This is a genomic window from Paenarthrobacter sp. FR1, assembly GCF_051106045.1.
Lineage (GTDB): Bacteria > Actinomycetota > Actinomycetes > Actinomycetales > Micrococcaceae > Arthrobacter > Arthrobacter nitroguajacolicus_A.
In genome coordinates this window covers 336,692-382,593 of record NZ_JBPFSF010000005.1, presented here as the reverse complement: position 1 = coordinate 382,593, position 45,902 = coordinate 336,692, and the positions used below count along the sequence as shown (strand labels likewise).

At 63.9% G+C, this 45,902-nt stretch carries 46 protein-coding genes and 1 riboswitch (1 of these 47 cut by a window edge); of the genes, 13 read left to right on the top strand and 33 right to left on the bottom strand.

The window, feature by feature from the left end:
• From ACR30Z_RS12845 to ACR30Z_RS12820, 6 genes are all read right to left on the bottom strand, one after another.
• A partial coding sequence (locus ACR30Z_RS12845; protein WP_434372907.1) for a serine dehydratase beta chain occupies positions 1–836 on the bottom strand: 836 nt, incomplete at its 3' end.
• Positions 837–1,111: 275 nt separating this feature from the next.
• A complete protein-coding gene (gene glyA, locus ACR30Z_RS12840) occupies positions 1,112–2,431 on the bottom strand; it encodes a serine hydroxymethyltransferase (RefSeq protein WP_144648736.1) in 1,320 nt (439 codons plus the stop codon).
• Positions 2,428–2,811, bottom strand: a complete 384-nt coding sequence (gene gcvH, locus ACR30Z_RS12835) for a glycine cleavage system protein GcvH (protein WP_018780328.1) — start codon at positions 2,809–2,811, stop codon at positions 2,428–2,430. Before gcvH ends, glyA begins: the two co-directional genes overlap by 4 nt.
• A gap of 84 nt (positions 2,812–2,895) precedes the next feature.
• Positions 2,896–4,017, bottom strand: a complete 1,122-nt coding sequence (gene gcvT / locus ACR30Z_RS12830; protein ID WP_434372905.1) for a glycine cleavage system aminomethyltransferase GcvT — start codon at positions 4,015–4,017, stop codon at positions 2,896–2,898.
• 11 nt (positions 4,018–4,028) lie between these two features.
• Positions 4,029–6,875 carry an aminomethyl-transferring glycine dehydrogenase gene (gene gcvP, locus ACR30Z_RS12825; protein WP_434372903.1) on the bottom strand — a complete coding sequence of 949 codons (2,847 nt, stop codon included), beginning with the start codon at positions 6,873–6,875 and terminating at the stop codon, positions 4,029–4,031.
• A gap of 149 nt (positions 6,876–7,024) precedes the next feature.
• Positions 7,025–7,123: riboswitch (glycine riboswitch) on the bottom strand.
• 74 nt (positions 7,124–7,197) lie between these two features.
• Positions 7,198–8,688: a PucR family transcriptional regulator gene (locus ACR30Z_RS12820; protein ID WP_434372902.1), complete on the bottom strand. Its 1,491-nt coding sequence runs from the start codon at positions 8,686–8,688 to the stop codon at positions 7,198–7,200.
• Positions 8,689–8,853: 165 nt separating this feature from the next.
• Between ACR30Z_RS12820 and ACR30Z_RS12815 the strand changes: the two genes are divergently transcribed.
• The 4 genes from ACR30Z_RS12815 (at position 8,854) to ACR30Z_RS12800 (ending at position 12,887) form a co-directional block, all read left to right on the top strand.
• A complete protein-coding gene (locus ACR30Z_RS12815; protein WP_434372901.1) occupies positions 8,854–10,236 on the top strand; it encodes an MFS transporter in 1,383 nt (460 codons plus the stop codon).
• Positions 10,233–11,228, top strand: coding sequence for an agmatinase (speB, locus tag ACR30Z_RS12810; RefSeq protein WP_434372900.1), 996 nt, complete (start codon positions 10,233–10,235; stop codon positions 11,226–11,228). The genes ACR30Z_RS12815 and speB overlap by 4 nt, the downstream gene beginning before the upstream one ends.
• Positions 11,229–11,361: 133 nt before the next feature.
• The gene (mscL, locus tag ACR30Z_RS12805) at positions 11,362–11,838 is read left to right on the top strand and encodes a large conductance mechanosensitive channel protein MscL (RefSeq protein ID WP_144648742.1); all 477 of its coding nucleotides are present in this window, start codon (positions 11,362–11,364) and stop codon (positions 11,836–11,838) included.
• 149 nt (positions 11,839–11,987) lie between these two features.
• On the top strand, positions 11,988–12,887 hold the full coding sequence (locus ACR30Z_RS12800) for an amino acid-binding protein (RefSeq protein ID WP_434372899.1): 900 nt from the start codon (positions 11,988–11,990) through the stop codon (positions 12,885–12,887).
• 39 nt (positions 12,888–12,926) lie between these two features.
• Here the strand turns inward: ACR30Z_RS12800 and ACR30Z_RS12795 are convergent, their stop codons facing one another.
• The 4 genes from ACR30Z_RS12795 to ACR30Z_RS12780 all read right to left on the bottom strand — a co-directional run bounded on the left by ACR30Z_RS12795 (position 12,927) and on the right by ACR30Z_RS12780 (position 16,178).
• A complete protein-coding gene (locus ACR30Z_RS12795; protein ID WP_244296526.1) occupies positions 12,927–13,118 on the bottom strand; it encodes a hypothetical protein in 192 nt (63 codons plus the stop codon).
• 164 nt (positions 13,119–13,282) lie between these two features.
• Positions 13,283–14,656, bottom strand: coding sequence for an NAD(P)(+) transhydrogenase (Re/Si-specific) subunit beta (locus ACR30Z_RS12790; protein ID WP_434372898.1), 1,374 nt, complete (start codon positions 14,654–14,656; stop codon positions 13,283–13,285).
• Positions 14,653–14,982, bottom strand: a complete 330-nt coding sequence (locus ACR30Z_RS12785; RefSeq protein WP_434372897.1) for an NAD(P) transhydrogenase subunit alpha — start codon at positions 14,980–14,982, stop codon at positions 14,653–14,655. The genes ACR30Z_RS12790 and ACR30Z_RS12785 overlap by 4 nt, the downstream gene beginning before the upstream one ends.
• Positions 14,982–16,178 (bottom strand): Re/Si-specific NAD(P)(+) transhydrogenase subunit alpha, encoded by a 1,197-nt coding sequence (locus ACR30Z_RS12780; protein WP_434372923.1) that lies wholly within the window; start codon positions 16,176–16,178, stop codon positions 14,982–14,984. Before ACR30Z_RS12780 ends, ACR30Z_RS12785 begins: the two co-directional genes overlap by 1 nt.
• A 187-nt stretch (positions 16,179–16,365) precedes the next feature.
• On the opposite strand from ACR30Z_RS12780, the gene ACR30Z_RS12775 reads away from it, so the two are divergent.
• Both ACR30Z_RS12775 and ACR30Z_RS12770 read left to right on the top strand, forming a co-directional pair.
• Positions 16,366–16,977 (top strand): NADPH-dependent FMN reductase, encoded by a 612-nt coding sequence (locus ACR30Z_RS12775; protein ID WP_144648746.1) that lies wholly within the window; start codon positions 16,366–16,368, stop codon positions 16,975–16,977.
• A 109-nt stretch (positions 16,978–17,086) separates the two neighbouring features.
• Positions 17,087–17,473 carry a hypothetical protein gene (locus ACR30Z_RS12770; RefSeq protein WP_144648747.1) on the top strand — a complete coding sequence of 129 codons (387 nt, stop codon included), beginning with the start codon at positions 17,087–17,089 and terminating at the stop codon, positions 17,471–17,473.
• Between the two features lie 22 nt (positions 17,474–17,495).
• Here ACR30Z_RS12770 and ACR30Z_RS12765 read toward each other — a convergent pair whose 3' ends face one another.
• Positions 17,496–18,191 carry an HAD family hydrolase gene (locus ACR30Z_RS12765; RefSeq protein WP_144648748.1) on the bottom strand — a complete coding sequence of 232 codons (696 nt, stop codon included), beginning with the start codon at positions 18,189–18,191 and terminating at the stop codon, positions 17,496–17,498.
• Positions 18,181–18,495, bottom strand: a complete 315-nt coding sequence (locus ACR30Z_RS12760) for a hypothetical protein (protein ID WP_434372896.1) — start codon at positions 18,493–18,495, stop codon at positions 18,181–18,183. The genes ACR30Z_RS12765 and ACR30Z_RS12760 overlap by 11 nt, the downstream gene beginning before the upstream one ends.
• A gap of 81 nt (positions 18,496–18,576) precedes the next feature.
• Here ACR30Z_RS12760 and ACR30Z_RS12755 point away from each other — a divergent pair, with 81 nt between their 5' ends.
• The 3 genes from ACR30Z_RS12755 to ACR30Z_RS12745 all read left to right on the top strand — a co-directional run bounded on the left by ACR30Z_RS12755 (position 18,577) and on the right by ACR30Z_RS12745 (position 21,891).
• Positions 18,577–19,218, top strand: coding sequence for an NADPH-dependent F420 reductase (locus tag ACR30Z_RS12755; protein ID WP_144648749.1), 642 nt, complete (start codon positions 18,577–18,579; stop codon positions 19,216–19,218).
• Between the two features lie 154 nt (positions 19,219–19,372).
• Positions 19,373–20,950, top strand: coding sequence for a phytoene desaturase family protein (locus tag ACR30Z_RS12750; RefSeq protein WP_434372895.1), 1,578 nt, complete (start codon positions 19,373–19,375; stop codon positions 20,948–20,950).
• A gap of 143 nt (positions 20,951–21,093) precedes the next feature.
• On the top strand, positions 21,094–21,891 hold the full coding sequence (locus ACR30Z_RS12745; RefSeq protein WP_434372894.1) for a VOC family protein: 798 nt from the start codon (positions 21,094–21,096) through the stop codon (positions 21,889–21,891).
• Here the strand turns inward: ACR30Z_RS12745 and ACR30Z_RS12740 are convergent, their stop codons facing one another.
• On the bottom strand, positions 21,892–22,884 hold the full coding sequence (locus ACR30Z_RS12740; RefSeq protein WP_434372893.1) for a PaaX family transcriptional regulator: 993 nt from the start codon (positions 22,882–22,884) through the stop codon (positions 21,892–21,894).
• Between the two features lie 95 nt (positions 22,885–22,979).
• On the opposite strand from ACR30Z_RS12740, the gene ACR30Z_RS12735 reads away from it, so the two are divergent.
• The gene (locus tag ACR30Z_RS12735; protein ID WP_039243426.1) at positions 22,980–23,513 is read left to right on the top strand and encodes a hypothetical protein; all 534 of its coding nucleotides are present in this window, start codon (positions 22,980–22,982) and stop codon (positions 23,511–23,513) included.
• Positions 23,514–23,581: 68 nt separating this feature from the next.
• On the opposite strand, the gene ACR30Z_RS12730 is transcribed toward ACR30Z_RS12735, so the two are convergent.
• From ACR30Z_RS12730 to ACR30Z_RS12700, 7 genes are read right to left on the bottom strand one after another with little or no spacing between them, the layout of a single operon-like run.
• A complete protein-coding gene (locus tag ACR30Z_RS12730) occupies positions 23,582–23,989 on the bottom strand; it encodes an acyl-CoA thioesterase (protein WP_434372891.1) in 408 nt (135 codons plus the stop codon).
• A 7-nt stretch (positions 23,990–23,996) separates the two neighbouring features.
• Entirely contained in the window at positions 23,997–25,358 is a 1,362-nt protein-coding gene (locus tag ACR30Z_RS12725; protein ID WP_434372889.1) for an MFS transporter, read from the bottom strand.
• A gap of 2 nt (positions 25,359–25,360) precedes the next feature.
• The gene (locus tag ACR30Z_RS12720) at positions 25,361–27,751 is read right to left on the bottom strand and encodes a bifunctional salicylyl-CoA 5-hydroxylase/oxidoreductase (RefSeq protein WP_434372888.1); all 2,391 of its coding nucleotides are present in this window, start codon (positions 27,749–27,751) and stop codon (positions 25,361–25,363) included.
• A 14-nt stretch (positions 27,752–27,765) separates the two neighbouring features.
• Positions 27,766–29,445: an AMP-binding protein gene (locus ACR30Z_RS12715; protein WP_434372886.1), complete on the bottom strand. Its 1,680-nt coding sequence runs from the start codon at positions 29,443–29,445 to the stop codon at positions 27,766–27,768.
• A gap of 46 nt (positions 29,446–29,491) precedes the next feature.
• Positions 29,492–30,364, bottom strand: coding sequence for an acyl-CoA thioesterase (locus ACR30Z_RS12710; protein WP_434372885.1), 873 nt, complete (start codon positions 30,362–30,364; stop codon positions 29,492–29,494).
• Between the two features lie 3 nt (positions 30,365–30,367).
• A complete protein-coding gene (locus ACR30Z_RS12705) occupies positions 30,368–30,850 on the bottom strand; it encodes a cupin domain-containing protein (protein WP_144648757.1) in 483 nt (160 codons plus the stop codon).
• A 27-nt stretch (positions 30,851–30,877) separates the two neighbouring features.
• Entirely contained in the window at positions 30,878–31,744 is an 867-nt protein-coding gene (locus ACR30Z_RS12700) for a fumarylacetoacetate hydrolase family protein (RefSeq protein WP_434372883.1), read from the bottom strand.
• 134 nt (positions 31,745–31,878) lie between these two features.
• Between ACR30Z_RS12700 and ACR30Z_RS12695 the strand changes: the two genes are divergently transcribed.
• A complete protein-coding gene (locus ACR30Z_RS12695) occupies positions 31,879–32,277 on the top strand; it encodes a RidA family protein (protein WP_434372881.1) in 399 nt (132 codons plus the stop codon).
• A gap of 20 nt (positions 32,278–32,297) precedes the next feature.
• Here ACR30Z_RS12695 and ACR30Z_RS12690 read toward each other — a convergent pair whose 3' ends face one another.
• Positions 32,298–33,704: a DUF2252 domain-containing protein gene (locus ACR30Z_RS12690; RefSeq protein WP_434372879.1), complete on the bottom strand. Its 1,407-nt coding sequence runs from the start codon at positions 33,702–33,704 to the stop codon at positions 32,298–32,300.
• A gap of 45 nt (positions 33,705–33,749) precedes the next feature.
• On the opposite strand from ACR30Z_RS12690, the gene ACR30Z_RS12685 reads away from it, so the two are divergent.
• Complete coding sequence (locus ACR30Z_RS12685) at positions 33,750–34,094, top strand: iron chaperone (RefSeq protein ID WP_144648761.1); 345 nt, start codon at positions 33,750–33,752, stop codon at positions 34,092–34,094.
• 58 nt (positions 34,095–34,152) lie between these two features.
• On the opposite strand, the gene ACR30Z_RS12680 is transcribed toward ACR30Z_RS12685, so the two are convergent.
• From ACR30Z_RS12680 to ACR30Z_RS12625, 12 genes are all read right to left on the bottom strand, one after another.
• Positions 34,153–34,956 (bottom strand): IclR family transcriptional regulator domain-containing protein, encoded by an 804-nt coding sequence (locus ACR30Z_RS12680; RefSeq protein ID WP_144648762.1) that lies wholly within the window; start codon positions 34,954–34,956, stop codon positions 34,153–34,155.
• A 106-nt stretch (positions 34,957–35,062) separates the two neighbouring features.
• Positions 35,063–35,728 carry a 3-oxoacid CoA-transferase subunit B gene (locus ACR30Z_RS12675; RefSeq protein ID WP_434372876.1) on the bottom strand — a complete coding sequence of 222 codons (666 nt, stop codon included), beginning with the start codon at positions 35,726–35,728 and terminating at the stop codon, positions 35,063–35,065.
• Between the two features lie 2 nt (positions 35,729–35,730).
• Complete coding sequence (locus ACR30Z_RS12670; protein ID WP_434372874.1) at positions 35,731–36,414, bottom strand: 3-oxoacid CoA-transferase subunit A; 684 nt, start codon at positions 36,412–36,414, stop codon at positions 35,731–35,733.
• A gap of 2 nt (positions 36,415–36,416) precedes the next feature.
• Complete coding sequence (locus tag ACR30Z_RS12665; protein WP_434372873.1) at positions 36,417–37,646, bottom strand: thiolase family protein; 1,230 nt, start codon at positions 37,644–37,646, stop codon at positions 36,417–36,419.
• 76 nt (positions 37,647–37,722) lie between these two features.
• Positions 37,723–38,172 carry a 4-carboxymuconolactone decarboxylase gene (gene pcaC, locus ACR30Z_RS12660; RefSeq protein WP_144648766.1) on the bottom strand — a complete coding sequence of 150 codons (450 nt, stop codon included), beginning with the start codon at positions 38,170–38,172 and terminating at the stop codon, positions 37,723–37,725.
• A complete protein-coding gene (locus ACR30Z_RS12655; protein WP_144648767.1) occupies positions 38,169–38,972 on the bottom strand; it encodes an alpha/beta fold hydrolase in 804 nt (267 codons plus the stop codon). Before ACR30Z_RS12655 ends, pcaC begins: the two co-directional genes overlap by 4 nt.
• Positions 38,965–40,404 (bottom strand): lyase family protein, encoded by a 1,440-nt coding sequence (locus ACR30Z_RS12650; protein WP_434372871.1) that lies wholly within the window; start codon positions 40,402–40,404, stop codon positions 38,965–38,967. Before ACR30Z_RS12650 ends, ACR30Z_RS12655 begins: the two co-directional genes overlap by 8 nt.
• A complete protein-coding gene (gene pcaG / locus ACR30Z_RS12645; RefSeq protein WP_434372870.1) occupies positions 40,401–41,006 on the bottom strand; it encodes a protocatechuate 3,4-dioxygenase subunit alpha in 606 nt (201 codons plus the stop codon). Before pcaG ends, ACR30Z_RS12650 begins: the two co-directional genes overlap by 4 nt.
• Before the next feature lie 4 nt (positions 41,007–41,010).
• A complete protein-coding gene (gene pcaH / locus ACR30Z_RS12640; RefSeq protein WP_144648770.1) occupies positions 41,011–41,880 on the bottom strand; it encodes a protocatechuate 3,4-dioxygenase subunit beta in 870 nt (289 codons plus the stop codon).
• Positions 41,881–41,929: 49 nt separating this feature from the next.
• Positions 41,930–43,801: a bifunctional sugar phosphate isomerase/epimerase/4-hydroxyphenylpyruvate dioxygenase family protein gene (locus ACR30Z_RS12635; RefSeq protein WP_434372868.1), complete on the bottom strand. Its 1,872-nt coding sequence runs from the start codon at positions 43,799–43,801 to the stop codon at positions 41,930–41,932.
• Positions 43,801–44,715 (bottom strand): shikimate dehydrogenase, encoded by a 915-nt coding sequence (locus ACR30Z_RS12630; protein ID WP_434372867.1) that lies wholly within the window; start codon positions 44,713–44,715, stop codon positions 43,801–43,803. The genes ACR30Z_RS12635 and ACR30Z_RS12630 overlap by 1 nt, the downstream gene beginning before the upstream one ends.
• A gap of 205 nt (positions 44,716–44,920) precedes the next feature.
• A complete protein-coding gene (locus tag ACR30Z_RS12625; protein ID WP_144648773.1) occupies positions 44,921–45,691 on the bottom strand; it encodes an IclR family transcriptional regulator in 771 nt (256 codons plus the stop codon).
• Positions 45,692–45,894: 203 nt separating this feature from the next.
• Here ACR30Z_RS12625 and ACR30Z_RS12620 point away from each other — a divergent pair, with 203 nt between their 5' ends.
• Positions 45,895–45,902, top strand: partial view of an MFS transporter gene (locus tag ACR30Z_RS12620; RefSeq protein ID WP_144648774.1) — the 5' portion only. 1,315 nt of this gene lie beyond the right edge of the window; 8 of the gene's 1,323 nt are visible here — the first part of the coding sequence; it begins with the start codon at positions 45,895–45,897; the stop codon falls past the right edge of the window.

The following is a 45,902-nucleotide window of genomic DNA, read 5'->3' as shown; positions in this document are numbered from 1 at the left end:
GCCAAAGCGATCAGGTTCACCCACTCCTGCCAATACTTCGGATCATTCCGGTCCTTGTCCTCCTTCAGCAACCGCTCCAACCAATCAGGCGAACGACGCCGGACCCGCAAACCACCAGGCAACACACCCTCACGCTTCAACGACGTCTCAACACAGGCCTCCATCACGGACCAGATATGCAAAAGACCCTCCCGGATCTCCTCCTCAGACCGGGACGCCCGCTCGTTGATGAACATGATGTCTGAAATCCCCAGACCCTTGGACGCACACCGGCCCAACAACTCCGCCGCCGTCCTGAACGGCAACGGCAACTCCGCCTTCGTCTCCTCCAACTCCTGCCGGGCAGCGTCCTCCTCACCCTCCCGGACAATGAACCCACCACCGACCGAAAAGAACGTCGCCTCATGCACGATGTTTCCCTCAGCATCAGCCACGGCGAACTTCATCCCGTTCGTATGCCGCGGCAACACCGTCAACGGATGCAACACCATATCCTCCACCGCATACGGCAACTCCACACCCCCACCGGACGCACCAGCAAGGTTCAGCACACCGCTCTCAGCGATCGAGGCCAGCCGCTCCTCGACCTCGTCCGGCAGGATCTCCTCGGGCTCGAAACCTTCCAGGCCCAGCAAGGTAGCAGTGAAGGTGCCGTGCCCCTTGCCCGTGGCAGCCAAGGAGCCATAAAGATCAACACGGAGCCCGGCCACGGCAGGAAGCACACCGGACTCACGCAGCTCACGGGCAAACACCGCCCCGGCCCGCATCGGCCCCACAGTATGCGAACTCGACGGACCAATACCCACGGAGAACAGATCGAAAACGCCAACAGCCATAGCTGGGATCCCTTTCAGGGAAGAGTGAAACAAAGACAAAGAATGTGGGGGCCGGGCCAATCCCGAGCCAAGGCGGCCCGGCCCCCGGAGGTCCCAGTGCGGACCTCCAACCCGGTCTTTATGTGGGCGCCCGTTCCCAAGCGACCGCCCACCCGGGAGATCAATGTGCCTACGCCGTGGAGCGCCTCGGCCGGAACAGGGGTTCGCTGCGAAACATGCCGTTCGCACGGCGCACTCCGCAGCGAGCCCCCGAATCGGTCAGCGCAACCTAGCGACTAGCCCAGGTTTGCCGTGCCCGGGTACAACGGGTGCGCGGCAGCGAGTGCTTCAACGCGGTGACGCAGCCCGGAAAGGTCCGCTTCGGCGTCGGCAATCAAAGCCTCGGCGATGATGTCCGCAACCTCACGGAAGGCCGCTTCACCGAAGCCTCGCGTAGCCAGCGCGGGCGTGCCGATCCGCAGGCCGGAAGTGACCATGGGCGGGCGCGGGTCGAAGGGTACGGCGTTGCGGTTGACGGTGATGTCGATCGCGGCGAGGCGGTCCTCGGCCTGCTGGCCATCGAGTTCGCAGTTGCGCAGATCCACCAGGACCAGGTGCACGTCCGTTCCACCGGAAACCACCGAGATGCCCTTCGCAGCGACGTCGGGCTGGATCAGGCGTTCGGCCAGGATGCGGGAACCGGCCAGGACGCGTTCCTGGCGCTCACGGAACTCCTCAGAGGCAGCGATCTTGAACGCGACAGCCTTGCCCGCGATCACGTGCTCCAGAGGTCCGCCCTGCTGGCCCGGGAACACGGCCGAGTTGATCTTCTTGGCGATGTCGGCGTCGTTGGAGAGGATGATGCCGCCACGCGGACCGGCCAGCGTCTTGTGCGTCGTGGACGTGGTGACGTGCGCGTGCGGGACCGGCGAAGGGTGCAGGCCAGCGGCCACCAGGCCGGCGAAGTGGGCCATGTCCACCATGAGGTAGGCGCCCACGGAGTCAGCGATCCGGCGGAACTCAGCGAAGTCCAGCTGCCGCGCATACGCGGACCAGCCGGCCACGATCAGTGCCGGTTTGTGCTCCTGGGCCAGGCGCTCCACCTCCACCATGTCCACGGTATGGGTGTCCTCGCGAACCCCGTACGGGACCACGTTGTAGAGCTTGCCGGAGAAGTTGATCCGCATCCCGTGCGTCAGGTGGCCGCCGTGGGCGAGGTTCAGGCCCATGATGGTGTCGCCCGGCTTGATCAGCGCGTGCATCACCGAGGCGTTCGCCTGCGCACCGGAGTGCGGCTGGACGTTCGCGTACTCGGCGCCAAACAATGCCTTGATGCGGTCAATGGCCAGCTGCTCAATGACGTCGACGTGCTCGCAGCCGCCGTAGTAGCGCTTGCCCGGGTAGCCCTCGGCGTACTTGTTGGTCAGCACCGAACCCTGCGCCTGCATGACAGCCACGGCAGTGTGGTTCTCGGATGCGATCATTTCCAGGCCGTCGCGCTGGCGGCCCAGTTCGTCGTCGATCTTTGCGGCGATCTCGGGGTCCAGCTCGGAGAGTTGGGCGTCCAACGACGCCGACACAACCTGCTGGTACTCGGTTACCGACACGGGGTTCACAGTTCGCCTCCGTTCGCTGCTGCGTATTCTTCGGCCGACATGAGGGGCCCTTCTTCGGTGGCGGCGACCTTGAACAGCCAGCCCTGGCCGTAGGGGTCGTTGTTGATCAGGGCGGGATCTCCGACAACGGCGTCGTTGATCTCGGTCACCTCACCCGTCACAGGCGAGTACAGATCGGACACGGACTTGGTGGACTCCACCTCGCCACAGGTCTCGCCCGCAGTGACTGTGGAACCAACCTCGGGCAGGTCCACGTACACGATGTCACCCAAAGCGTCAGCGGCGACGGCGGAGATCCCGATCCCCACAGGCCCGTCCCCGTCAGCGGCAACCCATTCGTGCTCGGCCGAGTATTTCAATTCAGCTACTACCTTGCTCATTCCAATTCCTTCTCTCTCTTCGAGTTTTTGTACAGCTGATGCCCTCAAAAGGGCCTCATAAGGGCGTTATGTGTACGAAAACTCTCATTTTTGGCGCTTGTAGAACGGCAGCGGCACCACTTCGAATGGCTCTGCCTTGCCGCGGAGGTCGACGTCCACGAAGGACCCGGGTTCGGAATGCTCGACGTCGACATACGCCAACGCCACCGGGTAACCCAGCGTCGGGCTTGGTTGGCCCGAGGTCACCTCACCGATGAGGGAACCGTCCTTGAGGACTGAGTAGTGGGCGCGGGCGGCTCGGCGACCGGTGCCCTTGAGGCCTACGAGCTTCTGGCCGATGGTGGTTCCGACGCCGGCAGCCTTGATCGCGGCGAGTGCTTCCTTGCCAACAAAGTCGCTTTCCTTGGCCAGGGAAACTACCGGGCCAAGACCTGCGGCGTAGGCGTTCACGTGGCGGGAGAGTTCGTTGCCGTAGAGGGGCATTCCGGCTTCGAGGCGCAAGGAGTCCCGGGCGGCAAGGCCGGCGGGGATGAGTCCGTGGCCTTCGCCTGCTTCCAGGAGCGCTTCCCACAGACCGGGGGCGTCAACGTTCGGGATGTAGATCTCGAACCCGTCTTCTCCGGTGTACCCGGTGCGGGCCAAGAGCAGGTCCTCGCCGTTGATGGATACCTCAACTGCTGCGTAGTACTTCAGCTCCGTCACCAAGGAGTGCTGCTCACCAGGCACCAGTTTCAGCAGAATCGCCTCGGCGTTCGGGCCCTGCACGGCGATCAGCGAGGTGTCCGCCGAAGCGTCCTGAACCACGACGTCGAAACCGGCTGCCCGCTCCGCCAGCGCCGCTGCGACCACCTTGGCGTTGCCCGCATTGGGGACCACCAGGAAGTTATCGTCAGCGCGACGGTACGTAATGAGGTCGTCGATGATGCCGCCGTCGACGTTGCAGATCAGCGAATATTTGGCCTTGCCCACCGCAATCGCGGACAACTTGCCCGCCAAGGCGTAGTCCAGGAACGCTGCGGCCTCGGGACCGGTGACCCAGACTTCGCCCATGTGGGAGAGGTCGAAGAGGCCGGCTGCGTTGCGGACCGCGTGGTGCTCGGCGAGTTCGGACTCGTATTTGAGGGGCATCTGCCAGCCGCCGAAGTCCGTGAAGGAAGCGCCGGCCTTTTTGTGTTGCTCGTACAGAGCGGTGTAGTTCTCAGACATGTCAGGAGTCCTTAGTTTTCGAAGTCCGTGAGGGGCGGGCAGGAGCACACGAGGTTGCGGTCCCCCGCGGCACCGTCAATGCGGCCAACCGGCGGGAAGTACTTGTCCTGCTTGAGGTGGTGGACCGGGAAGGCGGCCTGCTCACGCGGGTAGTCGCGGTCCCAGGCGGAATTTACGACGGCGGCAGCCGTGTGCGGCGCGTTGCGCAGCGGCGACTTTTCAACAGTGAAATCGCCGGTGGCCACCTGCTCGATTTCGGCACGGATGGTGATCATGGCTTCAATGAAGCGATCGATCTCTGCCAGGTCCTCGGATTCGGTGGGTTCCACCATCAAGGTGCCTGCCACCGGGAAAGCCAGGGTGGGCGCGTGGAAGCCGAAGTCGATGAGGCGCTTGGCCACATCCTCGGCCGTGACACCCGTACGGGCTGTCAGCTCGCGGAGGTCCAGGATGCACTCGTGGGCAACAAGCCCGCCTTCGCCCGTGTACAGGATGGGGAAGTGCTCATCCAGCCGGGAAGCCACGTAGTTGGCGGCCAGCAGCGCGGACTTGGTTGCCTCGGTGAGCCCCTGGCCGCCCATGAGCTTCACGTACGCCCAGGAGATCGGAAGAACCCCGGCGGAACCGTAGCGGGAGGCCGAAATCGCGACGCCGCCTTCGGCAGATTCACTGTTCGCGTCACCGGGCATGAACGGGGCCAGGTGTGCCTTGGCTGCAACCGGACCAACGCCCGGACCGCCACCGCCGTGCGGGATGCAGAAAGTCTTGTGCAGGTTCAAGTGCGAGACATCGCCGCCGAACTTGCCCGGCTGGGCCAAGCCCACCAGCGCATTGAGGTTGGCGCCATCAACGTACACCTGGCCACCGGCTGCGTGGACCGCATCGCAGACTTCGCGGACGTCGGCGTCGTACACACCGTGCGTGGACGGGTAGGTGATCATGATGCAGGACAGGACGTCCTTGTTGGCCTCAATTTTGGCCTTCAGGTCATCGTGGTCGATCGTGCCATCGGACGCCGTCGCCACTACGACGACCTTCATGCCGGCCAACACGGCCGAGGCTGCGTTGGTGCCGTGAGCCGAGGCAGGGATGAGGCAGACGTTGCGCTGGTCATCGCCGTTGGACAGGTGGTAGCCGCGGATGGCCAGCAGGCCTGCGAGCTCACCCTGCGAACCGGCGTTCGGCTGGATGGACACCTGGTCGTAGCCGGTGATCTCAGTGAGGTCGGCTTCCAGGTCTTCGATCAGTTCGCGCCAACCCGCCGTCTGGTGGTCCGGAGCGAACGGGTGGATCGAGGCGAACTCCGGCCAGGAAATGGCTTCCATCTCCGCGGTGGCGTTCAGCTTCATGGTGCAGGAACCCAAGGGGATCATGGTGCGGTCCAGAGCGAGGTCCCGGTCGGACAGCTTGCGGATATAGCGCAACAGCTGCGTCTCGGAACGGTGCGTGTTGAACACCGGGTGCTGCAGGAAATCAGAGGTGCGGACTACGTCTGCGGGCAGCTCGAACCCGGAGGCGTCCCCCACCGGGCCGGCACCAAAGGCGACGGCCACCGAGGACAGGACCTCCGGCGTCGTGGTTTCATCAACCGAAACCCCCACGGTGTCGGCGTCGATGATCCGCAGGTTGATGCCGCGGGCTTCGGCGGCGGCGATGACCTTGTCTGCTTTGCCGGGGACGCGGACGGTGAGGGTGCCGAAGAAGGAATCTGAGACGAGCTCGCGACCAGCCTTCTGCAGCGCAGTGGCAAGGGTGCGGGCGTGGCCGTGGACGGTTTCGGCGATCGCCTTCAGGCCTTCAGGGCCGTGGTAGACCGCGTACATCGAAGCCACGATGGCGAGCAAGGCCTGGGCCGTGCAGATATTGGACGTGGCCTTTTCACGGCGGATGTGCTGCTCGCGGGTCTGCAGCGCGAGGCGGTAGGCGGGGACGCCGGCGTTGTCCTTGGAGACTCCGACGATGCGGCCCGGGAGCGTCCGCTCCATGCCTTCACGGACGGCCATGTAGGCCGCGTGCGGACCACCGAAGAACAGCGGAACACCGAAGCGCTGCGCAGTTCCGACGGCGATGTCTGCACCTTGTTCGCCCGGGGGCGTGATGAGGGTGAGCGCCAGCAAATCGGCGGCCACGGTGACCAGTGCGCCGCGTTCCTTCGCGTCGGAAATGACGCCGGAGTGGTCGAAAACCCGACCCGAAGCACCGGGCTGCTGGAGGACGACTCCGTTGATGTCGCCGTCGGGCAGACCGGCGGAGAGGTCCGCGACCTCCACCTCGAAGCCCAGCGCCTCAGCGCGGCCCTTCACGATGGCGATGGTCTGCGGAAGGAGGTCGGCGTCCAGGACAGTCTTGCCATCCTTGGCCGTCTTGTTCTTGTTGGCCCGGCGCATCAACAGCACGGCCTCGGCCACGGCGGTGGCTTCATCCAGCAGGGAAGCGTTGGCAACGGGCAGTCCCGTGAGGTCCTGCACCATGGTCTGGAAGTTCAGGAGCGCTTCAAGGCGACCTTGGGAAATTTCAGGCTGGTACGGCGTGTAGGCGGTGTACCAGGCCGGAGCTTCGAGGATATTGCGGCGGATGACCGGGGGCGTGACGGTGTCGTAGTAGCCCTGGCCGATCATCTGAACCGCGGTCTTGTTTTTGGAAGCAAGCTTGCGCAACTCGGCGAGGACCTGCACCTCGGTGAGGGCGTCCTGCAGCTTCAGGGCGGTGTCCTGGCGGATGGAATCGGGGACGGCGACGTCTACCAGGCCGTCGACAGAGTCGTAGCCGATGGCCTTGAGCATGGTGTCAACGTCGGCCTGGCGGCGGGCGCCGATGTGCCGGTCCGCGAAGGCGGTGGGGGTTGATTGAACAGTCAAGAGGAACTCCATGATTCAGGCGCCCAATGAGCGCCACGATGATGTGGGGTTCCTCCCCGCTCTGTATTGGACCTGAGAGATTCCGCAGGGATGGTTGCCTGCTTGCACCGTCGGTGAGCCCGGTTGCCCGGACTGCTTTCCAGAGTTGCCTAACCGCGGCGGTACATGGGCCTGAGAGATTCCTGGGGAGGATTTGCTCCTACGGCGCCTGACTGGATGTACCGGCAGGACTCTCCCGCCGCAGATCAAAAGCGTTGCATCACGTCAGTGACACGCTTCACACCATAGCGTGGGGTTTCGCAAAAGTGCAAGCAAGCGGCCCCTACCCGTGCATGGCCTCGTGGATCTGCAGCGCGAACCAGAGTTGCGCCACCGTGGAGGTTTCGCCCATGTCCAGGCCTGTCAGCTCACCAATTTTTCGGATCCGGTAGATGATGGTTTGCCGGTGCGCGAACAGCGCTGAAGCTGTCTTCTGCCACGATCGCTGCGAGTCCAAATACGTCCTCAAAGTGACAATGAGATCGCCATCCTGCCTCTGTTCATAATCGAAAATCGGCCCCAGCAACCGCCGGACCAGAGCCGTTCCTTCCTCGAAACCCGTCAAGCCCAACCATGAGGGCCCCTCCGCATACCGGGCGACGTCCAGCTTGTTCGCGCGGGCCGAACCGAGGGCCCAGAGGGATTCCTGCAGGGCACGCTGGATGTTGGCCACCGCAGCGGGGGCACTGATGCCCAGGGTGGCACTCCCGCCACAGTGGGCCAGGACGTCGTCGTCAACGTCGGCCGGGACCACCACGTGCAGCCGGGTATTCCGCATCAAGGTGACAGAGGCAACCCCGTGCCGCCACAGCTCGATATGCACCCCGGCCAGCCTGTCGCCGTCGTCCGCTTGAATCGAGGCGACCAGAAACCCAGCTGCCGGGACCCCGAAGGCCGCCAACCTGCTTTCCATCTCAGCCGCTCCCAGACGGCCGTCGAAGGCCTGAAGCAAGAACTCGCCCGCGGCCCGGTGCCGGCCTTCCAGCGACAGGACGATGCGCGAGAGCTGCAGTCCCAGCACGGTTGCGGCGTGCAGAAGTACGACGGCGTCCGGGTGCGGTTCGCTGTTGGGCAGCACCACCAAGAGCGCATTGGCATGGGTGGGAATGTCCATGGTCAGCACATGCCTGCCCCGGATTCGGTGCCACTGGAAGTTCTTCCCGGCAGGGGTCACCTGCCCCGACGACGGCGCCCAGGCATCAGCGAGGAACTCCGGGAGTGCCTTCCCATCGGGGTGCCAGGGATGGAGGCAGCGGCGATCCACGACGAACAGGTCCGCGTCCAACTCGGTCGCCAGCCGCTGAACGAGGCTCTGCCAATGGTCCTCGGAGGCACCTGCGGTGCGGAGCAGATCATAGACGCGCGCCGTCTGCCGGAGCCGACGCGACTCTTCGAGCAGCGAGGACTCCGCAACCGACCTGGCGATGGCGATGAACGGCAAGGGATACGGAATATTGACCAGGGGCAAGGGGAGCCGATCGCACGCCGCCAGGAATTCCGCGGTCAGGGTCGGCGCGTGCATCTTCTCTCCGATGGCCAGGGCGCTGGCACCGCTGTCCATCAGGGCCTCCGCGAGCGCCACTTGCCCGTCTGCGTCGGCGGGAATCGAGAGACCATTGGTCATCATGAGTTCGCCGCCCGTGACCCACTCCCAGAGCCGGGGCAGGTCCGAGGTGTGAGCCCAGGTGATGCGGTTATCCATTCCTGCCGAGCCGGCCAGGATTGTCAGGCCCAGCTGCGGTTCGGCGACGAGTTCAGCGACGGTGATTGCCATTGCTACGGCTACCCTTCTCATGCATTTGGCAGTTTTTAGACACTTGTCTAAGCACCCCCGCCATTTGTAGTCAATGTACTTCTATCCTCCGTGACCTGCATCACCAAGACTTCAATTACATACTTCCCCTGCTCAACGATGAGCACTCACGAGAGAGGGTTTGCAATGAGCGCAACCAGCAACCTCATTGATGACGCCCCACTAACCACGTTCCACAAGAAGCTGACATTCTTCGCTTCCGGCGGGCCCTTCATAGACGGCTACGCCTTGTCGATCATTGGTATCGCACTGATCACCATGATTCCCGGCCTGGACATGACGCCTGCAGAGATCGGCTTGGTAGGTGCGGCAAGCCTTGTCGGCATTTTCTTCGGGGGCGGCGTCTTCGGTTGGCTCACCGACAAGATCGGCCGACACAAGATGTACATTGCCGACCTGATCGCCTTGGCACTGTTCTCCGTGCTGAACGGCTTCGCCACCGAGATTTGGCAAGTAGTCCTCTGTCGGTTCTTCCTGGGGATGGCCATTGGCGCCGACTACCCCATCGCCACGTCCCTCTTGGCAGAGTTCCTGCCCAAAAAGCACCGCGGGCGCCTTCTCGGAGCGACGTTTGTTGTCTGGGCGGTCGGCGCGGCCGTCGCGTACGCCGTCGGATATCTGCTCCGCGACACGGGACCCGATGCCTGGCGCTGGATGGTCGCCAGCCCCGCGATCTTCGCCGTTATTACGTTGCTCTTCCGGTTGGGGACTCCCGAGTCCCCACGTTGGCTGCTCTCGCGCGGACGGCGCGAGGAGGCCGAAGCTGTCATCAAGAAGGTCTACGGACAGCAGTATGGGCTGGCTGATATCGCTTCCGACAGCGAGGGACCGGCGAAGCAGGGCAGGTTCCTGGATATCTTCCGGGGCCAATACTGGAAACGCACGCTGTTCGTCTCCATCTTCTGGACTGCGCAGGTCATCCCCCTGTTCGCCGTGTACACCTTTGCTCCGGACCTCCTGCACTCAATGGGTTTGACCGGCGATGCCAACCTCTACGGAGGATCGTTCCTGATTTCCATGTTGTTCGTGGTGGGTGGCATTCCCGGGCTCTGGCTCGTTGAAAAGATCGGGCGACGCAAGTTGCTTCTTTCGAGCTTCGGGGTCATCGTGGTGGCCCTGGCCATCCCGGCTTTCATTCCCGACGTCCAAGCCGCGCCTCTCTTCATCGCCCTGGCTATCTTCGCTCTGGCCTCTGGCGCCTCCAGTTTCCTCGAAGTTGTCTACCCCAACGAGCTCTTCCCCACAGAGGTTCGCGCAACGGCAGTGGGCTTCGGCACCGCGGTCAGCCGAATTGGATCGGCCGCCAGCACGTACTTGATGCCCGTCGCAATCGTGAGCTTCGGCGCTGCAGGTTCGCTGCTCATCGGCGCCGGAATCTCGTTGGTGGGTTTGGTGGCTACTTTCCTGCTCGCACCCGAAACGGCCAACAAGTCCCTCTCAGAACTCACCTCCCAAAAGAAGCCGGCAACCCCGGAGCCCAACAAAGTAACCGAAGGATCCCTGTCATGACCACTCACCAGCCCATTGGCCCCGTCGATGCCACCAAGGTTCCCCGCTACGCCGGATTGGGAACGTTTGCGAGGCTGCCGCAGATTGATCGCGTCCCCGACTACGACATTGCCGTAGTCGGCGTACCGTTCGACGGCGGAACCTCCTACCGCCCAGGGGCCCGGTTTGGTCCGGCCGCAGTTCGCGAAGCCTCCCGCCTCCTGCGCCCTGGTTACCACCCGGAGTTGGATGTAGAGCCAGTCAACGAAGTCCAGGTCGTGGATGCCGGCGACATCGCCTGCACTCCCTATGACATCACCCGGGCAATCCGCGAGATCGAAGAACAAGCCCGCCCCCTGATCAGCACAGACAAGAAGCTGATCTCCATCGGCGGCGACCACACCATCGCGCTCCCCATGTTGCAGGCTCTCAACAAAGTGCACGGTCCAGTAGCACTGCTCCACTTTGATGCCCACCTGGACACCTGGGACACGTACTTCGACCAGCCAGTCACGCACGGAACCATCTTCCGGAGGGCCTTCGAGGAGGGCCTGCTGATCGAAGACAAATCCATGCACGTCGGGATCCGCGGGCCGGTTTACGATCGGAACGACTTCCTCCGGGACCACGAGTTCGGTTTCCAGATCATTCGTTGCTCCGACCTAGACGTCATCGGCGTCCCGGCGGCCATCGACCAAGTCAAGCAGCGGCTGGGTGACACTCCCGTGTACGTTTCCATCGACATCGACGTCCTGGATCCGTCCTACGCACCGGGCACCGGTACCCCGGAAATGGGTGGCCTGCACTCCCGCGAACTTCTTGCACTTCTCCGCGGCCTGAACGGTATCAACATCGTAGGTGCCGACGTGGTTGAAGTGGCCCCCGCCTACGACCATGCCGACATCACCAGTGTGGCCGCGGCGACAGTGGTGTTCGACCTGTTGGCCCTGATGGTAAATCGAGGTAAGGGAGCCACCGTGTCCGGCCACGAACTCGAAGCGGCTAGAGCCTGACCTGGACGTGTTTGTTTGAGGCACGCCGTGGGGGTCAAGTTTCCTCCCTGGTCACTTGACCCCCACTGGAAACACCGGAATGGTAGTTTGATTCCTGCTGAGGCAGACAACGCACCCAACCGGAGGACCATCCATGTTTAAGGGTTTCAAGGACTTTATACTTCGCGGAAACGTGATCGAACTGGCCATCGCGGTCGTTATCGGCAGTGCCTTCACCGCACTCGTTACAGCCTTCACCAACAACATCATTAACCCTGTGATCGCCGCCGCCGGCGGCATGAACGCTGACGGGCTCGGCTTCAAGATCTGGGAGAACAACCCCGCCACACTCGTCAACATCGGCGCCGTATTGACTGCTTTGGTGACCTTCGTGATCACCGCAGCGGTGGTCTACTTCATCTTCGTGGCGCCCATGAACAAGATCAACTCCTTGGTCAAGGACCGCCTCTCCACCGAGGAACCCGAGGAAGAGCCGCTGCCCGCAGACACCGCACTGCTGGCCGAGATCCGCGACCTCCTGAAGGACGCAGCCGCAGCCCGCAACGCGGAGCGCGGTTCGGATCTGGATTCCGACCTCGACCCGGATCTCGATTCCGACCGCATCCGCTAGGACCAGCGCACACCAGCGCCCCTTCCCAGCCGCGTCGTTTAACCCGGCGTTCTCCCCCGAGAACGCCGGGTTCTTGCGTTCACCGGGCCGTACCCAGAACGTGACGCGCGGGCAACGGGTTCGAAACAGGGGCAGGGCAGCATGAAACCATGAAGCCCAACCCGAGCACTCCCGTCACCGCGGACCTCCTCTGTGATGTCTGCGGCCAGTTGCCCGAACCGCCCAAAGCCCGGCTCACCCTCGCCAACATCGCGGTCATGCTTCCCATCGAACTTCTGGTGCATGCCGCAGTTGTGGAAACCCACCTCCCCTACTTTGCCAAGGTCCTGCTGCTTGCGGTGACCGCTACAGTCCTGGTCATCTGGGTGGCTGAGCCATCAGCCGCGAAGGTCCTCAGGCGCTGGCTGCATGCTTCCGCACTACGCCAGCGACGACAACTGCACCTGGCGCCATCGCTGTGGCGGGCGCGCACGCTGCTCCACGACCAGCCAGGCTCCTTGCAGAAAATCACCCACTCCCTTGCGAAGCTGGACACCAACATTCTCAGCCTGCACGTCCACCTGATGGCCGGAACTGGGATGGACAACGTGGTGATGGACGAGTTCGTCCTCTCCGCACCGGGAAACGTCACCGAGCAGGAACTGCTCAAAGCACTGGACGACGGCGGCGGGCGTGAGTCCCACGTGTGGCCCACCACCGCGCTGGCCATGGCTGACGGCCAAACCAAGGCGCTGAGCCTCGCCACCCGCGTGGCCGGGAATCCGCAGGAACTTCCGATGGCAGTCGCCGAGCTGCTTTCCGCGAAAGTAGTCCCCATCGATCCGGAACATCCAAAGGGCGAGGTGACTGCCGGCGTCGGGCCTTCAACGGACATCCTGAAGATTCCGACAGCCTGGCATGGACCGCTGGTGTTCTCGCGGCAGGGCGAGCCGTTCACTCCGGCGGAATCAGCCCGAGCGCACAGGCTGGCTGAACTTGCGGAAATTTTGGCACACCGTCCGGCTGAGCCACGGCGTTCCTCCCCGGTGGGCGCAGCGAAGCGGACGTAGCACTGTTCAGCCGAGCACGCGGCGCGTCAGGGATGCTGCTCAGTTGATGAGCTGGACCCGGAGGCCCGTTCCGCGTTCCTTCGTCACCATCCGTCGTTCAATTGCTCCCCTTTGCGTGAGCCACAGAATGCTGCCGTCAGGAGTAACGGCCTCCACCATGCCTTGGTCCACGATGTCGTCGCCACGCCAGACTTGAACAGTTTGGCCAACCAGCAACGTCCAATTGTTCACCCTCCTGCCCCGTGCTTGGACGAAGCGGAACCCAAACAACGGCTCTTTCCTACTGTCTTGCACCCGACGACTCCTAGCCTGCTGTACATGGTTCTGTACAAGTCCAGTGCCTTCAACCATCGGTCCATGACGCAGTTACGTGGCCAAGTTCAGGGAATGGGCCGCTACAGCGCCTTCACAGCCCCCAGCACCTTGGTCAAGGAATCCTTGGCATCACCGAAGAGCAGTGTGGTCTGCGGCTCGTAGAGCAGTTCATTTTCAATCCCGGCGAACCCGGGACGCATGGAGCGCTTGAGGAACACCACTTGCCGGGCATCGGCCACTTCCAGGATGGGCATTCCGTAGATGGGCGAACCCGAGGTGGTCTTCGCGGCCGGGTTGACTACATCGTTGGCGCCCACCACCAAGGCAACATCGGCCGTTCTGAAATCGGAGTTGATGTCGCTCATTTCCTTCAGCGACTCGTAGGGAACATTGGCCTCGGCCAGGAGGACGTTCATGTGCCCCGGCATGCGGCCGGCAACGGGGTGGATGGCGAAGTCGACATCGATCCCCCGTGCTTCCAAGGCCAGGGCCAACTCGGCCGCGGTGTGTTGGCCCTGCGCGACGGCAAGACCATATCCGGGAACGATGATCACACGTTGTGCATAGCCGAGCAGCACCGCGACGTCCTCGGCGCTGGAGGAACGGACAGGCCGCTCACTGACGGCGGTGGATCCGGCAGTGGAGCCTCCCTTGAAGGCTCCGAACATGATGCCGGCAACGCTGCGGCCCATCGCCGCGGCCATGGCACGGGTGAGGATGGTGCCGGAGGCCCCCACCAGTGTTCCCGCCACCACAAGGAGCACGTTCCCCAGAACCAGCCCGGACGCTGCCACAGCCAAACCGGTGAAGGCGTTCAGGAGGGATATGACAATCGGCACGTCTGCACCACCCACCGGCAACACCAGGAGGATGCCTGCTGCAAGCCCCAGCACCAATAGGGTCAGCGCGAGGACCAAAGATCCGTTCAGGATCACCACAACACCAGCCGCCACTGCGGCCAGCAATACAAAGGCCATCAGGGCGGGCAGGCCGGGAAACGTCACCGGCCGGGTGGTCATGAGCCCTTGGAGCTTGGCAAAGGTGACTCCTGAGCCGGCAAACGACACCGCGCCCACCAGCAAGGTGAACACAATTGCCAGGCGGACCCAAGGGTCGTCCGAATGCGAGAGCTCCAGCAAGGCCACCAGCGCGGCGGCACCACCACCCACCCCGTTGAAGAGGGCCACGAGCTGCGGCATCTGCGTCATCTGGACCCTGCGCGCCACCGGAGCAGCCACTCCCGATCCCACCGCGATAGCCCCAAGGATCCAAGGAATGTTGTCCAGCTTCACGGAAACGAACACGGTGACCACGGCAAGCAACGCCCCAAGAGCACCGATGAGATTTCCGCGCCGGGCAGTCCGTGGGGAGTTCAGGCCTTTCAGGGCCAGGATGAAGCAGGCCGCCGCGGCGAGGTACAGCAGCGCCGTCCAGGTGGGGTTGAGCAGCGTCACGGGCGTCGCTCCTCGGCGGGTTCTACTGCATCAACGTTCGACGCCGGCCGTTGCCTTCCGCGGAACATCTCCAGCATGCGGTCGGTCACCACGAATCCGCCCACGAGGTTGGCCGTGGCCAGGACTACGGCCAGGAGGGCGACCGCCAGGACCCACGGATCTGCAGCCTGCCCGGCCACAATGATGGCCCCCACCAGGATGATGCCGTGGATCGCGTTGGCCCCGGACATGAGGGGTGTGTGCAGGGTGCTGGAGACCTTGGAAACGACCTCAAAGCCCACAAATACGGCCAGCACAGTGATCGTCAGCAGGCTCATGCCATCCATCAGCGCACTCCTTCGGTTCCGGGGTGAGTACTTCCAAAAGGCGCGGTCTCGCCGGCCAGCGCCGTGAGTGCCTCCGCCGTGGGGGCGTGCCGGACCTCACCGTCGTGGGTGAGGCAGGTGCCGGCCACCACGTCGTCGTCGAAGTCCGGCGCAACCACGCCCTCCCGGGTCATGAGGGCCAGCAGGTTGGCCACGTTCTTGGCGTAGAGGCGCGAGGCGTCCGCGGGCATGGCCGACGCCGCGTCCTTGATTCCCACGAGCGTTACGATGCCCTGGCCATCACCGGTGGGAATGGGAAGGTCCTGCCCTGGGATGCTCCCTTCGACGTTTCCACCGGATTCTGCCGCCAGATCAACCACTACCGACCCCGGACGCATGCCTTGGACCATGTCCCGTGTGACCAGAAGTGGGGCCCGCCTGCCGGGAACGGCGGCCGTGGTAATCAGCACATCCGCCTGGGCCACGTGTGGCGTCAAAAGTGCACGCTGCAGCGCACCCCTGTCCGCACTCAGTTCCCGGGCGTAGCCGCCCGAGGCTTCCGCAGTTTCGAGGTCCAGTTTGATGAACGTTCCGCCCATGGAAGCCACTTCATCGGCCGAGGCAGGGCGGATGTCGTTGGCGGAAACCCGCGCACCGAGCCTCTTCGCGGTGCCGATCGCCTGCAAGCCCGCCACACCTGCCCCAAGAACCAGCACGCGGGCCGGTGGAATAGTCCCGGCGGCCGTCATGTAGAGCGGGAAGAACCGCGGTAGTCGCATGGCTGCCTCGAGCACGCAGCGATAGCCAGCCACCAAAGCCTGCGAGGTCAGGGCATCCATGGATTGGGCGCGGGAGATGCGGGGAACCAGTTCCATCGCAAACGAGGTAATTCCCCCGGCGGCGAGCGCCCGGACCGTAGGCAACTCGGACGACGGCGACCCCAAGCCGACGGTGATGGCTCCCCGGCGGAGGGCCCCCGCCGTCGACGGTTCCATGGGCCGGACGTGGCAGTAGACGTCCAGGGCCCCGAGATCCAGCGACTGCACCACGGAGGCACCTGCCTGCCGGTAGTCATCGTCGCTATGGCCGGAAGCCAGCCCCGCGCCGGATTCGATCTCTACCGCAAGGCCCAAACCCGCCAATTGCTTGACCGTTTCCGGCGTGGCGGCCACACGTCGCTCCCCATCGAGCGCCTCGCGCGCTATGCCTGCTTTCACCCGCCACCCCTCTTCCGGAACGCTCCAGAAACCAGTTGGCATGAGTCTATGACTGCAAGGGGCCGGGCGGGAGTAGGGGGCTGCGCTATGTGCACAAGTCCACTAGGGTCGGTGGAAGCTGGGGGCAACCAGCCACCACACCGTCGACGAGCCGGTTCCGGCCGTGCCGTCGGGAAGGAACGCCGCTATGGATTCATTCAAGATCGGCTATTTCGTCGGAAGCCTCTCAAGTACCTCCATCAACCGGGTCCTGTCCAAAGCGCTTATCAGCGTGGCGCCCCCGGAGCTGGAATTCCATGAGATCACCATCAAGGACCTCCCCCTCTACAGCTCGGATTACGACGCCGATTTCCCTCCGGCGGGCCGCGAACTGAAGGATGCCATTGCGGCGTCGGACGGTATCCTGTTCGTCTCCCCCGAGTACAACCGCTCCATCCCGGGCGCGCTGAAGAACGCGATCGACTGGGGTTCACGCCCGTGGGGCACCAACTCGTTCGCACGGAAACCCACCGGAATCATCGGCGCTTCGCCCGGTGGCATCGGCACCGCGGTGATGCAGTCCTCCATGCGCAGCGTGCTGAGTTTCCTGGATGCGCCGCAATTGAACGCGCCTGAGGCCTACATCCGTTTCGTTGCGGACGCTTACGACGACGACGGTTCAGTTAAGGACGAAGGCACCGCAAAACTGTTGCGGCACTACATGGAGGAGTACAGCGCGTTTGTCCAGCGCGTCCTCGCGGCCAACGCACCAGGCCACATCGGTGACCAGGAACCGGATTCCTCTAAGCTCACGCGGTAGGAGTTCCGGGGGTGTTGCCCGTCGCACTACGGGTGCCACCCCCACATCCCGCCAATAGTCAGTATGCTTACTACCACAACGTTCTCGACCCCGTTCCCAGGAGAAAACGATGCTTCGTAGATTAGCTCTGACCACCTTGGCGCTGACCCTGCTCGCGAGCTCAGCACTGTCCACCGCAGTATCTGCCACCGCGTCCGTCGGCATGCAGGGCAGCGTTGCGGCCACCACAGCCACCCCAACACCGGAACCCAGCAATCCGTCCGGGCCCTCCACGGCAACACCCACCGCGGAGCCGACATCCGACGCCCCCAACCCCGCGGGCACCGGACCGGCCAACCCGGGGACGGGCGAGACGGGCCAGCAGGAGCAGACGCGAACCGACGTGGTCCCCTGGGTACTGGCAGCAGTTGCCGCAGCCATCATCATCGCGTTGATCATTTGGACCATGCGGAACCGCCGCGGCCGGGACAAGGGAATCGGCGACCAGCAGCGCTAGCCGCTTCCGGCGGGTTGGCCGCTCAGCGCCCTGCCGCGAGCTTGCCGATGAGGCTGGTCTCCAGGTGTTCCAGCAGGTGCCGCGGATTGTCATAGACCTCCGCGGCACCCGCTTCGCGCAGCTCCGCTTCGCTGATTCCACCGCAGGTCAGGGCAATGACCGGGATCCCAATGGCCGCTCCGGCCTTGACGTCCCAGACCGCATCGCCCACAAATACGGCATTTTCCGGACTCACACCAAGCTTCTCGAGACAGGCCACAAGGATGTCCGGGGCGGGCTTGCTTTCCTTGGCATCGTTGGAGCTGGTCCACGCATCAATGGAGGAAGCGGCGTCGAGGATCCGCCTGCTCACCTCAAGGTCCCGCTCCTGGGCCGACGACGCCAAACCCACGGCCAACCCTGCGCTGGAGCATCCGGCCAGGAGCTCGCGCACTGAACCAAAGGGGCGCAGCGTCGGCCAGAACGTTGAGAACACCGCGCCGTGCGCCGACTTCAGCTCTTCCTGCATATCCTCGGAGCAGTCCGGGACCAAGGTCTGAATGAGGCGATCGCCCCCCATCCCCACGAGGCGGTGGATTGCTGACATTTCGATGTCCAACCCTTCGCGCCGGAAGGCCTGCCACCAGGCCAGTGCGTGGAAGTAGCTGGAGTCAATGAGGGTTCCGTCCACATCAAAGAGGACTCCGCGCTTCTCTTTGGACGACGTATCAGCTGCCACAATTAGCCACCTTCGATTGAATCTGCGCACCCTGCGCTGCGAGCGCAGAATCGATGATTGGTTCTTCCAGCATCAGGACGGCATAGCGCCCCGCCGTTGCCGTGCGAAGCAGGCCAGTACCAGCTACTTCCCGGAGGGAAGCCACCCCTTCCACAGCATCATCCACCGACGAAAAGCGCTTGGAGAGGCCCATCAAGGCGTCCTCGCCGTCCACCACCAGAATTCGATATCCCCCATCAGGGGTTTCAACCAGCTCCAAATGCCCGGCCACCCCAACCTCCTCGCCTTCGATGACAAACCGCATAGTAAGACTACTTAGTATAAACCCTCCGAAATATTGCGTAACGCGGGAAATAGGCGCCTGCAACATCTTGTTGGCACCGACATGACAACAATCGGAATCATCGGTGCAGGACACATTGGCAGCCAGGTTGCACGCAAGGCAGTGGAACTTGGCTACGACGTCGTGATCAGTAACTCACGGGGTCCCGAGACGCTCGGCGAGCTGGTTGCGGAACTTGGGCAGCGCGCCCGGGCCGCAACGGCAGCCGAGGCAGCAGCGGCAGGCGATTTCGCCGTCGTGACTGTTCCCCTGAAGAACTACCAGGACATCCCCACTGAGCCGCTGGAGGGCAAGGTGGTCATCGACACCAACAACTATTACTGGGAGCGCGACGGCCGCATTCCGGAACTGGATAACGGCGAAGCCACCACCTCCGGACTGCTCCAAAAGCACCTGCCGACCTCCAAGGTAGCCAAGGGCTTCAACCACATCTTCGCCAAGGACATCACCACCGACGGCGCACCCGCGGGCACGCCCAACCGTCGCGCACTGGCCACCGCGAGCGACTTCCCGGAAGCGGCCGAACTCGTGACCCGGCTGTACGACGAGTTCGGCTTCGACACCGTCAACATCGGCCCACTCGAAGACAGCTGGCGTGTCGAGCGCGACCGCCCCGCCTACGTCATCCGGCAGAACGCCGAAGAACTGCGGGAAAACCTCACCAAAGCGACCCGGACGGTCTGACGCACGACGGCGGACAGGCGCCTTTCGCGTGTCCGCCGCCTCCGCGCCCCGGACGTGATGCTCGTCATAGGCAAATAGCCCGCGAGGAACAGATTCTCTTACCCTTCAGGACTTCACTGGTAAGTTCCCCAAACTTCAGCGTTAGTCTCGCGGCATGGAAAAAACCGAATTCGACGTAGTCATTGTTGGCGGCGGACACAACGGCCTGACGGCGGCCGCCTATCTGGCCCGGGCAGGCAAGAGCGTGGCCGTATTGGAACGCGAGGCCCACTTTGGCGGGGCCGCTGTTTCCGCTGCAGCGTTCAAGGGCGTGGAGGCCCGCCTGTCGCGGTACTCGTACCTGGTCAGCCTCTTTCCGGAACGGATCATCCGCGAGCTGGGCCTGAACATCGATCTCGTCCACCGCCGCTACTCCTCCTACACACCCAACCCGCACGACACCGCGACCGGCCTGCTCATTGATGGCGGCGATCCGGAGGCCAGCAGGAAATCCTTCGCGCGTGTGGGACACGGAGCGGAGGCGGACTTTGACCAGCTGGACGGGTTTTACGCCGATACCGGAAAGCTCGCGCAGGCCCTTTTCCCCACCGTCTGCGAACCCCTGCCCACGCGATCCCAGGCGCGGGAACTCGTAGGCGATGACAAGCTGTGGACCGAATTCATCGAGGAGCCCCTCGGGGAGGTCATCACCAGGCGGCTTTCTCACGATCTGGTCCGGGGCATGGTTGCCACCGATGCCCTGATCGGCACGTTCACCTCCCTTGATGATCCGTCCCTGGATGCCAACCGCTGCTTCTTGTATCACGTGATCGGCAACGGAACCGGCGACTGGGACATCCCCGTTGGCGGGATGGGATCAGTATCGAAGGAGCTGGAGCGGGCTGCCCGGGATGCCGGCGCTGTCCTGCTGCCGGATGCGGAAGTTACGGCCATTTCCGACGACGGAAGGGTCCAGTTCCAGCGCGGCGGCACCACGTATGCCTTCACAGGCCAGCGGGTGCTGTCCAACGTGTCACCGTGGGTGCTTGAGGGCCTGTTGGGGAATTCCCCCGTTTCCGGGACCCGACCGGAAGGCGCGCAGATCAAGGTCAACCTCTTACTCAGCAGGCTGCCGAAACTACGCGACCAGTCCGTTTCGCCCGAAGCGGCCTTCGGCGGCACCTTCCACATCAATGAGGACTACGGGCAGTTGGAGGGCGCATATCAAGCAGCCCTGGCTGGCGCGCTCCCGCAACCGCTCCCGTGCGAGATCTACTGCCATTCGCTCACGGACCCCAGTATCCTCTCCGGCGAACTCGTGACAGCAGGGGCTCAAACACTGACCGTGTTCGGCCTGCACGTTCCGGACCGGCTGGTCACTGAAGAGAACAACGAGCAACTGCGGGGAGAGCTCCAGGCGGCTGTCCTGGCATCGCTGAACTCGGTGCTGGCAGAGCCCATTGAGGATCTCCTTCTCCGGGACGCCGATGGGAACCCCTGCGTCGAAGCGAAAACCACCCTTGACCTGGAACACGCCTTGAACATGTCCGGAGGAAACATCTTCCACGGACCCCTCCAATGGCCGTTCCTGGAAGACGACTCTCCGCGGATTTCGCCGGCCGAACGTTGGGGAGTTGCCACCAGCCACGCGAACATCTACATGTGCGGGGCAGGCGCCCGTCGCGGTGGCGGCGTCAGCGGCCTTGGTGGTCACAACGCGGCCATGGCCGTTCTGGAGGATTTGCAGGGCTAATTTGCAGGGTTAATTCGCAGGGCAAACCGTGTCACGAATCGGGTCCCACCCGCACTTTATGGGTGGCGGCCTCTCCGGACGCTCGGCGCATAGGGCATCCGGGGAGGCAGCTGCGCCCCTGAGCCCTACACCCGAGGAGTCCCGTGTCCACCAAAATCTCGAGCTGGCCCGCAGCAACGCCCATGTGGGTCGATTTGGGTGTCGATGATCTGCCCGCGGCAAAGTCCTTCTACGCGGACCTCTTCGGCTGGGAATTCGTTTCCGGCGGCGAAGGCTCCGGCGAGTACCTCCTGGCGCATGTTGGCGGGCGCGCCGTCGCGGGCGTGGGCCCCAAGCAGGATCCAAGGACGCCAACGGTATGGACCACGTTCCTGGCGTCGGACGATGTTGATGCCACGTCCAAGAAAGTAGTCGCGGCTGGAGGGCAGCTGATTGCTCCCCCGTTTGATGTGGTGGATTCCGGCCGCATGGCATTGGCCATGGACAACGTGGGCGCGGTCTTCGGCCTTTGGCAGGCCGGTACCCACATTGGGGCGGAACGCGTCAACGAGCATGGTGCCCTGTGCTGGAACGAACTCCACACCCGTGATTACGCGGCCGCCCGTTCCTTCTACTCCGAAGTCTTCGACGTCAGCTACCAGGACGCCAGCAGTGATGGCTTCATCTACTCCATCTTCAAGCGCCCGTTGGATGGACGCGACGTGGGTGGTGTCCACCACGACTCGGATATGCCGGACGGTGTGCCGAACCATTGGCTGGCCTGGCTTGCCAGCAACGACGTTGACGCAACTGCCGCAAGGGCCCAGGACTTGGAAGCGACGCTGCTGGCGCCCATCATGGACAGCTCGTTTGGTCGCATGGCGATCGTGCAGGGGCCGCAGGGGGAAACATTCGGCATCGTCGCAACACCAAGCACTGGCGACCAAGCGGTCAGCGACTAGTCAGGCTGCCGCCGGGTCCAGGGCCTCAGCGATGACTTCGTGAGCGTGTGCTGCCGCAAGGGGCGCCGCCAAGCGATGTACGGCCTGGAAGGTCCTGCGAACCGCCGGGCCGTGCCACTCGGGAGGAAGGTAGTCGGTAGGCAGGTTGGGGTCCCGGTACGGGAACCTGCGCCACATGGTGAGCATCGGAATGTAATAACGGAAAGCGTCGCGCCGCAGCTCTTCGGTGGACTCAGCCACGGCAGCTTGGGGGTCGTCCCCTACCCGCTCGGTCCATTGCTGCTCCGCACCGTCGTAGAGCTCCAGGAACTCGGTGAACTGCTCATCGAGTTCCTTGAGGTCCCACCATTCAGAGATCTTGGGTCGCATGGGACCGTCAAAGACGTAGTCGCTCCGGAACAGGTCCACGAACTCAATCAGCCCGCTGGCCGTAAGGCGCTCCCGGGCTTGCTCCAACTTGTGCGCAGGAGCGATCCAAACCCCATTGGCCACGGACCCGAACCCCAGCCCCAGCAGCGCGGACCTCAGTTGGTGCCTGCGGTTCCGCATGGATTCGGGCACCGAGAAAACGGCCAGCACCCAGGTATCCACCGGCGCAGGCTGCTCGGGAGCGAAGATCCGCCGATCTCCTTCGCGGAAGACGTCGCTGACTGACTCTGAAATCTTGTACTTGGCGATCCCGTCCTCACGGACACTTTTCAGCACGCCCTTGGCCTTGAGCCTGGACACCGAGGACCTCACTCCCGGAGCGTCATATCCGAGTGAACCCAGCATGGAGATCAGCGCAGAGACCGGCAAAGCATCGCCCGCGTTCCGGCCATAGAGCCCGAAGATCGTGACGAGCAGCTGCTGGTGGCGCACCGGGGGTGCCGGGACGGCGAACATCGAAAGGGTCCTCATTTCCGCGCCGCAGTTCAGGCGCCAGTTCAGTTCATCATAGGCGTGGGAGCAGCGCCGCCAGCTCAACCTCAGGCCGCGAACTGGCAAGGCCATAGTAAGGATGCTTACTATGGGGGAACACTTGAACTCCGCAACAGGACCAAGCAGCCACATCAGGTACTTTCCGCATCAACGATAGGAAGCACATCATGGCAGGAAATCTTGTAGCCCGTTCCATCCACGACCTCACCGCTGCAGCGTGGTTTGGCGGCTCATTGATGGGGGCAATCGGGCTCAACGGAGCAGCCGCGGAAGCCAAGGACCCCACCGAACGCACCCGCTTGTCCAGCAAGGGCTGGGGCAAATGGGCTCCGATCCAGACCGCGGCCTTCGCAGGCCACCTCGCCTCCGACCTCGCCATCGCCTGGGAGAACAAGGGTCGTATCGCCAAGCAGGACAACGTAGCCGCCAACACCGTCTACAAGACTGTGGTGACCCTGGCAGGAGCTGCGGTGACCCTTTACGCAGGCATCGTGGGCAAGAAGGTTGACGAACTCTCCGGCGAAGGCGCCGAAGGAGCCACGGAACCGCGCGCAGGCGCCTCCGATGAGCTGAAGTCCGCACAGACCCAACTGAAGGCCCTTCAGTGGGCTATTCCCGCCTTCGCCGCCTGGGTCATCATTCTCGGTGCCAAGCACGGAGAGATGCAGCGCCCCAAGAACATCCTGAAGGGCCTGCGCTAACCACGTCGGGATGACAGTTAATGACAATCCCGGAGTTCTCCATTGTCATTAACTGCCACCTCGCGGGACTACTCGCGGACCGGCACCCCCTGGATCGCCCGGACGAAATGCTCCGGCCAGGGCTGCGCGGCAGTGGTTCCGTTGGGAACGTGCACCGTGGTGACCGTACCGAAAGCGGCGATCTCGCCGCCGTCGGACATTACCTCGAAGGCCATGGTCAGCGAGGTCCGGCCGAGCGCATGAATCTTCACCGTTGCGGTGATGCGCTGGCCGAACCACAGCTTGGCCTTGTAATTGATGACTTGCTGGACGCGGGGAGCGCTGGGGAAATAGTCCGGCAACTCCAGCTTCCGGAACAACTCGGCTTCCGCAGCTTCAACCCAGCGCAGGATGGCTGAGTTGTGCTGGTGTCCGGAGGCGTCGGTGTCCACCCATTCCACCGTGCGCTGGATGCTCGCCTCCGGAAACCTGTCCACGGTTCTCCTAGCGGGCGCCCACGGCGGCGTCGTCCGGGTCAACGTCGACGGCGGCGACTGGCACCTCGGGCTGGGGCTTGGGAATCATCGCCACAGCACCGGCTGCCAGTACCGCGATGCCTGCGAAGATGGCGAAATTCGCTTCGAAGGGCAACTTGGAGCCGGCAATCCAGCCACCGATCAAGGGCCCGGAGATGGCACCCAAGCGGGCGAAGCTCAAAGCCCAACCTGTCGCCGTACCGCGGACCTTGGCCGGGTAGTAGTCGGCGATGTAACCGGTCAGTACCAGCGAGGTGGAGATGGAGCCGACACCCGCGAAGGCCACGAACAGCAGGTTGACCACCATGGTGTTGGGGAACACCAACAGCATGATGCCCAGGCCGCCAAGGATGTAGAACACCACCAGGATGAGCTTCTTGCCGTACTTGTCAGCCGCGCGGCCCAGTAGCAGGCCACCGATGGCCGATGCCAGGCTGAAGACCAACAGGAACGTGAGGGACGAGCCGAGGTCGTAGCCGGCCTTCTTCATGATGCTCGGCAGCCAGGTGTTCAAGCCGTAGACCAGCACCAGGCCGCAGAACAGTGAGATCCAGAAGAACACTGTGGAACGCAGGTACTTCCGCGAGAACATGGTGGTGATGGTCTTCCACCAGGGATCCACGGGACCGCCCTGGGCCACGAGTGCCACGGGGACCACCGGACGGTAGTCGGCAATCTGCAGCTTCGCGGCCAACGCCTTGGCTTCGGACCTGCGCCCCTTGGACTCCAGATACTCGAGGGATTCCGGGAGGAACTTCCAGATGATCGGAATCAGCACCACCGGCGCAGCACCGATCGCGATCACGGCCCGCCATCCACCGAGGGGCAGCACAAACAATGCAGCCAAGGCCGCGGCAACAATGCCCAGCGAATAGCCGGAGTACATGAGTCCGTAGTTGTAGGACCGCTTGTTCGGAGCCGAGTACTCGATGGTCAAGGCCGCTGCCACGGGGATGACACCGCCCATGCCCAGGCCTCCGATCAGCCGGAAGATGCCGAACAGCTCCGGGCTGGGTGCCCACGCTGCGCCTGCCTGGGTGAGCGTAAAGATCACCATGGAGGCCAGGAGCATCTTCTTGCGACCCACGAGGTCGCTGAGGGTGCCTATGAACAGGGCTCCGATAAGCATGCCAATCAAGGCATATGAGCCCAGGCCACCCAAAGCCAATGGGCTGAGGTTCCATTCCTTGTACTCGGCAAGAGCAGGGAGGATGGCCCCGAGTACGCCAACGTCATACCCTTCGGCGAGGATAGCGAGCCAGCAGCAGAACAACACCAATCCGGTGGTCTTCTTGGGCACGTTCCAGTCGTTGACCGGTGCGGTGGCCATGGCTACTTCACCAGAACCGATGCAGCGGCGGACGCGGGGGTCCAGCGAAGGTGGGTGTTGGCCTCTTCGATGTCCGCTTCCTTCAGCAAGGACAGGCGGGGCCGGACGGCGTCTGTGCGCGAGCTCGGCGGTTTGCGGCGTCCCGCGCGGAATTGTGGGATCCATTCAGCGCCCGGTCCCTGGTACTCCTGTTCAGCAGCAGCGTGAAGGGTCCATTGGGGATCGTAGAGGTGCGTACGGCCCAGCGCGATAAGGTCTGCACGGCCAGCGAGCAGGATCGAATTTACGTCGTCGTAGCTGGAGATGGCGCCGACGGCGATCACCGCTACGCCTGCCGGAGCGGCAACTTCCTGACGGATACGGTCGGCAAACGGAGTCTGGTAGCTGCGTCCGAACGCTGGCTTTTCTTCCTTGGCCACCTGGCCGGTGGAGATATCCAGGCCGGCTGCACCGTGCTCAACAAATGCCTTGGCAATCGTCACCGAATCGTCGGAGGTGTTTCCACCCTCGATCCAGTCGGTCGCGGAGATGCGCACCGTCACTGGCTTGCTGGCAGGCCATGCCGCGCGAACGGCGTCGAACACTTCCAACGGGAACCGCAGCCGGTTCTCCAAGCTGCCGCCGTATTCGTCGGTCCGCTTGTTGGACACCGGCGAGAGGAAGGAGGACAGCAGGTAGCCGTGGGCCGCATGGATCTCCAGGAGGTCGAACCCTGCCTGCTCGGCGCGGACGGTCGAGGCAACGAACTCCGCCGTGATGGCGTCCATGCCGGCGCGATCCAGCTCCACGGGCGTCTGGTTCTCCGGGCTGTACGGCAAGGCGGAGGGGCCAACTGCGGTCCAATTTCCGGACTCGAGTGGCTGGTCGATGCCTTCCCACATGAGCTTGGTGGAACCCTTGCGGCCGGAGTGGCCCAACTGGGCACCGATCTTGGCGGTTGATCGGCTGTGGACGAAGTCCACGATTTCCTTCCAGCTGTCGCGCTGCTCGTCGTTGTAGAGGCCGCTGCAGCCGGGCGTGATACGGCCCGCTTCGGAAACGCAGACCATTTCAGTCATCACCAGGCCGGCACCGCCCAGGGCCTTGGAGCCCAGGTGGACCTTGTGGAAGTCGCCCGGCACGCCATCGACGGCGGAGTACATGTCCATCGGGGAGACCACGATCCGGTTCTTCAGCTCCAGCCCACCGACGCGGAATGGCTGGAACATGGCAGGCGCCGTTGCCGCGAGGCCTTGGGACGCCGCAAAGTTCCGGTCCACGGCGTCGGCGAATTCGGGATCGCGGAGGCGGAGGTTCTCCTGCGTGATGCGGCGGCTGCGGGTGAGCAGGTTGAACGCGAACTGCGTAGGGTCCTGATCCTTGTACTGGCCAATGCGCTCGAACCATTCCAGCGAGGCCTGGGCGGCGCGCTGCGTGGAAGCCACCACCGGCCGGCGCTCGGCCTCGTATGCCACCAGCGCGGATTCGACATCCGGGTGCTCGTGCAGGCAGGCGGCAAGGGCCAGGGAGTCCTCCATGGCCAGCTTGGTACCGGAACCGATGGAGAAGTGGGCCGTGTGGGCGGCGTCGCCCAGCAGCACCACGTTGTTGTGGCGCCAGCTCTCGTTGCGAATCGTGGTGAAGTTGATCCACTTGGAGTTATTGGTCAGGACCTCGTACCCGTCCAGCTCCTCGGCGAAAATCTCGCGGATCTTGGCGATGGACTTTTCGTCGGAAACGCCCGGAGGGAAGACCTCGTTGGCGGTCTCGTCGAAGCCGGCCGCGTGCCACACATCCTGGTGCATTTCCACGATGAACGTGGATCCCTCATCCGAGTACGGGTAACCGTGGATCTGCATGACGCCCCACTCGGTTTCCTTCACGAAGAACTTGAAGGCCTCGAACACCTGGTCCGTGCCGAGCCACATGAATTTGTTGGAGCGCGGGTCAAGGCTTGGCTTGAAAGACTCGGCGTACGTGGCGCGAATCTGGGAGTTGATTCCGTCCGCGGCGAGCACCAGATCGTAGTTGGCTTCGAGTTCTTCGATGGCCGGGGCAAGGGTGCTGAACCGCACGTCAACGTTCAGCTCGATGCAGCGGCGTTGCAGCAGTTCCAGCAGTTCCTTGCGGCTCATGGCAGCGAAGCCCTGGCCGCCGACAGTGATCATCTGGTCCTGGAAGTGGATGTCGATATCGGACCAACGGGCAAAACGGCGGCTCATGTACTCGGCCACCACGGGGTCTGCGTTCCCGATGCCGCCCAGCGTCTCATCGGAAAACACGACGCCGAAGCCAAAGGTGTCGCTGGCAGCGTTGCGTTCCCAGAGGGTGATGTCATGTGACGGGTCCAGCTGCTTCATCAGTGCTGCGAAGTACAGGCCACCCGGGCCGCCTCCAACGATTGCGATCTTCATGGTGATGCTCCTTTTCAGGCCTGGCTCTGGCCGGCAGGGGTAAGTTGTGGGGTCTGGCTCGCGCTGCCGGCGTCCTGTGCAAGGACTCCGTCGCGGAGCTTGAAGTGCTGGAGCTTGCCGCTGGGATTGCGGGGCAGCCCGGTGACGAAGCGGACATCGCGGGGGTATTTGTAGGGGGCGATGGTGTGCTTCACGAAATCCTGGATTTCCTTGCGCTTGGCGGCGTCGCCGGTGACGCCCTCGCGCAGGACGATGAACGCGCACACGATGCTGCCGCGCTGCTCGTCCGGGATTCCGATGACCGCGTTCTCCACCACGTCCGGGTGCTGGTCGATGGCCGCTTCAACCTCCGGCCCACCGATGTTGTAGCCGGAGGAGACGATCATGTTGTCCGAGCGGGCCTGGTAGGTGAAGTACCCGTCCGCGTCCATGGCGAACGTGTCACCGGTGACGTTCCACCCGTTGACCACGTAGTTCGCCTGCCGGGGATCGTCGAGGTAGCGGCACCCGGTGGGGCCGATGACTGCCAGGCGGCCGATGTTTCCCGGGCCGAGTTCGTTGCCGTCGGCATCCAGGATGGTGGCCCTGAAGCCGGGCACGGCTCGTCCGGTGGTTCCGGGGCGGATGTGCTCCCCGGCGGCGGAAATAAAGACGTGCAGCATCTCGGTGGCACCGATTCCGTTGACCAGCCGCAGGCCCGTGGCCTCCCGGACCGCTTCCCAGGTTTCCTTGGAGAGGTGCTCGCCCGCCGAAACGGCGATGCGCAGGCCGCGCAGGAGGTCCCCGCGGTTCTCCTTGAGGATGGCCCGGTACGCCGTGGGCGCGGTGAAGAGGATGGTGGCTCCCGCGGTCGAGGCGTTTTCCGCGAGTTCCACGGGCCCGGCCTTTTCGGTCAAGAGCGACGACGCACCGAACCGCAGCGGGAAGACCACCAGTCCCCCAAGCCCAAAAGTGAACGCAAGCGGCGGTGAACCGGCAAACACGTCATCGGCCGTGGGCTCCAGGACGTAACGGGCAAAGGTATCGGCGTTGGCCAGGATGTCGCGATGGAAATGCATGGTCACCTTGGGCACGCCGGTGGTGCCCGACGTCGGACCCAGCAGGGCAACGTCGTCCGCGGAGGTGTCCACGGCAGTGAACACCCCGCTCTTGCGCCCGCAGCGGAAGGTGAGGTCGCCGTCGTCGTCCGCTCCATACGAGAGGACCGTGACGGCATCCCCGGCGGCGACCGCGAGCTCGTCCACGAAGCGGTGGTCGGAAATCGCCACCACCGGTTTGGTGAGCTGGATCAGGGTGGAGACCTCGCTGGAACGCAGCATGGGCATGGTGGTCACCACCACCGCACCGGCTTTCAGCACACCAAGCCAGGCAGCGACGATCCACGGGTTGTTGGGACCGCGAAGCAGCACACGGTTGCCGGGTACAACACCGAGGTCTTCGGTGAGGACCTGGGCTACCTGGTTGGAGCGGGTTTGCAGCTCACCGTAGGTCCAGACAACGCCGTCTGGAGTACGGAGGGCGGGGCGGTCTGCGCCGTACTGTTCGACAGCGTCGTCGATCAGCACCGCGGCAGCGTTGAGCCGCTCCGGGTAGTGGAGTTCGGGAAGGGTGAATTCAAGCGCCGGCCAGGTATCGGCGGGCGGCAGGTGGTCGCGGGTGAACGTGTCCACGTGGGCCGATGGCAACATGCTCATGGCCGTTCCTTTCAGTGGTGCGTCGTTGAAGCTGATGAATGGTGTTTCAGGCGCCGGCCCGGATCATTCCCTCTTGGGCGACTGTGGCGAGGAGCCTTCCTTGCCGGTCGAAGAAGCGACCCATGGCCAAGCCCCTGTTGCTTTGGCTGGAGATGGCGTCCTGGGCGTAGAGCACCCAGTCATCCACGCGCCCGTCGCGGTGGAACCACATGGAGTGGTCCAGGCTGGCGGTGGCAAGTCCGGGGCTGGACCAGTTCAGTCCATTGACCCGGAGCAGCGGCTCCAGGATGGTGTAGTCGCAGACGTAGGCAAGGGCGGTTCGGTGAAGGTCTGGGTCGTCGGGCAGGGAGTCAAAGGCCTTGACCCATATGGCTTGCTGCGGCACCGCACCACCCTCCAGCTCGATGTATACCGGACCGGGAATATGCCGCATATCGAAGCTTCGACCCGTTGACCAGTAGTCTGCGGCCGTACCGTCGGTTCCGTCCAGCGCTTCCGCTGCAGTGCGCAGCGATTCGGGCTCGACGGCGGCAGGGGCCTCAGGCTGAAAGTCCGGGCCGTCTTCGGGAACCTGGAAGGACCCCATGGCGGCATACACGGGCTTGCCGTTCTGGAAGCCGCGGACGGTACGGGTGGAGTACCCGCGGCCGTCCCGCAAGCGCTCCACTTCGTAACGGACACTGGAACCGATATCCACCGGACGCATGAAGTAGCTGTGCATCGAGTGCAGCGTCCGGTCGGCGTCCACCGAGCGCATCATGGCAGCTGCGGCTTGGGCCACCATGTCGCCACCGTAGGCTTTTGGCCACGGCACGTATTGGGTGGTTGCTTCATAGGCTTCGTCGAACACCTCGGCCGTTGCGGGCGTGAGCTCGACGGCTTTGAGGAAGGTCTCCGATGTCAGGGTTCCAGTGATCATGGCTTAGGCCCGGCGGTAGTCGACGAGGGTTTCGTCGGCCACGTCCTCGAGGTTGACCACAAGGTTCTCCGGCGTGCGCGCGGTGAGCCACACGAGCTCTTCCGTGACGGACATGTTGGCTTCCACGTGGGGCATGAACGGCGGTACGAACACCCAGTCGCCGGCCTTCATATCGAGGAACTCCGAGTAGTTTTCGCCAAAGTAGATCCGGCCGTGGCCACGGAGCACGTAGCCGCCGGTCTCAGCCTCGCCGTGGTGGTGCGGGAGTGAGCGGTAGCCGGGGGTGTTGGACACCTGGCCGAACCAGATTTTGGTTGCCGGGGTGTGCTGGATGCTGACGCCGGAGACGCGGATGCAATCGCCGGATTGCGCGGTGTTGGTGTCCTCGGCGCCGGCACGGGTGACCACGGGGACAACTTTGCCGTCGGCCTGGGCGTAGATGGAGTTGTCGCCTTCGAGGCGGTATTCGGTGGTGGTCTGGCTCATGGGTCTCTCCTAACAGTTGGGGTGGGACTAGGCGTTTGCGGGAATGGCTGCGGGGGCGTGGATCCGGAATTGGTTTTCCAGTTGGCCGATCCCGTCGATTTCGGTGGTGAGGACATCGCCGTCTTTGAGGAAGCGTGGCGGGGTCATTCCCATGCCCACTCCCCCGGGCGTTCCCGTGAGCACCAGGTCTCCGGGGCGAAGGACGGTGAACTGGGAGATGTAGGACAGGAGCTGCGCCGGGCCGAACACCAGGGTGCTGGTGTTTCCCTGCTGCACGAGTTGGCCGTTGACATAGCCGCGAACGTCGAAGTGTTGCCCGGCCTCGTCAGCTGTCAGCATCACCGGCCCCACCGGAGTGGTTGCGTCGAAGGCCTTGCCTTGGAACCACTGCAACGTCCGGCTTTGCCAGTCGCGCATGGAGACGTCGTTGGCCACGGTGTACCCGGCGATTGCCGCACGGGCTTGGTCTTCGTCCGCACGGTACAGTTCGGAACCCACGACGACGGCCAGCTCGGCTTCCCAGTCGACGCGGCCGCTGCCGTGGACTTCTACAGCGTCTGCGGCTCCTACCAAGGTGTCCGCGTACTTGGCGAACAGGGTGGGATATTCCGGCAGTTCACGGCCCATCTCCTGGATGTGGTCGCCGTAGTTCAGGCCGCAGCAGATGACTTTGCCGGCGCGAGGCAGCAGCGGTGCGACGTCGGCATCCACTGCGGCAATGACTTGCTGGTGGGCTTCCTGGGCTGCTGCTGTCTTCTCGACGATCTGCCGCCACTCGGGCAGGGCCAGAAGGGCCCCGACGTCAGCTGCGGGCAAGGCGAGGTAAGAGTCGGCGCCCGTGGCGAGTGCCGCCGTCGTACCTCCGTTTGCCGTGCGCAAGGTGGCTAGTTTCATTGCGTTCCCTTCGAGGTTTTGTGATGTGTCGACTTTTTTACGATCGTCACATATGCTCAACGTAGCACGGCGGAAATGATCTGCACAGAGGCTTTTCAAAAGTTTTTGCAGTTGCCACAACGAGGAGGAACAGCATGAGCCACCAGACAATCAACCCGGAATCGCTGCCTAAACCTTCAGGATTCGCGCACGGCATCCTTGCCGGCAACACGGTCTTCCTGGGCGGGCAGACGGCCCTGGACAAGAACATGAACATCGTTCCCGGCGGCATCGTGGAGCAGTTCACGCAGGCGTTCACCAACGTCCTGACCACGCTGCGTGAAGCCGGCGGACAGCCGGAAGACCTCGTGAACGTCACCATCTACCTCACGGACGTAGATGACTACATGGCCAACGGCCGCGAGATCGGGCGCATCTGGCGCGAGATGGCGGGCTCGCAGTACCCGGCCATGGCGGGCATCGGTGTCACTCGCCTGTGGCAGAAAGATGCCCTGATCGAAATCCAGGGCATCGCAGTCATTCCGGAGCGCTAAGCCCGGAACAAGCAGACGGGTTAGATGCCGCTCTCAGCGTCGAGGCGGCCGGCCCGAACTGCGCGTTCCAACTCCGCATGGTCCTTCTCGGTTTGGTCGGCGTAATGCCTCGCCCATCCCGTCATTGACTTCTCGAACACCTCCGAACGGCCAAGGTATCCCGCGATGAACGCGCTGCCAGGGGTTTGGGAATGGGCGCGGGCGAGCACTCCGCCGCACAAACGGGCATAATCGGCCAGCGGTCCAGGGCCGAGTTCGTCCACCGCGAAGGAACCCTTCATGTCGCGGAATTGGCGGACGAAGTAGTCACGCAGCTGGCCATCAGTCTCCACGCTGTTGCCCACCCACCCCAGGAACGGGTCAGACTGCGCCTGCATGATCCGTTGCCCCGCCACGGCGCGATAGCCCTGGCCGAAGTTCGTCAGCAAACGAACCACATCTGAGGATGGCTTGGCGCCGCCATGGCTCTCCAGCACTGACCGTTGGACTTCCTTGGCCTGCAGGAACAATGGTTCCCCGGACGGTCCCAGCATCAGGATCACCCAGCACCGCGTGCCCACGCTGCCCACGCCGACTACACGGATCGCTACATCCACCAGCCTGTACTGGCTCACCAGCACCGCAGTGTCGGCCCTCAGCGAGCTTCGATACAGGTCAAAGAGTGCGCTCACGCGATCCAGCGTGGCCGTTTCCGGGTGGTACACCAGCGGCCACTGGTCAACGATCCTCGGCTCTCCGTGGACAGTCTCAGCCGTCATTTTCGCCAGGACCTGCTCCGAGGTGCGCCGCTTGGCCTTCTTCATGTCCTTGTCCAGAAGGCGTTTCTCGGAAAACGGACCCGACGCCATCGTTGCCGTCAGAATCTCCGTGTCAACCTGGAAGTAATACCTTTCTGCGGCTGTTCCCTCGAACAACCTCCGCATGGCCAGCCGGTACGACCGAGCCGCAGCTTCCACTGCAGTGTGGCATTGTTCCTCCGAGTGCCCGCTGTTGCGCCCGCTCAGCCAGATACTTGCCGTGAGCCTCTTAACGTCCCATTCCCACGGGGCCGGGAAGACCTCGTCAAAATCGTTGAGGTCGAAGACCAAGCGCCGCTCCGGAGAGGCATACAAGCCGAAGTTCGCCAGATGCGCGTCGCCGCATGCCACCACCTGATGCCCGGACGTCTGCCCGAGGGACACGTCCCCAGCCATGACGGCCGCGGCTCCCCGGTAGAAGGCAAACGGTGTCTGCAGCATCCGACCGACACGTACCGGAACAAGGTGCGCCACCCGGGAAGCGTGCTGTTCCTCAAGTATGGCCACCGGGTTCCGCTCCGGTGTCAGGAATATCCCCTGGGCGCTGCGGGGGAGCGATTGCCGGGCGGCTTTCCCCTTGGCCCGGTCCTGCTCCACGGGGCTCCAGCGAGCACTGACAAGTGGGCTCATGCCCCAAGTGTGGCATTCAGCCCGTCTTGGGTGAACCATGTCCTTATGGGAACCGTCACCGAATATTTGGAGAACGTCAGCGAGGCCAACCGCGGGATCCTTGAGCGGATTGTGGGAATCGCCCGCGAACTCGCCCCTCATGCCGAAGAAGGCGTCAGCTATGGCATGCCGGCATTGCTGGTTGACGGCAAGGGCTTCCTCAGCGTGCTGGAAACCAAGAAGCACCTGGCCTTGTACCCCTTCAGCGGACAGATCCTGCCAGAAATGTCGGAGGAATTAGGCGGCTATTCCTGGTCGCCGGGGACGTTGCGGTTCTCTGCCGACAATCCCGTGCCGGACTCGTTGGTACGCCGGATCCTGGAGACGCGGTTGGCAGCGATCCGGAAGTAGTTTTTGTACAGGTAAAGCCCTTATGAGGCCAGCTTGAGGGCATTAGCTGTACAAAAACTCAGTGCTTCGCGGAGACGTCCTGCGAAATGGCGTTGGCTGTGGCCACCACTTCCTGTCGCACTGACTCGAGGTACGCGTCCGGGTCCGGCTGCGCTGCGACCGCTTGGGCCTGCAGTGAGACGTTGATGGCCGCAACGTTGTCGCCGTTGTTGTGGTTCCACACCGGGGCTGCGATGGACATCAGCCCGATCTCCAGCTCCTGGTCCAGCAGGCACCAGCCTTGCGTACGGACGCGTTCGACGGCGGCCCTCAAGTCGGGGACGCTGGCGACGGTTCGCGGCGTGAGCGGCGTAAGTTCCGCCGTCGTGAGGTAGGCCTCAAGCTTGGCCTGCGGCAATCCGGCGAGCAGCACGCGACCCATGGACGTGGCGTACGCGGGGAAGCGCGTGCCGACGGTGATACCAACGTTCATGATGCGCTTGGTGGCGACGCGCGCTACGTAGAAGATGTCCTGTCCGTCGAGGACCGCGGCGGAAGTGGACTCCCCCAGCTTGAGGCTGAGCTGTTCCAGGTGCGGCTGGGCCAACTGCGGCAGGGACAGCGCCGACAGGTACGAATAGCCGAGCTGCAGCACCTTGGCCGTGAGTGCGAACGTCTTGCCATCGGTGCGGACATAGCCGAGTTCAACGAGCGTGTGCAGGAATCGCCGGGCCGTGGCACGGGTCAGGTCCGTGCGGGCAGCCACTTCACTGAGGGTCATCAGCGGATTGTTCGCGTCGAACGCCCGGATCACGGCGAGACCCCGGGCCAGCGACTGGACATACTGGTCGCTGGCCTGCGGGGTAACTGCGGAATCGCTCATGGTTACCAATCCTAGGGTGCGTTGCGGGGCCTGCTTTGCGCCCTAATCGGGGCAAATGACATGTAAAGCGGGCCCCGCAACGGGGAGCCCAGATTTGCGGGGCCTGCTATGCCTTTTTCAAAGACAGCGGCACGAGCTCCTGGATCTCGTCGAAGGTACAGCCGAAGGTCTCGCGGACCGTGACGCCGTCCGGGCCGGTGAGGAACACTGCTTTGTCCGTGTAGACGCGGGTCACGCAGCCGACGCCGGTGAGCGGGTAGGTGCACTGCTCCACCAGCTTGGACACGCCCTCACGCGTCAGCAGGGTCATCATCACGAACACGTCCTTGGCGCCCGTGGCGAGGTCCATCGCCCCACCGACGGCGGGGATAGCGTCCGGGGCACCCGTGTGCCAGTTGGCGAGGTCGCCGGTGGCGGAGACTTGGAAGGCGCCGAGGACGCAGATGTCCAGGTGCCCGCCGCGCATGATCGCGAACGAGTCTGCGTGGTGGAAGTATGAGGCTCCAGGGAGTTCGGTGACGGGGATTTTGCCGGCGTTGATCAAATCACCGTCGATCTCCTCGCCAACAGCTGCCGGGCCCATTCCGAGCATCCCGTTCTCCGTGTGGAGCGTGATGTTCTGTTCCTCGGTGAGGTAGTTGGACACGAGCGTCGGCTGGCCAATCCCCAGGTTCACGAAGGAACCGGGAGCGATGTCGCGGGCCACCAGCTGGGCGAGTTCGTCGCGGCCCAGCGGCTTCTCGGACGTCTGGATGCTTGTCTGGGTGCTCATGGTCAGGCCACCTGTTCCGTGCTGGTGCCGCCGACGCGGACCACGCTGTTGACGTAAATACCGGGTGTCACCACGTTCTCCGGATCCAGCGAACCGGTGGGCACGATCTCCGAGACCTGCACAATGGTGTGCTTGGCTGCGGCAGCCATGATGGGGCCGAAGTTCCGGGCGGTCTTGCGGTAGACGAGGTTGCCCTTGCCGTCGGCCTTCAGTGCCTTGATCAGGGCGACGTCGGCGTGGATCGGCGTCTCGAACACCTGCCACTTCCCATCCAGCAACCGGGTTTCCTTGCCTTCAGCCAAGGTGGTGCCGTAGCCGGTGGGGGTAAAGAACCCGCCGATCCCGGCGCCGGCGGCTCGGATGCGCTCAGCCAGGTTGCCCTGCGGCACCAGCTCCAGCTCGATCTCACCGGCATGGAACTTGGCGTCGAAGTGCCAGGAATCGGACTGCCGCGGGAAGGAACAGATCATCTTGCGGACCCGGCCTTCCTTGATCAGCAACGCGAGGCCCTGGTCGCCCTGGCCTGCGTTGTTGTTGACCACGGTCAGGTCCTTGGCGCCACAATCCATCAGGGCGTCGATGAGTTCGAACGGCTGCCCGGCGTTACCGAACCCGCCGATCATCACGGTGGATCCGTCCTTGATGCCGGCGACGGCCTCTCCCACAGTGTCTATGAAATTCAGCATGGCTAACCCTTCACTGGTTGTGCGGACGGAGCGGCAGAAACGTTTTCCAACACCACAGCAAGGCCTTGGCCCACGCCGATGCAGATCGCCGCGACACCCCAACGCTGGCCCGAGGCCTGCAGGGAACGGGCAAGTGTACCCAGAATGCGGGTCCCGGATGCCCCGAGCGGGTGACCCATCGCGATCGCCCCGCCATGCTGGTTCACGATTGAGGGGTCGATCCCCCACGCGTCAACACACGCCAGCGATTGAGCGGCGAACGCTTCATTAAGTTCGACGGCGCCCACCTGGTCCCAGCCGATGCCCGCCTTCGCGAGGGCCTTGTTCGCGGCCTCCACGGGGGCGAACCCGAAGAACTGTGGGTCATTGCCGTGCGCGCCACGGCCGGCGATGCGGGCCAACGGTTCCAGGCCGAGGATCGAGGAAGCTGCCTCTGAACCGATCCACGCTGCCGAAGCACCATCAGACAAAGGCGAGGCGTTCCCGGCGGTGACCGTACCGCCGTCGGGCCCTGAAGCTTCAGGACGGAACACGGTCTTCAAACCCGCAAGCTTCTCAGCGGAAGAACCTGCACGGATACCTTCGTCCCGGACGAGGTCAGTGCCCGGGACTGCGGTAACGAGATTGTCGTAGAAGCCTTCGTTCCACGCGGCGTCGGCCAGGTTGTGCGAGTCCGCCGCAAAAGCATCTTGCCGTTCCCGGGTGATCCCGTACTTCTCGCGCAGCCGTTCGGTGGCTTCGCCCAGGGAGATGGTCCAGTCCTTGTTCATGGCCGGGTTCACCAAACGCCAACCAAGCGTGGTGGACGCGAGGGTCATGTCACCGGCCGGGTAGGGCTTGGACGTCTTGGGCAGCACCCACGGGGCGCGGGACATGGACTCGGCGCCGCCTACCAGCATGAGGTCGGCGTCGCCGGCGTTGATCTGCCGCGAAGCAATAATGGCCGCATCCAGGGACGAGCCACACAAACGGTTGACCGTGGTGCCCGGAATGGAGACAGGCAGGCCGGCCAGCAAAGTAGCCATGCGGGCCACGTTGCGGTTTTCCTCGCCGGCGCCGTTGGCGTTGCCAAACACCACCTCGTCGATCCGCTCAACATCCAGCCCCGGGGCCCTGCGAACGGACTCGCGGACCACGTGGGCGGCAAGGTCATCGGGACGGACTGCGGCAAGGCCGGAGCCGAACTTGCCAAAGGGCGTGCGCACGGCGTCGTACACAAAAGCCTGGTTCATGGTTTTCTCTTTCGTTCTACCCAACTGACTGGCAGTAGTGGTTGCTCTGAGCCCTCAGAACAACCACTACTGCCAGTTAGTTGGGCTCGTTGGCGTCGATCTCAGCGAATACTTTCTGGGCAGTCTTGAAGGCCGAGTTGGCCGACGGCACACTGCAATAGATGGCGGTCTGCAACAGGATTTCCTTGATTTCGTCCCTGCTCAGGCCGTTGTTGAGGGCTGCCCGGACGTGCATGGCCAGCTCCTCCCAGTGACCGTGCGCCACCAGCGCCGTGAGGGTGACGGCGGAGCGCATTTGCCGGCTCAGCCCGGGCCGCGTCCAGATGCCACCCCAGGCGATCCTGGTGATCATGTCCTGGTAGTCCTCGGTAAAGGAATCCTTGTTGGCGTTCGCCCGGTCCACGTGCGCGTCGCCGAGCACTTCGCGGCGGACCACCATGCCGGCGTCGTAAATGTCCTGCGCGGTGGCATCCGCCTGCACGGCACCATTCCGCCCGGCGTCATTCAGCTCAGTTGAAGAGGTCATCGTCCGTTCTCCTTCATGAAAGTGCGCATGAGTTCGGCCACCACGGCCGGCGCTTCTGCGGGCGCCAGGTGCGCGACGCCGTCGAGCGTTTCCACCACAGCGATACCGCCACCCGAGCGAATCCCGGCGGCTGTCTCTTCAGCGAGCGACGGCGGCGCTACTGAATCCTCGACGCCCGCGATTACCTGGGTGGGGACAGTAATGCCGCCGAGCTGCTCGCGGACGTCGAATGCGGCGAGGGCTTCGCAACAGAACGAGTAGCCGAAGCGGTCGGCGTCGCGGAGGGCGTGCAGCAGGCGGCTGCTGATCTCCGGCCGGCGGTCCATGAAGCCCGGGCCGAACCAACGTTCCGCGGAACCCTGGATCATCACGGGTGTACCGAGTTTGCGCACGGTTTCGGCGCGCTCAAGCCAGCCTTCGGGGGTGCCCAGCTTGGCGCCGCTGCACTGGACGGACAGGCTGCGGAGGCGATCGCCGTGCTTGATGCCGAGCTGCAGGCCGGTGGCCCCTCCCAGCGAGACGCCCGCATAGTGGAAGGTCGCACCCGGACTCACCGAATCAACCAAATCGACGACGGCGTCAGCCAGTTCCGCGATGTCGAAACCTTCGGTGGTGGTCGGCGAGATGCCGTGGCCGGGGAGGTCCCAGCCGACGATGTCGTAGTCGTCGCCCAAGAGGGCCGCGGTTTCCGTCCAGAGAATGGTGGACGTGCCCAGCGATGGCCCTACCACCAGAAGCGGTTTGGCTCCCAGTTCGCGCTGCGGGGACAGCAGCACGGCCTTGACAGTTGGCTTAGCCACGAGGGGCTCCCTTCAATGAGGTTCCTGTGTTGTCGGCTGCTTTGGCGAAGTCGGGGTAGGCAGCGAGGATCCGGCGGTTGATCTCCTGGGCTTCGCCTAGGTAGCTCGCGGGGTCCAGGAGCGCTTCGAGTTCCGCGTCGGACAGCTTGTCCGCAGGCACCGTTTCACGCAGCAGCTTGGTGTAGATGCGGGACTGCTCCGCGGCGGGTGCCTTCAGGGTTTCGTCGACGACGGCCTGCAGCTTCTGCTTTCCGTCCTCGCCGAGCAGAGGTGCGACGGCGGCCGCTACGCCTTCGCTGAGCAGCAGCGGTCCCGAGAGTTCCAGGTTCCGCCGCATCGCCTCGGGGAAGACACGGAGGCCTTCTGTCAGCTCCCGGAGGTGGCCGGCTGCGCCCAAGGCCAGCGCTAGCAATTGCCGCAGGGCCGGCCATTCACTATGCCAGGCGCCGTCCGGGCGTTCGTCATTGAAGGTGGCCGCTGCCAGGTGAAGTTGCGATGCGAGGCCGGGCGCCTGCAACGCTGCACTGCGAATAAGCACGGACAGTACGGGGTTCTGCTTCTGCGGCATGGCCGAGGAAACTCCCCGCCCGGCGGCCAACGGTTCGCCGAGTTCGACAACCTCCGGACGGCTCAGGAACAGCAGGTCGGCGGCGATCTTCCCGAAGGAATCGATGAGCGCGGCAAGTCCGTCGCCGAGCGCCGTGACGGACAGGCGGTTGGTGTGCCACGGCGCCGGTGCCGGGGCCAGGCCCAGCGTGGACGCCAGGGAATCGGCCAACGTGAACGGAGTTGAACCCGAGCCCGCCGTCAGCTTGGTCCCCGAGGCCAACGTCCCGCCGGCCCCGCCGAACTGGACCGGCAACGCAAGCGATGCCAAACGTGAAGCCGCGGCCGCGACGCCTTGGAACCACTGCGCTGCTTTGAGCCCGAACGCGTACGGAAGCGCATGCTGCGTCAGGCTCCTGCCCACGCACAGGGTGTCCGCATGCTGTTCCGCCAAGGTGGCGAGCGCCGTCGTCGTGCCTTTGACGTCAACCAGCAGCGCGGAAACGGCGCGACTGGCGAGCAGCATCAGGGCGGAGTCGAGGACGTCCTGGCTGGTGAGCGAGGTGTGGACCGCCTTGCCCGCGCCGATCCCGTCAGCGTCCAGGGACTTGACGCGGGTGCGCAGGTCGCTGAGCAACGGAATCACCGGATTGCCGCCGCCTTGGGCACGTTCAGCGATAGCGGCAGCGTCGTAGGAAGAGGGATCGGCGGCTTCGGCCACCACAGCGGCGGATCCGGCGGGGACAAGCCCAGCCTCCTCGAGGACGGCAGCCCAGGAGGCTTCGACGTCGAGGATTGCCGCGATCACGGCACGGTCGCCCGTCAGCGACGCCACAGCGGGCGACGCCGTAACGGGGCTAAGGAGGCCGAAGTCGCCGTTGGTCATGCGGGGGCGTCCTGGTTGTTGCCGACGCTGTTGTCCAGCGACCCGTCCTGCTGGAAGTCCAGGAACACGGTCTCGTCGCCGCCCTGCAGTCGGATGTCCCAGGTAAGCCCGCCATCGGGATCGCGGCGTGCGATCAGGGTCTTGCGGCGTTCGGGATCAAGGGAGCTCAGCAGAGGATCGTTGGCCAATGCTTCCTCGTTTTCCGGCAGGTATACGCGGGTGAAGAGGCGGTTCATGAGTCCGCGGGCGAAAACGGCCACGGAGATGAACGCCGCCGCTCCCGGCGCGGTAGGGCCGGGGTTAACTGTGGTGAAGGTGTACACACCGGAGTTCCCCACGGAGCCGCGGCCCCAGCCGGTAAAGGTGTAGCCGTCTCGAACCAGGGAGCCGGTGCGCTGGACGATGTTGCCCTCGGAGTCCGGCTGCCAGATCTCCAGGATGGCGTCCGGAATGGTGTTCCCGGCGCCGTCGAACACCGTGCCTTGGAGGCGGATGCTGCCGGGGCTGCCGGGAGCCAGGAGTTCGTTGTCCTTGGTGAAGGGGAGGGCGTAACCGTAGAAGGGGCCAACGGTCTGACCCGGTGTGGGTGCCAGCTTGCTCATGCGCTTACTCCTCGTCCCCGGCGTCGCCGTATGCTTCGTTTTCCGTCCAGGTCCGCTTGGAGCCGGTCAGGATGATGTCCCACTTGTAGCCGAGGGCCCACTCGGGGCTGGTCAGCTCGTGATCGTACTGTGCCACCAGGCGGTCGCGGGCGTCCTGGTCCACGATCGATTGGTAGATGGGGTCCAGCGGGAAGAGCTGGTCGCCCGGGAAGTACATCTGGGTGACGATGCGCTGCGTGAACTCCGAGCCGAACATGGAGAAGTGGATGTGGGCCGGGCGCCAGGCGTTGAGGTGGTTCTTCCACGGGTACGCGCCGGGCTTGATGGTGGTGAAGCTGTAGGAACCGTCCGTACCGGTGATGCAGCGGCCCACGCCCGTGAAGTTGGGATCCAGCGGTGCGGGGTGCTGGTCGCGCTTGTGGATGTAGCGGCCTGATGCGTTGGCCTGCCAGATTTCCACAAGCTGACCGGCAACCGGGCGGCCGTCGCCATCAAGGACGCGGCCGGCGACGATGATGCGCTCACCCTGCGGCTCGCCGTTGTGCTGGATGGTCAGGTCCGATTCCAGTGCGTGCACGTCCTGGTGCCCGAACGCCGGCGAGTAGAGCTCGATGGTTTCCGGGTCCGCGTGGTGCAGGCTCTTGGTGGGGTGGCGCAGGATGCTGCTCCGGTAAGGGGAGTAGTCCAGGCGCGGCATGGTTTCGGGACCCTTGCCGTTCTTCAGCGCCTGGGCATAACGGTCCCCGATGGCCTGGATCTCAGCGCTGAGATCCGCTTGGGTTTCCACTTTCTTGGAATCGTGCGCGGCGTGTGGCTCAGCGGGCGGCACGAGCTCCTCGGATTCGAGCTGCTGGACGGTCTGGTCTTGCGGCACAGCCGGCTCCTTTCGGTTGATGGTTCTCTGTGGTTAATGGGCAGCGGGCCTAGGCCCGGTGGAGCGAGTCGTATTGGACGGCGTGGCGCACCGGAGCGTTGGGCGCCCCGTAACCGTCGTAGTTGCCTCGACGCTCCACCATTTCGAAGAACACACTGCCCACGGTGGCGGTGTAGAAGTGGAGGAATTCGCCGTTGGCGTCCCGGTCATACAGGAGGTTGAGTTCCTTGAGGGTGGCCAGGAAGCCGGGTTCGAGATCGAACCGGGCGTCCAGGTCCTCGTAGTAATTTGCGGGAATCTGGAGGAACTCGAGGCCGCGATCCCGTGCGGACCGAGCCGTGGCCACGAGGTCGCCCACGGCGAAGGCGATGTGTTCCTGGTACGTTTTGCGGGCGCTTTGCGCTTGCTGTGCCGGAGCCAGGTTGAGCACCAGCCTGACAGCACCATCCGTGGTCTCCATGACCTGCGAGCGCACCAGGCCACTGGGGCTGGGAACTTCGGCAAACGGCTGCGGTTCCAAGGCCAAAGCGCTGGTGTAGAAGAGGACGGCTTCGTCAAAGTGCTGCCACGGCTGCGCGAGGTTCACGTGGTCAATCACAGCGTTCTGCGCGCTGGAAACGTGTTCCAAGCCCTCGCCGAACTCGTGGGTCCACGCGGCGGTGCCGTCCGGGCTTCCCTGGCAGAGGAAGATTTCGGTGGAGTCCGGTGCGGAGATGCCTTGGAAGACTTCTTCGTCGGCTTGGACCTTGCGGGCCACCACGGGCGCCTTGAGTTGCTGGGCCCGAGCGGAGGCAATCACTGGCGAATCGACGTCGAACCCCAAAGCGGCGATAGCCGGTTCCGAGTGCGAGGCCGCTTGCTCGTTGATGATCACGCGAGCTTGGCCCATGGTCCAGAGCTGGACATCCTTGGTGCGGTGGCGGCCCTCGAATTCGAAGCCGAGTTGGCCCAGGAGCTTCTCCAGCTGCGCGGTGTCGTCGGCCTTGACCTCGGCGAAGTTGAAGCCGGCGGGTTCGTTCACCTTGGGCAGCGTGGCCAGTTCCATGGGATAACGACGGCGGGACGCGCTGCCGTTGCCGGCTGCGGTTTCGCTGGAGGTACTTGCGAGCCACTTGGCGCTCTGCTCCTCCAGCCAGATCAGGGAACGCATGGCATCCACGGCCGTGCGCTCAACGTCCGACTGGCGGAACACGTCGTTGAACACTTCCAGGGACACCGGGCCCGTGTATCCGGCGCGGACCACGTGGCCCATGAACTTGGCGAGCTCGAACTGCCCTTCGCCGGGGAACACTCGGTAATGGCGGCTCCAGGACAGCACGTCCATGGAGAGCTTGGGGGCGTCGGCCACCTGGACGAAGAAGATCTTCTCCGCGTTGATCTGCTCGATCGGCGCAGTGTCCCAGTCGCGGGAGAGGATGTGGAACGAGTCCAGGCAGGTGCCAAGGTTGGGATGGTCCACCATCTCCACCGAGCGGTACGCATGCTCATAGTCGTTGACGTATTTGCCCCAGGCCAAGGCTTCATAGGCAACCTTGACGCCGTGATCCCCGGCCAGCTCGGCGAGTTCGGCCAGCTGGGAGGCGCGGAGTTCGTCGTCGTCGATGGTTGCCGTGGCCACGTTGGAGCAGACCAGGATGGTGTCCATGCCCAAGCGGGACATGAGCTTGAACTTGGCCTCCGCCCGGCGAAGGTTGGCTTTGAGCAGGTCCGGGGTGACGCCGTCGAAATCCCGGAACGGCTGGTACAGATCGAGGCCCAAGCCGAGGTCGGCGGCCATCGTCCGGACTTCCTCCGGGCTGTGCGGGGACGTGACGAGGTCCTGCTCGAAGATCTCGATGCCGTCGAAGCCCGCAATGGCGCAGGCCTGCATCTTCTCCTTCAGGGTGCCGGACAGGCAGACCGTGGCGATTCCGGTGCGCATCAGTGGCCTGCCTTCGTCAGCTCAGGGGCCAGGGCGGCGGCGGCGTCTTCTACCGCGATCAGCTCCAGGAAATGTGCCCGCATGCGGTCGCGGTCGGCTTCGCGACCAGTGATGAGCTGGAAGGCGTCGGCCGCCTGACCGACTGCCATGCGGCCGCCGTCGAGGACTTTGCAGCCCTTGGCCCGTGCTTCGCGGACCAGCTGTGTATCGATGGGGCGGTAGACGATGTCCGCTACCCAGTGGCGTGGTTCCAGGAGTTCGATGTCCAGGGGCAGGCCCGGGTGTGCGGCCATGCCGATCGGCGTGCAGTGCACCAAGCCGTCCGCGAGGGGCATGATCTCGCTCAGCTCTGCGGTTGTGCGGGGCGTGACGACGGCTGTGGGGAAGAGTTCGCCCAGCTCAGCGGCACGTTCCGCCGCGCGGGCCGGATCCATGTCCACCAGGTCCAACGTGCTGACGCCGGCTTTGAGGAGCGCATAGGCCACGGCGGAACCGGCGCCGCCCGCACCAAGCTGCACCACGCGGTCCAGCTTCGCGTTCGGAAGTCCGGTGCTGAGGGCGGCACCAAAACCGGAGAAGTCTGTGTTGTGCCCAATAAAGCGACCGTCTTGGATGAGGACCGTATTGACGGCACCCAGGCGACGGGCGTCGTCGGAAATTTCATCGAGGTGCTCCAGCACCAGCTGCTTGCACGGGTGCGTGATGTTCAGTCCGTTGAAGCCCAGGCGCTGGGCTGCGGTGAGGAGGTCCCCGACGGCGGCGGCCGGCAATGCGAGTTCCAGCAGGTCGATGGGGCGGTACAGCAAGCGAAGGCCCTGCACATCGGCTTCGCGTTCGTGCATGGGCGGCGTGAGCGACGGCATGACGCCTTCGCCTATGAGGCCCACCAGAACGGACTCGGCTCGGTTGCTCATCCTAAAGCTCCTTTGACTTCAGCACCGCCGGGCGTTTGGCGCTTTCTGGGGCGCCGCTTCCCGGGGTGTTATTTAGGTTACTACAAGTGTTCATATTCCGCACGCTTGTTCTTATCGCGAACATCTTGGGGGCGCGCACTCAACTAGCTGACATTTGTGGTTGTTCTGAGCGCTGATAACAACCACAAATGCCAGTCAGTTGGGATCAGCGCTGGGGCAGGCGGGCCGCGAGTTCAGCCGCGGCTTCCTGCAGGGTGGGCACATGAGCGATGAGTTCCTCCATGGTGAGGCGGAAGACCGGCACCGCAGTGGCCAGTGACGCGAAAGCATGGCCCTGGGAGTTGAGGACCGGCACGGCCACGGCGCGCATGCCGATCTCGTTTTCTTCATCCATCACGGCGTAGCCCTGGCGACGAACCTGCTCGATCTCCTCGCGGAACTTGTCGCGGTCAGTGATGGAGTGCTCGGTCAGGGGATCCAGGGGGAGCTCCTCCAGGAGACGCTTCCGCTCGATCTCGTCCTCGAAAGCGACGATCGCCTTGCCCACGGAGGTTGTGTGCAGCGCACCCAGATGGCCGGGGTCGCTGGTGACGCGGAAGGTCTTGGGGCCGTCCACCTTGTTGACCGTGAGGTGATGGTTGCCGTCGCGGACAGACAGGATGGTGGCCTCGTTAGTGCGCTCGGTGACCCGCTGGAGGACAGGCAGTGCTGTCGCTGCAAAGCCGTGGTGATTCGAAACCCGTTGGCCGAGTTGGAACACCCGCAAGCCCAAGTGGTAACGGCGCCCATCCGGCTCGTAGTCGACGAAGCCATCACGCGTGAGCGAACCCAGCAGGCGATAGGTGGTGCTGAACGGCAGGCTGGCACTCCTGGCCAGATCCGCCGCGCTTGCACCACGCGGTTCATTGCCCAGAAGTACCAGCAGGCTCAGGGCTTTGCCGACCATGTCGGTCTTTGTGTCCTCTTTCACACTCATAACTCGATGCTCTCACATAGTGAGAGCTATTTCTAGATGGTGGTGACATCTCTTGACAAGTGACCCCACTCACAGCCACTATTGCTGTATTGCACAAGTAGCTCTCACCATGTGGTTACTTTCGGGATGATCCGGCCGCACCTCGCTCTGGTCTTCCCTAAGAAGCTAGATCCGCGACATCGTCGTCACAGAAGGAACCTCCCATGAGCCA

Excerpts from the sequence above, each read along its gene's own strand:
- gcvH (WP_018780328.1), bottom strand. The coding sequence starts at position 2,811 with ATGAGCAAGGTAGTAGCTGAATTGAAATACTCGGCCGAGCACGAATGG.
- gcvT (WP_434372905.1), bottom strand. The coding sequence starts at position 4,017 with ATGTCTGAGAACTACACCGCTCTGTACGAGCAACACAAAAAGGCCGGC.
- ACR30Z_RS12820 (WP_434372902.1), bottom strand. The coding sequence starts at position 8,688 with ATGGCAATCACCGTCGCTGAACTCGTCGCCGAACCGCAGCTGGGCCTG.
- ACR30Z_RS12815 (WP_434372901.1), top strand. The coding sequence starts at position 8,854 with ATGAGCGCAACCAGCAACCTCATTGATGACGCCCCACTAACCACGTTC.
- speB (WP_434372900.1), top strand. The coding sequence starts at position 10,233 with ATGACCACTCACCAGCCCATTGGCCCCGTCGATGCCACCAAGGTTCCC.
- mscL (WP_144648742.1), top strand. The coding sequence starts at position 11,362 with ATGTTTAAGGGTTTCAAGGACTTTATACTTCGCGGAAACGTGATCGAA.
- ACR30Z_RS12800 (WP_434372899.1), top strand. The coding sequence starts at position 11,988 with ATGAAGCCCAACCCGAGCACTCCCGTCACCGCGGACCTCCTCTGTGAT.
- ACR30Z_RS12785 (WP_434372897.1), bottom strand. The coding sequence starts at position 14,982 with ATGGATGGCATGAGCCTGCTGACGATCACTGTGCTGGCCGTATTTGTG.
- ACR30Z_RS12775 (WP_144648746.1), top strand. The coding sequence starts at position 16,366 with ATGGATTCATTCAAGATCGGCTATTTCGTCGGAAGCCTCTCAAGTACC.
- ACR30Z_RS12770 (WP_144648747.1), top strand. The coding sequence starts at position 17,087 with ATGCTTCGTAGATTAGCTCTGACCACCTTGGCGCTGACCCTGCTCGCG.
- ACR30Z_RS12760 (WP_434372896.1), bottom strand. The coding sequence starts at position 18,495 with ATGCGGTTTGTCATCGAAGGCGAGGAGGTTGGGGTGGCCGGGCATTTG.
- ACR30Z_RS12755 (WP_144648749.1), top strand. The coding sequence starts at position 18,577 with ATGACAACAATCGGAATCATCGGTGCAGGACACATTGGCAGCCAGGTT.
- ACR30Z_RS12750 (WP_434372895.1), top strand. The coding sequence starts at position 19,373 with ATGGAAAAAACCGAATTCGACGTAGTCATTGTTGGCGGCGGACACAAC.
- ACR30Z_RS12740 (WP_434372893.1), bottom strand. The coding sequence starts at position 22,884 with ATGGCCTTGCCAGTTCGCGGCCTGAGGTTGAGCTGGCGGCGCTGCTCC.
- ACR30Z_RS12735 (WP_039243426.1), top strand. The coding sequence starts at position 22,980 with ATGGCAGGAAATCTTGTAGCCCGTTCCATCCACGACCTCACCGCTGCA.
- ACR30Z_RS12725 (WP_434372889.1), bottom strand. The coding sequence starts at position 25,358 with ATGGCCACCGCACCGGTCAACGACTGGAACGTGCCCAAGAAGACCACC.
- ACR30Z_RS12720 (WP_434372888.1), bottom strand. The coding sequence starts at position 27,751 with ATGAAGATCGCAATCGTTGGAGGCGGCCCGGGTGGCCTGTACTTCGCA.
- ACR30Z_RS12715 (WP_434372886.1), bottom strand. The coding sequence starts at position 29,445 with ATGAGCATGTTGCCATCGGCCCACGTGGACACGTTCACCCGCGACCAC.
- ACR30Z_RS12710 (WP_434372885.1), bottom strand. The coding sequence starts at position 30,364 with ATGATCACTGGAACCCTGACATCGGAGACCTTCCTCAAAGCCGTCGAG.
- ACR30Z_RS12705 (WP_144648757.1), bottom strand. The coding sequence starts at position 30,850 with ATGAGCCAGACCACCACCGAATACCGCCTCGAAGGCGACAACTCCATC.
- ACR30Z_RS12700 (WP_434372883.1), bottom strand. The coding sequence starts at position 31,744 with ATGAAACTAGCCACCTTGCGCACGGCAAACGGAGGTACGACGGCGGCA.
- ACR30Z_RS12695 (WP_434372881.1), top strand. The coding sequence starts at position 31,879 with ATGAGCCACCAGACAATCAACCCGGAATCGCTGCCTAAACCTTCAGGA.
- ACR30Z_RS12690 (WP_434372879.1), bottom strand. The coding sequence starts at position 33,704 with ATGAGCCCACTTGTCAGTGCTCGCTGGAGCCCCGTGGAGCAGGACCGG.
- ACR30Z_RS12685 (WP_144648761.1), top strand. The coding sequence starts at position 33,750 with ATGGGAACCGTCACCGAATATTTGGAGAACGTCAGCGAGGCCAACCGC.
- ACR30Z_RS12680 (WP_144648762.1), bottom strand. The coding sequence starts at position 34,956 with ATGAGCGATTCCGCAGTTACCCCGCAGGCCAGCGACCAGTATGTCCAG.
- ACR30Z_RS12675 (WP_434372876.1), bottom strand. The coding sequence starts at position 35,728 with ATGAGCACCCAGACAAGCATCCAGACGTCCGAGAAGCCGCTGGGCCGC.
- ACR30Z_RS12670 (WP_434372874.1), bottom strand. The coding sequence starts at position 36,414 with ATGCTGAATTTCATAGACACTGTGGGAGAGGCCGTCGCCGGCATCAAG.
- ACR30Z_RS12665 (WP_434372873.1), bottom strand. The coding sequence starts at position 37,646 with ATGAACCAGGCTTTTGTGTACGACGCCGTGCGCACGCCCTTTGGCAAG.
- pcaC (WP_144648766.1), bottom strand. The coding sequence starts at position 38,172 with ATGACCTCTTCAACTGAGCTGAATGACGCCGGGCGGAATGGTGCCGTG.
- ACR30Z_RS12650 (WP_434372871.1), bottom strand. The coding sequence starts at position 40,404 with ATGACCAACGGCGACTTCGGCCTCCTTAGCCCCGTTACGGCGTCGCCC.
- pcaG (WP_434372870.1), bottom strand. The coding sequence starts at position 41,006 with ATGAGCAAGCTGGCACCCACACCGGGTCAGACCGTTGGCCCCTTCTAC.
- ACR30Z_RS12635 (WP_434372868.1), bottom strand. The coding sequence starts at position 43,801 with ATGCGCACCGGAATCGCCACGGTCTGCCTGTCCGGCACCCTGAAGGAG.
- ACR30Z_RS12630 (WP_434372867.1), bottom strand. The coding sequence starts at position 44,715 with ATGAGCAACCGAGCCGAGTCCGTTCTGGTGGGCCTCATAGGCGAAGGC.
- ACR30Z_RS12625 (WP_144648773.1), bottom strand. The coding sequence starts at position 45,691 with ATGAGTGTGAAAGAGGACACAAAGACCGACATGGTCGGCAAAGCCCTG.